Origin of the sequence: Aquimonas voraii, from assembly GCF_900101825.1 — a bacterium.
Taxonomy (GTDB): Bacteria; Pseudomonadota; Gammaproteobacteria; order Xanthomonadales; family Xanthomonadaceae; genus Aquimonas; species Aquimonas voraii.
Window position 1 is genome coordinate 399394 of sequence record NZ_FNAG01000001.1, and the last position, 54897, is coordinate 454290.

53 protein-coding genes, 1 tRNA gene and 1 other RNA gene (2 of these 55 cut by a window edge) are annotated in these 54897 nt (G+C 69.1%); 31 read left to right on the plus strand and 24 right to left on the minus strand.

From position 1 onward, the window contains the following. Positions 1-710, minus strand: the 5' portion of a protein-coding gene (purB, locus tag BLP83_RS01685; protein ID WP_091238024.1) for an adenylosuccinate lyase. Its footprint begins 664 nt before the window's first position; only the first 710 of its 1374 coding nucleotides appear in the window; it begins with the start codon at positions 708-710; the stop codon falls past the left edge of the window. Between the two features lie 117 nt (positions 711-827). Between purB and BLP83_RS01690 the strand changes: the two genes are divergently transcribed. Then, positions 828-2228, plus strand: coding sequence for a class II fumarate hydratase (locus BLP83_RS01690; RefSeq protein WP_091238026.1), 1401 nt, complete (start codon positions 828-830; stop codon positions 2226-2228). A gap of 27 nt (positions 2229-2255) precedes the next feature. On the opposite strand, the gene BLP83_RS01695 is transcribed toward BLP83_RS01690, so the two are convergent. Together BLP83_RS01695 and BLP83_RS01700 are read right to left on the minus strand one after the other, a co-directional pair. Beyond that, entirely contained in the window at positions 2256-3215 is a 960-nt protein-coding gene (locus tag BLP83_RS01695) for a diguanylate cyclase domain-containing protein (protein WP_091238028.1), read from the minus strand. 153 nt (positions 3216-3368) lie between these two features. Continuing rightward, on the minus strand, positions 3369-4109 hold the full coding sequence (locus BLP83_RS01700) for a glycosyltransferase family protein (RefSeq protein ID WP_091238030.1): 741 nt from the start codon (positions 4107-4109) through the stop codon (positions 3369-3371). A gap of 118 nt (positions 4110-4227) precedes the next feature. Here BLP83_RS01700 and BLP83_RS01705 point away from each other — a divergent pair, with 118 nt between their 5' ends. The 8 genes from BLP83_RS01705 to BLP83_RS01740 all read left to right on the plus strand — a co-directional run bounded on the left by BLP83_RS01705 (position 4228) and on the right by BLP83_RS01740 (position 9837). Next, positions 4228-5010, plus strand: coding sequence for a 3-deoxy-D-manno-octulosonic acid kinase (locus BLP83_RS01705; RefSeq protein WP_176763962.1), 783 nt, complete (start codon positions 4228-4230; stop codon positions 5008-5010). Continuing rightward, on the plus strand, positions 5007-5792 hold the full coding sequence (locus BLP83_RS01710; RefSeq protein WP_091238033.1) for an MBL fold metallo-hydrolase: 786 nt from the start codon (positions 5007-5009) through the stop codon (positions 5790-5792). Before BLP83_RS01705 ends, BLP83_RS01710 begins: the two co-directional genes overlap by 4 nt. Before the next feature lie 75 nt (positions 5793-5867). Next, positions 5868-5960, plus strand: a tRNA-Ser gene (locus BLP83_RS01715). 82 nt (positions 5961-6042) lie between these two features. Further along, an RNA gene (gene ffs, locus BLP83_RS01720) (signal recognition particle sRNA small type) lies at positions 6043-6139 on the plus strand. 283 nt (positions 6140-6422) lie between these two features. After that, on the plus strand, positions 6423-8474 hold the full coding sequence (gene dnaX / locus BLP83_RS01725; protein ID WP_091238035.1) for a DNA polymerase III subunit gamma/tau: 2052 nt from the start codon (positions 6423-6425) through the stop codon (positions 8472-8474). 56 nt (positions 8475-8530) lie between these two features. Then, entirely contained in the window at positions 8531-8854 is a 324-nt protein-coding gene (locus tag BLP83_RS01730) for a YbaB/EbfC family nucleoid-associated protein (RefSeq protein WP_091238038.1), read from the plus strand. A 24-nt stretch (positions 8855-8878) separates the two neighbouring features. Then, a complete protein-coding gene (gene recR / locus BLP83_RS01735) occupies positions 8879-9496 on the plus strand; it encodes a recombination mediator RecR (protein WP_091238040.1) in 618 nt (205 codons plus the stop codon). Then, the gene (locus tag BLP83_RS01740; RefSeq protein WP_091238042.1) at positions 9493-9837 is read left to right on the plus strand and encodes a histidine triad nucleotide-binding protein; all 345 of its coding nucleotides are present in this window, start codon (positions 9493-9495) and stop codon (positions 9835-9837) included. The genes recR and BLP83_RS01740 overlap by 4 nt, the downstream gene beginning before the upstream one ends. An 81-nt stretch (positions 9838-9918) precedes the next feature. On the opposite strand, the gene BLP83_RS01745 is transcribed toward BLP83_RS01740, so the two are convergent. From BLP83_RS01745 to BLP83_RS01760, 4 genes are all read right to left on the minus strand, one after another. Further along, positions 9919-10326 carry a type 2 periplasmic-binding domain-containing protein gene (locus BLP83_RS01745; RefSeq protein ID WP_091238043.1) on the minus strand — a complete coding sequence of 136 codons (408 nt, stop codon included), beginning with the start codon at positions 10324-10326 and terminating at the stop codon, positions 9919-9921. 17 nt (positions 10327-10343) lie between these two features. After that, positions 10344-11468 carry a porin gene (locus BLP83_RS01750; RefSeq protein ID WP_143006515.1) on the minus strand — a complete coding sequence of 375 codons (1125 nt, stop codon included), beginning with the start codon at positions 11466-11468 and terminating at the stop codon, positions 10344-10346. A 276-nt stretch (positions 11469-11744) separates the two neighbouring features. Next, entirely contained in the window at positions 11745-12704 is a 960-nt protein-coding gene (locus BLP83_RS01755) for an acetyl-CoA carboxylase carboxyltransferase subunit alpha (protein ID WP_091238047.1), read from the minus strand. A 101-nt stretch (positions 12705-12805) separates the two neighbouring features. Beyond that, the gene (locus BLP83_RS01760; protein WP_091239391.1) at positions 12806-14191 is read right to left on the minus strand and encodes an adenosylmethionine--8-amino-7-oxononanoate transaminase; all 1386 of its coding nucleotides are present in this window, start codon (positions 14189-14191) and stop codon (positions 12806-12808) included. A gap of 66 nt (positions 14192-14257) precedes the next feature. On the opposite strand from BLP83_RS01760, the gene gspG reads away from it, so the two are divergent. From gspG to gspK, 5 genes are all read left to right on the plus strand, one after another. Next, the gene (gene gspG / locus BLP83_RS01765; protein WP_176763963.1) at positions 14258-14728 is read left to right on the plus strand and encodes a type II secretion system major pseudopilin GspG; all 471 of its coding nucleotides are present in this window, start codon (positions 14258-14260) and stop codon (positions 14726-14728) included. Positions 14729-14734: 6 nt separating this feature from the next. Continuing rightward, on the plus strand, positions 14735-15271 hold the full coding sequence (gspH, locus tag BLP83_RS01770) for a type II secretion system minor pseudopilin GspH (RefSeq protein WP_091238049.1): 537 nt from the start codon (positions 14735-14737) through the stop codon (positions 15269-15271). A 229-nt stretch (positions 15272-15500) separates the two neighbouring features. Continuing rightward, the gene (gene gspI / locus BLP83_RS18550) at positions 15501-15920 is read left to right on the plus strand and encodes a type II secretion system minor pseudopilin GspI (protein ID WP_176763964.1); all 420 of its coding nucleotides are present in this window, start codon (positions 15501-15503) and stop codon (positions 15918-15920) included. An 83-nt stretch (positions 15921-16003) separates the two neighbouring features. After that, positions 16004-16603, plus strand: coding sequence for a type II secretion system minor pseudopilin GspJ (gene gspJ, locus BLP83_RS01780; RefSeq protein WP_176763965.1), 600 nt, complete (start codon positions 16004-16006; stop codon positions 16601-16603). An 8-nt stretch (positions 16604-16611) separates the two neighbouring features. Further along, positions 16612-17553: a type II secretion system minor pseudopilin GspK gene (gene gspK / locus BLP83_RS01785; protein WP_143006516.1), complete on the plus strand. Its 942-nt coding sequence runs from the start codon at positions 16612-16614 to the stop codon at positions 17551-17553. 205 nt (positions 17554-17758) lie between these two features. On the opposite strand, the gene BLP83_RS01790 is transcribed toward gspK, so the two are convergent. The 7 genes from BLP83_RS01790 to BLP83_RS01820 form a co-directional block, all read right to left on the minus strand. Beyond that, positions 17759-18649: a methylglyoxal synthase gene (locus tag BLP83_RS01790; RefSeq protein ID WP_218121191.1), complete on the minus strand. Its 891-nt coding sequence runs from the start codon at positions 18647-18649 to the stop codon at positions 17759-17761. A gap of 100 nt (positions 18650-18749) precedes the next feature. Beyond that, entirely contained in the window at positions 18750-19907 is a 1158-nt protein-coding gene (locus BLP83_RS01795; protein ID WP_143006518.1) for a hypothetical protein, read from the minus strand. A gap of 216 nt (positions 19908-20123) precedes the next feature. After that, entirely contained in the window at positions 20124-20681 is a 558-nt protein-coding gene (gene rsxB, locus BLP83_RS01800) for an electron transport complex subunit RsxB (RefSeq protein WP_091238061.1), read from the minus strand. A gap of 7 nt (positions 20682-20688) precedes the next feature. Then, entirely contained in the window at positions 20689-22086 is a 1398-nt protein-coding gene (locus BLP83_RS01805; RefSeq protein ID WP_091238063.1) for a C13 family peptidase, read from the minus strand. Then, complete coding sequence (mtnC, locus tag BLP83_RS01810) at positions 22083-22790, minus strand: acireductone synthase (protein WP_091238066.1); 708 nt, start codon at positions 22788-22790, stop codon at positions 22083-22085. Before mtnC ends, BLP83_RS01805 begins: the two co-directional genes overlap by 4 nt. Next, positions 22787-23350 (minus strand): 1,2-dihydroxy-3-keto-5-methylthiopentene dioxygenase, encoded by a 564-nt coding sequence (locus tag BLP83_RS01815; RefSeq protein ID WP_091238069.1) that lies wholly within the window; start codon positions 23348-23350, stop codon positions 22787-22789. The genes mtnC and BLP83_RS01815 overlap by 4 nt, the downstream gene beginning before the upstream one ends. Next, complete coding sequence (locus BLP83_RS01820) at positions 23347-23985, minus strand: methylthioribulose 1-phosphate dehydratase (RefSeq protein WP_091238072.1); 639 nt, start codon at positions 23983-23985, stop codon at positions 23347-23349. The genes BLP83_RS01815 and BLP83_RS01820 overlap by 4 nt, the downstream gene beginning before the upstream one ends. Positions 23986-24280: 295 nt before the next feature. Here BLP83_RS01820 and BLP83_RS01825 point away from each other — a divergent pair, with 295 nt between their 5' ends. Continuing rightward, entirely contained in the window at positions 24281-24628 is a 348-nt protein-coding gene (locus BLP83_RS01825; protein WP_091238075.1) for a high-potential iron-sulfur protein, read from the plus strand. Positions 24629-24726: 98 nt separating this feature from the next. Here the strand turns inward: BLP83_RS01825 and BLP83_RS01830 are convergent, their stop codons facing one another. After that, entirely contained in the window at positions 24727-26094 is a 1368-nt protein-coding gene (locus BLP83_RS01830; RefSeq protein WP_143006519.1) for a M28 family metallopeptidase, read from the minus strand. Here BLP83_RS01830 and tyrS point away from each other — a divergent pair. The 3 genes from tyrS to BLP83_RS01845 all read left to right on the plus strand — a co-directional run bounded on the left by tyrS (position 26088) and on the right by BLP83_RS01845 (position 31770). Beyond that, positions 26088-27614, plus strand: a complete 1527-nt coding sequence (gene tyrS / locus BLP83_RS01835) for a tyrosine--tRNA ligase (RefSeq protein ID WP_218121166.1) — start codon at positions 26088-26090, stop codon at positions 27612-27614. The genes BLP83_RS01830 and tyrS overlap by 7 nt on opposite strands. A gap of 284 nt (positions 27615-27898) precedes the next feature. Continuing rightward, positions 27899-30466 carry a serine/threonine-protein kinase gene (locus BLP83_RS01840; RefSeq protein WP_091238082.1) on the plus strand — a complete coding sequence of 856 codons (2568 nt, stop codon included), beginning with the start codon at positions 27899-27901 and terminating at the stop codon, positions 30464-30466. Between the two features lie 173 nt (positions 30467-30639). Next, positions 30640-31770 carry a hypothetical protein gene (locus BLP83_RS01845; protein WP_091238085.1) on the plus strand — a complete coding sequence of 377 codons (1131 nt, stop codon included), beginning with the start codon at positions 30640-30642 and terminating at the stop codon, positions 31768-31770. Between the two features lie 3 nt (positions 31771-31773). Here BLP83_RS01845 and BLP83_RS01850 read toward each other — a convergent pair whose 3' ends face one another. The 4 genes from BLP83_RS01850 to BLP83_RS01865 form a co-directional block, all read right to left on the minus strand. Beyond that, on the minus strand, positions 31774-33534 hold the full coding sequence (locus tag BLP83_RS01850; RefSeq protein ID WP_091238087.1) for an ABC transporter ATP-binding protein: 1761 nt from the start codon (positions 33532-33534) through the stop codon (positions 31774-31776). Positions 33535-33671: 137 nt separating this feature from the next. Then, positions 33672-34175: a macro domain-containing protein gene (locus tag BLP83_RS01855; RefSeq protein WP_091238090.1), complete on the minus strand. Its 504-nt coding sequence runs from the start codon at positions 34173-34175 to the stop codon at positions 33672-33674. 251 nt (positions 34176-34426) lie between these two features. Beyond that, positions 34427-34921 carry a Slp family lipoprotein gene (locus BLP83_RS01860; RefSeq protein ID WP_091238093.1) on the minus strand — a complete coding sequence of 165 codons (495 nt, stop codon included), beginning with the start codon at positions 34919-34921 and terminating at the stop codon, positions 34427-34429. Then, positions 34918-35823, minus strand: coding sequence for a 23S rRNA (adenine(2030)-N(6))-methyltransferase RlmJ (locus tag BLP83_RS01865; protein WP_091238095.1), 906 nt, complete (start codon positions 35821-35823; stop codon positions 34918-34920). The genes BLP83_RS01860 and BLP83_RS01865 overlap by 4 nt, the downstream gene beginning before the upstream one ends. A gap of 114 nt (positions 35824-35937) precedes the next feature. On the opposite strand from BLP83_RS01865, the gene BLP83_RS01870 reads away from it, so the two are divergent. From BLP83_RS01870 to BLP83_RS01885, 4 genes are all read left to right on the plus strand, one after another. Further along, positions 35938-37752, plus strand: coding sequence for a DUF885 domain-containing protein (locus BLP83_RS01870; protein WP_091238097.1), 1815 nt, complete (start codon positions 35938-35940; stop codon positions 37750-37752). 168 nt (positions 37753-37920) lie between these two features. Beyond that, the gene (locus BLP83_RS01875; protein ID WP_091238100.1) at positions 37921-38331 is read left to right on the plus strand and encodes a ketosteroid isomerase-related protein; all 411 of its coding nucleotides are present in this window, start codon (positions 37921-37923) and stop codon (positions 38329-38331) included. Beyond that, a complete protein-coding gene (locus BLP83_RS01880) occupies positions 38331-38930 on the plus strand; it encodes a GNAT family N-acetyltransferase (protein ID WP_091238102.1) in 600 nt (199 codons plus the stop codon). The genes BLP83_RS01875 and BLP83_RS01880 overlap by 1 nt, the downstream gene beginning before the upstream one ends. Then, complete coding sequence (locus BLP83_RS01885; RefSeq protein ID WP_091238104.1) at positions 38930-39811, plus strand: carbon-nitrogen hydrolase family protein; 882 nt, start codon at positions 38930-38932, stop codon at positions 39809-39811. Before BLP83_RS01880 ends, BLP83_RS01885 begins: the two co-directional genes overlap by 1 nt. Before the next feature lie 210 nt (positions 39812-40021). Here the strand turns inward: BLP83_RS01885 and BLP83_RS01890 are convergent, their stop codons facing one another. Further along, a complete protein-coding gene (locus BLP83_RS01890; RefSeq protein ID WP_091238106.1) occupies positions 40022-40453 on the minus strand; it encodes a YkgJ family cysteine cluster protein in 432 nt (143 codons plus the stop codon). A 295-nt stretch (positions 40454-40748) separates the two neighbouring features. On the opposite strand from BLP83_RS01890, the gene BLP83_RS01895 reads away from it, so the two are divergent. The 5 genes from BLP83_RS01895 to prpE all read left to right on the plus strand — a co-directional run bounded on the left by BLP83_RS01895 (position 40749) and on the right by prpE (position 46186). Then, positions 40749-41306 (plus strand): putative metalloprotease CJM1_0395 family protein, encoded by a 558-nt coding sequence (locus tag BLP83_RS01895; protein WP_218121167.1) that lies wholly within the window; start codon positions 40749-40751, stop codon positions 41304-41306. 167 nt (positions 41307-41473) lie between these two features. Further along, positions 41474-42673 (plus strand): aminotransferase class I/II-fold pyridoxal phosphate-dependent enzyme, encoded by a 1200-nt coding sequence (locus BLP83_RS01900; protein ID WP_091238110.1) that lies wholly within the window; start codon positions 41474-41476, stop codon positions 42671-42673. Next, positions 42670-43026 carry a glutaredoxin family protein gene (locus BLP83_RS01905; RefSeq protein ID WP_091238112.1) on the plus strand — a complete coding sequence of 119 codons (357 nt, stop codon included), beginning with the start codon at positions 42670-42672 and terminating at the stop codon, positions 43024-43026. Before BLP83_RS01900 ends, BLP83_RS01905 begins: the two co-directional genes overlap by 4 nt. A gap of 69 nt (positions 43027-43095) precedes the next feature. After that, complete coding sequence (locus BLP83_RS01910) at positions 43096-44082, plus strand: malate dehydrogenase (protein ID WP_091238114.1); 987 nt, start codon at positions 43096-43098, stop codon at positions 44080-44082. 211 nt (positions 44083-44293) lie between these two features. Continuing rightward, positions 44294-46186, plus strand: a complete 1893-nt coding sequence (prpE, locus tag BLP83_RS01915; protein ID WP_091238116.1) for a propionate--CoA ligase — start codon at positions 44294-44296, stop codon at positions 46184-46186. An 80-nt stretch (positions 46187-46266) separates the two neighbouring features. On the opposite strand, the gene BLP83_RS01920 is transcribed toward prpE, so the two are convergent. Further along, positions 46267-46713 carry a cell wall hydrolase gene (locus BLP83_RS01920; RefSeq protein WP_091238119.1) on the minus strand — a complete coding sequence of 149 codons (447 nt, stop codon included), beginning with the start codon at positions 46711-46713 and terminating at the stop codon, positions 46267-46269. Between the two features lie 357 nt (positions 46714-47070). Further along, positions 47071-49095, minus strand: coding sequence for an NADPH-dependent 2,4-dienoyl-CoA reductase (locus BLP83_RS01925; protein WP_091238121.1), 2025 nt, complete (start codon positions 49093-49095; stop codon positions 47071-47073). 316 nt (positions 49096-49411) lie between these two features. Between BLP83_RS01925 and BLP83_RS01930 the strand changes: the two genes are divergently transcribed. Beyond that, positions 49412-50494 (plus strand): OmpA family protein, encoded by a 1083-nt coding sequence (locus BLP83_RS01930; RefSeq protein WP_091238123.1) that lies wholly within the window; start codon positions 49412-49414, stop codon positions 50492-50494. 206 nt (positions 50495-50700) lie between these two features. Further along, on the plus strand, positions 50701-51726 hold the full coding sequence (locus tag BLP83_RS01935) for an isoaspartyl peptidase/L-asparaginase family protein (RefSeq protein WP_091238126.1): 1026 nt from the start codon (positions 50701-50703) through the stop codon (positions 51724-51726). 102 nt (positions 51727-51828) lie between these two features. On the opposite strand, the gene BLP83_RS01940 is transcribed toward BLP83_RS01935, so the two are convergent. Together BLP83_RS01940 and BLP83_RS01945 are read right to left on the minus strand one after the other, a co-directional pair. Continuing rightward, complete coding sequence (locus BLP83_RS01940; protein WP_091238128.1) at positions 51829-52836, minus strand: TIGR00266 family protein; 1008 nt, start codon at positions 52834-52836, stop codon at positions 51829-51831. Positions 52837-52847: 11 nt separating this feature from the next. Beyond that, the gene (locus tag BLP83_RS01945) at positions 52848-53528 is read right to left on the minus strand and encodes a DUF533 domain-containing protein (RefSeq protein ID WP_091238130.1); all 681 of its coding nucleotides are present in this window, start codon (positions 53526-53528) and stop codon (positions 52848-52850) included. 181 nt (positions 53529-53709) lie between these two features. Between BLP83_RS01945 and BLP83_RS01950 the strand changes: the two genes are divergently transcribed. Together BLP83_RS01950 and BLP83_RS01955 are read left to right on the plus strand one after the other, a co-directional pair. Continuing rightward, positions 53710-54096 (plus strand): diacylglycerol kinase, encoded by a 387-nt coding sequence (locus BLP83_RS01950; protein ID WP_091238133.1) that lies wholly within the window; start codon positions 53710-53712, stop codon positions 54094-54096. A gap of 40 nt (positions 54097-54136) precedes the next feature. Then, positions 54137-54897, plus strand: partial view of a class I SAM-dependent rRNA methyltransferase gene (locus tag BLP83_RS01955; protein WP_091238136.1) — the 5' portion only. Its footprint extends 439 nt past the window's final position; the window shows 761 of its 1200 coding nt (coding positions 1-761); it begins with the start codon at positions 54137-54139; the stop codon falls past the right edge of the window.

Genomic DNA, 54897 nt, shown 5'->3' on the forward strand with positions numbered 1-54897 from the left:
TCCACCAGCGTCTTCGCGAGCCCCGCCCAGTCGACCTCGGGGTAGGCCACCACATGCGCGTTGTAGTTGCCGACCGCGCCATTGATCTTGCCCTGCAGCTCGACTGCGTCCAGCTGCTTGAGCTGGCGACGCAGGCGCGCCAGCACGTTGGCGATTTCCTTGCCGACCGTGGTCGGCGAGGCGGTCTGGCCGTGCGTGCGCGAGAGCATCGGCAGCTCGGCATGGGCGTGCGCCAGCTCGCGCAGCTTGGCATCGAGCTTGCCCAGCGCCGGCTGCAGCACCTCGCGACGGGCCTCGGCCAGCATCAGCGAGTAGCTGAGGTTGTTGATGTCTTCCGAGGTGCAGGCGAAGTGCACGAACTCCAGCGCGGGCCCCAGTTCGGCGTCCCCGCGCAGGCGCTCCTTGATGAAGTACTCCACCGCCTTGACGTCGTGGTTGGTGGTGCGCTCGATCTCCTTGACCCGCTCGGCGGCGGCCACCGAGAAGCTCGCGGCGAGATCGCGCAGACGCGCGACAGCGTCTGAAGAGAAAGGCTTGAGCTCGGGAATGCCCGGATGCGCGGCCAGGGCCAGCAGCCACTCGACCTCGACGCGGACGCGGGCGCGGATCAGACCGTACTCGGAAAACACCGGCCGCAGGGCGTCGACCTTGGCGCCGTAGCGGCCATCGACGGGGGACAGGGCGGTCAGCGGGGAGAGGGCAGTGGACATGGCGCTCGCGCAGGCGGGGAGGGGAGGCCGCGGATTTTACGCTGCATGGCCCTCCGCGTCGGCTTCGCTGTCCCGCGCGGGCGTAGGATCGGGGCTTTCCCGTACCGGAGAACCGCCATGGCCAAGCCCCGGATCGAACGCGACAGCCTCGGAGAGCTCGCAGTCCCCGCCGAGGCCCTGTGGGGCGCGCAGACCCAGCGCGCGGTGCAGAACTTCCCGATTTCGGGCCAGCGCATGCCGGCGGGCTTCATTCGCGCGCTGGCGCTGATCAAGTCGGCCGCGGCGCGCGCCAACGCCGATCTCGGCCTGCTTGAAGCCAAGCTCGCCGAGGCAATCGGAGTGGCCGCGGCCGAAGTCGCCGAGGGTCGGCATGCCGCGCAGTTTCCGGTCGACGTGTTCCAGACCGGCTCCGGCACCAGCAGCAACATGAATATCAACGAGGTGCTGGCGGCGCTGGCGAAGAAGCGCCTGCGCAAGCCGGTCTCGCCGAACGACCACGTCAACATGGCGCAGAGCTCGAACGACGTGGTGCCCAGCGCCATCCAGGTGGCCGCGTCGCTGGCCCTGCGCGAGCAGCTGCTGCCGGCGCTGAAAGCGTTGAAGAAGACGATCGGCAAGCGCGCCGAGGCGCTGGCGGACGTGCCCAAGACCGGGCGCACCCACCTGATGGACGCGATGCCGCTGACCTTCGGCCAGGAGCTCGGCGCCTGGGCCGCGCAGCTCACCGGCGCGCGCGAGCGCATCGAGCAGGAGGCCGAGCGCCTGCGCTTCCTGCCGCTGTCGGGCACGGCGATCGGCACCGGCATCAATGCGCATCCGCAGTTCGGCAAGCGCGCCTGCCGCGCCCTGCAGGCGCTGGCGGGCATCAAGTTCCGCCCCGCCGAGAATCTGTTCGCCGGCATCGCCGGACAGGACGCGGCGCTTGGGCTGTCGGCGCAGCTGAACGGGCTGGCGGCGATCCTGATGAAGATCGCCAATGACCTGCGCTGGATGAACTCAGGTCCCTTGGCGGGCTTGGGCGAGATCGAGCTGCCGACCCTGCAGCCCGGCAGCTCGATCATGCCGGGCAAGGTGAATCCGGTGATTCCCGAAGCCGTGGCCATGGTCTGCGCGCAGGCGATGGGCGCACACGTCACGGTGACGATCGCCGCGCAGAGCGGCAACTTTCAGCTGAACGTGATGCTGCCGCTGATCGCGCACCACCTGCTGCAGTCGATCGAGCTGCTGGCGAACGCCATGCGCCTGCTGGGCGAGCGCGCGATCGCAGGCTTCCGCGTGCGCGCGGATCGGATTGATGACGCGCTGGCGCGCAACCCGATCTTGGTGACCGCGCTGAATCCGGTGATCGGCTATGCCAAGGGGGCGGAGATCGCGAAGCGGGCCTATGCCGAAGGCCGGCCGCTGATCGACGTCGCCGAGGAGGTGAGCGGTCTGCCGCGCGCGCAGCTGGTCGAGCTGCTTGACCCGCGCGCGCTGACCCGCGGCGGCGTGCAGGGTGGGGGCGCGGCCGGCGGCTGATACACCGGACGCTCCCTCCAAGCGCGGTCAGCCCGCCAAAGCCTCACTGCCGCCCACGGCCTGGGCGGCGCGATCGCGGCCGCCCTTCTTGGCGAGGTAGAGGGCCTTGTCGGCGAGAGCGATCAGGCGCTCCGGCGAGAGCTGGCCACTGGGGACGCGCGTGGCCACGCCGATGCTGATGCTGACGGTGCCCTTGGGCGAATGGGCATGGGCGATGGTCAGACGCTCGACATTCGAGCGCACCGTCTCGGCGATCTCCATGGCGTGTGCGGCGGTGGTCTCTGGCAGCAGCAGGGCGAATTCCTCGCCACCGTAGCGCGCGGCCAGTTCGCAGGGGCGGCGGATCGCGAATTGCAGAGCGCTACTGATGCGTCGCAGGCACTCGTCACCCTGCAGGTGGCCGTAGTTGTCGTTGTAGGGCTTGAAGTGGTCGACGTCGCACATCAGCAGCGACAGCGGGTGGCGCTGGCGCTCGCCGCGATCCCACTCGCTGCGCAGGACGGTATCGAAGTGTCGCCGGTTGGCAAGCCCCGTCAGGCCGTCCATGGCGGACAGGCGCATCAGCTCGCGGTTGACCTGGTCGAGCTGGTGGGTGGTTTCCAGGAGCTTGTCGCGCATCTGGGCGATGCGCGACATCGCCCGCACCTTGGCGGCGAACACGATCGGGTTGATGGGCTTGACCAGATAGTCGTCGCCGCCGGCCTCGATACCGGCTTCCAGATCGGCATCGCTGGCGCGGCCGGTCAGGAACACGATCGGGGTCCAGTCGCCGGGGCCCTCATGCGCGCGGATCCGTCGGGCCACGTCCAGGCCGTCGATGTCGGGCAGCACCACGTCCAGCAGAATCAGGTCCGGCCGGCGCTGGGCGTAAAGGCTGAGGCCCGCCTCGCCGGTTTCGGCCTGGATGGGTTCGATGCCGATCTCGCGCAGCAGGTGGGCGATCATCGCCTGGCTGGTGCGCGAGTCCTCGATGACAAGCGCCCTCACGCGTCCCCACCCCGGACCGGGCCGGTGGCCGAAGGCTGGCTTGCACTGCTGGACATGCTCGCCCCCGTGGCGGCCGTTGGAACTGGCCTTCGGTGATGCAAGTCCCGCGCCGCGGCCGCCGCCGAGCGCTCGGCGGGCGCGTGAGGTTCGGGCTCAGCGCCAGTGTTCGGCTACCCAGGCGGTGGGGTGCACCTTGCGGTACCACTTGCCGCTGACGCCGGCGATGGCGTCGGGCGGGTTGGGCTTGCCGTGGAAGGCGATGATCTTCGCGCCTTCGGGCAGGCGCGGCGGCTGGAACCAGCACAGGATCCCCGGCCGCACGCAGTGGCGCTTGAAGCTGCGGCACCAGCTATCCGGCCAGTAGCTGACCTTGCCCTGGCGGCCGAGGTAGCCGGTGATGAACTCCTGCTCGTTGCGTACCTCGGACAGAGCCTTGTCCTTGTTGGCGGCGAGGTAGTCCAGCGCATCGGCATGCGCACCGATGGTGTAGCGGTAGACCGAGGTGTTGCCGGTGCCGTCGCGCTTGTCCCATTCCTTGATGACCACGAACTCGCCCGGTGGCTCGAAGAATTCGTCGAGGCTGTCGACGATCACCACGTCGAGGTCGATGAACAGGGTGGTGCCGCGCAGGTCGTAGAGCTCGCGCTTGAAGCTGGTGAGTTTCAGCCAGCCGTGGGCGAAGGTCCAGGGCAGGCGCTGGTCGAAATCGGCAAAGCCCACCTCGGGGATGTCGAACACCTCGATATCGGGCTCGATGCCGCTGCGGTCATCCGTCAGACAGACGAAGCGATGGGGGCGCTTGAGGTGGCGGCGCACCATCGAGCGCAGGCGGTTGACGTACTCCGGGCCGTATTTGCGGCCCCACTTGATGCACAGGACGTTGACCGGTTCCATCGCTGATCGCGCTCGCCATCGGGGTGGTTGCAAGGCCCGGCATTCTACATGCGAGGGCAAGTCGTCCCTCGCCGCGGGCTTGCTAGACTCGCGCGCCGTCCTGCGCGGAGCCAGCGCCGTGAACCGCAGCGAAATCCCTTCCCAGGCCAGCGAGACCGTGCAGGAGTCGCGCGTCACCGACGCCCGCGGCGCCCTGCTGTTCGACCGTCGACGCATCGCCCAGGCCGACCGCCTGCTGCTTGAGCCCCAGCACTGGGCAGGACGCGGCCGCATGGAGGTCGCGCGCGGAGGCCGTGGCGCGGTCTGCTTCGTACGCGGCGAATTCGGCGAGGCGGTGATCCGCCACTACCGCCGCGGCGGCCTGGTCGGCCGGGTGATCCGTGATCTGTATCTTTGGACCGGGGAGGACGGCAACCGCGCCTTCCGCGAATTCCGCCTGCTCGCGAAGCTGCGTGATCTCGGCTTGCCGGTGCCCGCGCCTTTGGCCGCAGGCTATGCGCGAGCGGGTCTGTTCTACCGCGCCGACTTGATGACGCTGGCGATTCCCGAAAGCCGCACCCTCGCGCAGTGGCTCGCGGACGGCGAGGCGGCGTCCTTCGATTGGTCGGGTCTGGGGCGACTGTTGGCGCGTTTCCATGCGGCCGGCGCCTTCCATGCCGACCTCAACGCCCACAACGTGATGCGTGATGGCGCGGGCGCGCTCTGGCTGATCGATTTCGACCGCGGTGATCTGCGCGACCCCGCGCTCGGCTGGCAGCGCGCCAACCTGCAGCGCCTTGCCCGTTCTTTGCGCAAGCTCGGGCTGCAGGGCGAGGCGCTGACGCCGGCCTGGTCTGCCTTGAGCATGGGCTATGCCGAGGCCGGCGGCAGCGCGGCCGCCTGCGAGCTCAAGCCCGCATGAGCTCGCCAGCCAGCGCGAGCACGCACGGCGGCTGGGCCCTGCATTTCCTCGGCGTGGGCAGCAGTGCCGCGGTCGAGCTCGGCTCGGCCTCGGCAGTGCTGGAGCACGACGCTCGCCCGCTGCTGATGATCGACTGCGGCGGCGAGGCGTTGACCGCCTACGTGAAGCACTACGGCGAGCCGCCCTCGGCCCTGTTCATCACCCACGCCCATCTCGACCACATCGGTGGCATGGAGCGACTGTTCTTCTCCCTCTACTTCGATGAAGCCCGCCGCGGCCGCTGCCGGCTGTACGTGCCGGCCACCGTCGTGCCGCTGCTGCAGGCCCGACTGGCCGACTACCCCGGGGTGCTGGCGGAAGGTGGCGCCAACTGGTGGGATGTCTTCCAACTGATCCCGGTCTCGCGCAGCTTCTGGCACGCCGGCCGGCAGTTCGAGGTGTTTCCCTGCCGCCACCACGCTCCAGACACGGCCTTTGGCCTCGCCCTGCGCGGCAGCTTCGTCTACAGCGGCGATACCCGGCCGATCCCCGAGCAGTTGGCGCGCTATCCCGAAGAGACCCTGGCCCACGACTGCGGCCTGCGCGGCAACCCCTCGCACACCGGGCTGGACGACATCGAACGCGAATACCCGCAGGCCTGGCGCGAGCGGCTCGCCCTGTACCACTACGGCTCGGCCGCGGACGGCGAGGCCATGCGCGCGCGTGGCTACCGCGTGCTGGCGCCCGGAGAGCGCCTGCCCTTGTCAGCCCCCGCGCCATCGACTCTGCCGGCGACGGTCTGAGCGTCCCCGAGGCTTGTGCAAATGTGTCCGAGCGGCTACTCTGCCGCGCTTCGCAGCGTTCGTGCGTGAGACTCCGGAGAGATGTCCGAGTGGTTGAAGGAGCACGCCTGGAAAGTGTGTATACGGCTAAACCCCGTATCGAGGGTTCGAATCCCTCTCTCTCCGCCAGTTTCCGCCACTGAACGCCCTGCCTGCCGCTACGCCCGACCGGGGCCGCGGCCGCTGCCCGGCAGCCCCTTATGGTGGCTCCCGTCGGTGCCTTCGCGACGATAGGCTGCAAACCCCGCCAGGCCCGGAAGGGAGCAACGGTAGTAGCTGACTCGGGTGCCGGAGTAACGCTGGCGGGAGTCGCCACCCTTTCGTTCACGACAAGGCCCGCTTTCGCGGGCCTTGTCGTGTGCGCGGGATTCGGGATTGGGGATTCGGGATTCGTCCGAAGGGCACCATGCACGGTCGAGTCGCTGCACGCTGCGTTGCTTGCCTACGCGGCCGGGCGGTGAGCGAAGGCGAGGCAGCAGACCTGCCGCCAGTTTTCAGCCTTCGGTCGAATCCCGAATCCCCAATCCCAGGCCGGCCCAAAGGGCCGGCCATGGCACAATCGCAGTCCGCTCCACGCTGCAGGCTTCGTCCATGTCTTATCTCGTCCTCGCCCGCAAATGGCGGCCGCGCCGCTTCGCCGAACTGGTGGGGCAGGAGCATGTCGTGCGGGCGCTGACGCATGCGCTGGAGAGCGGGCGCGTGCACCACGCCTTCCTGTTCACCGGCACCCGCGGCGTCGGCAAGACCACCATCGCGCGCATCTTCGCCAAGAGCCTCAACTGCGAGAGCGGGCAGGGTGCCGAGCCCTGCGGCGAATGTTCGGTCTGCCGCGATGTCGATGCGGGCCGCTTCGTCGACCTGCTGGAGATCGATGCCGCCAGCAACACCGGCGTCGACGATGTGCGCGAACTGATCGACAACGCCCAGTACATGCCCGCGCGCGGCCGCACCAAGGTCTACCTGATCGACGAAGTGCACATGCTGTCCAAGCCGGCCTTCAACGCGCTGCTGAAGACGCTGGAGGAGCCGCCCGGGCATGTGAAGTTCCTGCTCGCCACCACCGACCCCGAGAAAGTGCTGCCGACGGTGCTCTCGCGCTGCCTGCAGTTCAACCTGAAGCGGCTGACCGTCGAGCAGATCCAGACCCAGATGACCGCGATTCTAGGCGCCGAGGGCATCGAGGCCGAAGCGGCGGCCATCGCCCAGCTGGCGCGCGCGGCGGACGGCAGCCTGCGCGATGGCCTGTCCTTGCTCGACCAGGCCATCGCCTATGGCGGCGGCGCGCTGCGCGAGCCCGAGGTGCGGGCGATGCTGGGCACGGTCGACCGCGCCCAGGTCGGGGCGCTGATCGAAGCCCTGGTCGCCGCCGACGGCGAGCGCCTGCTGGCCACGGTCGACAGCATCGCCTCGTTCGCGCCCGACTTCGGCGCGGCGCTGGACGCCCTGGCCGAAGCTCTGCATCGCCTGCAGCTGACCCAGCTGGTGCCGTCGGCGGCGGTCGAGGACGAACGCCTGGATCTGAAATCCCTGGCGGAGCGGGTGCCGGCCGAGCGCGTGCAGCTCTGGTACCAGATGGCGCTGCAGGGTCGCCGCGAGCTGCCGATGGCGCCGAGCGAGCGGATCGGCTTCGAGATGGCCCTGTTGCGGATGCTGGCCTTTGCCGGTTTCGATCCGGATGCGGTGCCGGCGCGACCGAGCGGCTCGGCGGCGCGCACCGAGCCTGCGCGCAGCGCAACTTTGCGCACGGAATCGCCTGCGCGCGTCACCGAATCCGCCGCGCCGCGTTCAGTGGCGGGTGCCTCCGATGCGATCGCGCGCCTGAGCGCGGTCTTCGACGATTCGCCGGCACGCTCACGTGGCCCCACGGCTGAAGCGCCTGCCTCGCCGCGCGCGCAGGCGCCGTCGCCGGTGATGGCCGCGCTGGCGCGCTCGGGCGCTGCCGCGCTGCGGATGGCGCCTGAGCCCGAGGCGTTGCCGCTGGCGTCGCCTCCGCCGCGGGCAGAGCCCAGGCGCGAATCCTTCGATCCGCCGCGCGAGCCTTCGGAAGCGCTGCCGAGGCCCGTGATGGCGGCCACGTCTCTCGCCGCGGCCCCGCCCTGGGACGCGGCTCCGACCACGCAGCCTCCGCGCGGCGGGGAAACGCCGTTTCCGGCAGTCGCGCTACCGAGCGCGGCTGAAGACAGCACCACCACCACTGCCGCCGTCGACGTCGTGCGCCCGATGCTCAAGGCCGTGGACGCGCCGCCCGCGCGCCTGCTCGACCACGAGGACTGGCTGGATCTGCAGGCCCGCTGCGGCCTCGGCGGCCCGGTCCGCGAGCTGGCGGCACATTCGGTGTTCGCCGGCTACGACGGCATCCGCCTGAAGCTCAGTCTGCCGTCGCGCCTTGAACATCTGCGCCTCGACGGCACCATCACCGCGCTGGCGGCCAAGCTGGGCGAGGCCTTGGGTGAGCCGCCGCGCATCGAGTTCATCAGCGAGGAGCTGCAGCGCGAGACCCTGCACGCCCGCACGCACCGCCAGCGCGGCGAGCGTCAGGCTGCAGCCGAAGAGAGCTTCCAGAACCACCCGGCGGTGCGCCGCCTGATCGACCAGCACGGCCTGCGCCTGGTGCCCGACTCGATCCGCCCACTCGACGAGTGATCCCTCGCGCTTCGCGAATCCCCAATCCCCAATCCCCGCCTTCAAAAGGAACCCCCATGCGCGGACCTCTCGCCGGCCTGATGCAGCAGGCCCAGAAGATGCAGGACAACATCAAGAAGGCCCAGGAAGAGCTGGGCGCCATCGAAGTCAGCGGCCAGGCCGGTGGCGGCATGGTCAAGGTGCAGATGACCGCGCGCATGGAGGTGCGTCGCGTGCAGATCGATCCGTCGGCGATCGGCGACGACATCGAGATGCTGGAAGACCTGATCGCTGCGGCCTTCAACGACGCGGTCAATCGCGCCAACGAGGCCTCGCAGGCGCACATGGCGAAGGCGACTGCGGGCATGCCGCTGCCGCCCGGCATGAAGCTGCCGTTCTGAGCCCGCATTCCGGATGGAGCGCGCATGGCCCTGCTTGACCAGCTGATCGACGCCCTGCGCGTGCTGCCCGGCGTGGGGGCAAAAAGCGCCCAGCGCATGGCCTACCAGCTGCTGGAGCGCAACCGCGAGGGCGGTCGGCGCCTGGCCTCGGCGCTGGAGGCGGCGATGTCGGGCATCGCCCACTGCGAGCGCTGCCGCACCTTCAGTGAAGACCGTCTCTGTCCGGCCTGCGCCAGCGCCAGCCGCGAGGCCAGCCAGCTCTGCGTGGTCGAGAGCCCGGCTGATCAGACGGCGATCGAGGCCGCCACCGGCTATCGCGGCCTCTACTTCGTGCTGCTGGGGCGACTGTCACCGCTGGACGGCCGTGGGCCGCGCGAACTCGGCCTGCCGCAGCTCGATACGCGGCTCGCAGAAGGTGAAGTCCAAGAACTGATCATCGCCACCAGCGCCACCGTCGAAGGTGAGGCCACGGCCCACTACCTCAGCCAGCTCGCCGCCAAGCACGGCGTGCGCGCCAGCCGGCTTGCGCATGGCGTGCCGCTGGGCGGCGAGCTCGAGTACATCGACCGCGGCACCTTGGCGCATGCCTTCGGCTCGCGCCAGTCGGTTCCCCAGACACCCCGCACAGGAGCATCGGAATGAGCGAAACCCTTTTCGACCGGATCATCCGCCGCGAAATCCCCGCCGACATCGTCTTCGAGGATGAACACGTGCTGGCCTTCCGCGATATCCATCCGCAGGCGCCGGTGCATGTGCTGTTCATTCCGAAGAAGCCGATCGCCACGCTCAACGATCTGGACGAGGCCGACACCCTGCTGGCCGGCCGGCTGATGAAGGCCGCCGCCGATTACGCCAAGGCCGAGGGCTTTGCCGACAAGGGCTATCGCGTAGTGATGAACACCCATCGCGACGGCGGGCAGTCGGTCTATCACATCCATCTGCATCTGCTGGCCGGCCGCCAGATGACCTGGCCGCCGGGCTGATCTTGTCTGCCTCATGCCGCAAACACGAAGGGCGACCCTGGGGTCGCCCTTCGCGTCTTCAGGCCCCGGGGAGGAAGCCGTTCAGAACTCGAACACCACCTTGACGTTGGCACCGGCCGGCACGCTGTCGACATAGCCGATGGCGCCGGGCTTGCCCGCCACCTTGGCGACCACTTCAGCGTCGTTGCCGGCTTCCTCGGGCTGCTTGGCGCGTCCGGTGAAGATCAGCCGCGACCAGTGCGCGGTGAGCTGCGAGCCGGGCTTGCCCAGCACTTCGGCATCGAACTTGTCGCGGACCGCGCCCGCGCGCTGGAAGACCAGCACCACCGGCGCATCGCCCACCTTCTGGTCGCGGCCAAGGAAGACGCCCTGTACGCCGGCCTTGTCGAGGCTCGACACCGCAGCGTCGGCGGACACGATCACCGCGCCGGCATTGGCCTGGGCAGCCAGCGCGAGGCCAGCCAGAGCGAAAAGAGACTGCAGTTTCATGGATTCGTCTCCTCCCCTCAGTACGTGAACACGACGCCGGCGGCGATCAGGTTGGCATCCTGGCGCCCGGCGATGTCGCTCCGATAGCGCACGTAGTCGGCCTTGAAGGCGACGTTGCGGGCGAAGTCCCAGCGCAGTCCCACGCCGGTATAGGTGTCGTCGAGGCCCTGCGAGGCCACTACGGCCGCCACCGTGCCAAACAGCGGATGCTGGGCGGGTACCGTGTCGAGGATCTGCATAAGCGCCTCGCCGTCGCGCGTGCCCCAGGTGAGGTGCGGCATGACGTTGCCGAAGCGGTAGCCGGCAGTGACGTACATGTTGTCGATGTCCGGAATGACGCTGTCCTTGACCCGGGTCTCGACCCACTCGCCGATGAGCAGCCAATTGTTGCGATCGATCTCGAAACCGACGTTCTTGAAGCGGCCCTTGTCCTCGCTGGGCGCGATCAGGCGTGCCGTCTCGGGGAGGCCGAACTGGTTGAGGGCGCCGATCAGCGGTGTGAGCGCCGCGTACTGCAGGTCCACGTCGGCCTGGAAGTAGGCCGCGCGCAGGTTGAGCCAGCTGTCGTGGTTCAGATCCCAGGAGACTCCGGCGAACTGGTCCAGCGTGCCGCGATCCTGGCCTCCCAGGCTGCCATCGAAGCTGCCGTAGAAGACCTTGGCCTGGGAGAACCAGCTGCCGAAGGCATGGTTCCAACCGAGGCTGGCGCCGTCGGCGTTGTTGAAGGTGAGGTTGTAGACGGCGCGCGGCGCAAACACCCACGGATAGGCGTAGCCGACGTCGAGGAAGTCGGAATAGCGGTACAGCGGCGTGCGCTGCCGGCCCAGGGTCAGGTTGAAGCCGTGGTCCAGCTTGATGCCCACGTAGGCCCAGGCGAAGTCGGCGTCGAAATCCTCGCTGCCCTGCGCCACGATCTGGCCGGTCGCGCTGACGCGCTCGCTCAGGTCGGCACTGACCTGCACCGCGAACAGCGAGCCGCGCTCGAAGTCGAGGTCTTCGTCGTAGCCGTTGGGAAAGACGGTATTGCTGCCGGTGGTCTGGCCGGCGATGACCTGACCAAAGCCGCTCACGCTGACTTCGGCACTGGCCAGAGAGGGGAACAGCAACGCCATGCCAAGGGCGCAGACAAGGGGTTTCAGCACGGTAGGACTCCTGCGGGGGTGAGTGCAGGTCGCCTCAGTGCATCGCGCATGCCGGAGTGCGGTACGCCAAACCGCTCAGCGCGACAAACGATCTCGCTCGGGTGGTTTTCGCGAGCTAAGTGTCTGAAATAAAAGGATTGTGAAAGGGTGTTTCGTTCAGTCTGCGGTCATCCTGTCAGATCTGACAGCTTGAAACGCCCCTCGGAGGCTGGTCTCAAGCCCCGGGCCCACGCTCCGATTAACGGAAAGTTGACGCGAGGCTCGAGTCTCCGCGGCTCAGGCCGCCTGGTGTGAGCCGTAGCGGCGCAGGCGCGCGTAGCGCTGCTCCAGCAGGGTGTTCAGATCGAGGCGCTCCAAGGCTTCCACTTCGCCGATCACCGCCGTCTTGATGCGCTTGGCGGCTTCGGCCGGGTCGCGGTGGGCGCCACCCAAAGGCTCCTTGATGATCTTGTCGATCAGTCCGTGCTCCAGCAGGCGCGGTGCGGTCATGCCCATCTGCTCGGCGGCATCGCGGGCCTTGTCGGCGGACTTCCACAGGATCGAGGCGCAACCTTCGGGCGAGATCACCGAGTAGGTGCTGTATTCGAGCATCAGCGTGCGATCGCCCACGCCGATCGCCAGCGCGCCGCCCGAGCCGCCTTCGCCGACCACGGTGCAGACCACCGGGATCTTGAGCTCGGCCATCTCGATCAGGTTGCGCGCAATCGCTTCGCTCTGGCCGCGCTCCTCGGCACCCACACCCGGATAGGCGCCCGGCGTGTCGATGAAGGTGAGCAGGGGCAGCTTGAAACGCTCGGCCAGCTTCATGATGCGCAGCGCCTTGCGGTAGCCCTCGGGGCGCGGCATGCCGAAGTTGCGCTTGATCTTGCTCTTGGTGTCGCGGCCCTTCTGGTGGCCGATGATCGTCACCGGTTTGCCGTCGATGCGACCGATGCCGCACACCAGCGCCGCATCGTCCGCGTAGGCGCGATCACCGGCAAGTTCTTCAAACTCTTCGCAGATGTGCCCGATGTAGTCGAGCGTGTAGGGCCGCAGCGGATGCCGCGCCAGCTGCGCCACCTGCCAGGGCGTGAGCTCGCGAAAGATCTCTTCCGTGCGCAGCTTGAGCTTCTCGCGCAGCTTGCCGATCTCCTCCTCGATATTGAAGGCCGAGCCCTGGCTGGCATGCCGCAGTTCGGCGATCTTCGCCTCCAGCTCGGCGATCGGCTGCTCGAAGTCGAGGAAGTTCTGGTTCATGGGGCGCGGTCTTGGGCGAGCGTGAAGGGCGGAAGTATAGCCGGCGACCCCGAGTCGGCTCGAACGCAGGGGTACGGACCTGCGTCCCGCAGCGCGCTTGGCTACACGCCCTCGACGGCGGCGCGCAGCGCCGAGCCGGTGACCTCGGCGAGCAGCGCCAGGCCTTCCTCATCGATGCAGTAGGGCGGCATCCAGTACAGCACGTCGCCCAGCGGCCGCAGCAGCACGCCGCGTTCGATGGCGTGGCGGTAGGCGCGCAGCCCGGCGCGCTGAGTGGAGGGCAGCGCTGCGCGTGTGGCTTTGTCGGCGACCAGTTCCAGCGCAAGGATCATCCCCGTCTGGCGCACCTCGGCGACGTTCGGGTGCTCGGCGAGGGGCGCCGCCAGCGCGGCCATGCGCGCCGCGGTGGTGCGGTTGCGCTCCAGCACCGGTTCGCTCTCGAAGATGCCGAGCGTGGCGCGCGCCGCCGCGCAGGCCAGCGGGTTGCCGGTGTAGCTGTGCGAATGCAGGAAGGCGCGCTCGCGGCTGTCGTCGAGGAAGGCCTCGTAGAGGTGCTGCGGCGCCAGCACGGCGGCCAGCGGCAGGAAGCCGCCGGTGAGTCCTTTCGATACGCACATCAGGTCCGGCGCGATGCCGGCCTGCTCGCAGGCGAACAGGGTGCCCGTGCGGCCGAAGCCCACCGCGATCTCGTCGGCGATGAAGTGCACCCCGTGGCGCGTGCAGAGTTCGCGCGCACGCTGCAGATAGTGCGGGTGGTGCATGCGCATGCCGCCGGCGCACTGCACCAGCGGCTCGACGATCAGCGCGCTGATCGTTTCGCCCTCGCGCTCGAACAGGGCTTCGAGCGCCAAAGCGGCGCGCTCCGCGCAGTCGCGCGGGCTCTCGCCCGGCAGCGCGTCCCAGGCATCGGGCGACGGCGTGAAGATCGGCGTGATCAGCAGCGGCGCATACACCCGCCGGTACAGAGGGATGTCGGAGACGGCCAGCGCGCCCAAGGTCTCGCCGTGGTAGCTGTTCGACAGCGCGACAAAGCGCGTGCGCTTGTCGTCACCGCGGTTGCGATGGCTGTGGAAGCTCATCTTCAGCGCGACCTCGATGCCGGCCGAGCCGTTGTCGGCATAGAAGACCTTGCTGAACGGTGCTGTGCCTTCGGCGCGCGGCGCGAGCCGCAGCAGGGCCTCGGCCAGCTCGATCGCCGGCGCGTGGCTGAAGCCGGCCAGGATCACCTGCTCCAGCTGCTGCGCCTGCTGCGCGATCGCCGCACCGATGCGCGGCTCGGCGTGGCCGAACAGATTGGTCCACCAGGAGCTGACCGCATCGAGATAGCGGCGGCCCTCGAAATCGATCAGCCAGGCGCCTTCGCCGCGCGCGACCGGCACCAGCGGCAGCAGATCGGTGTGGTGCTCGCGCATCTGCGTACAGGGGTGCCAGAGCACGTCCAGATCGCGCTGGCGCCAATGGGCTTGCAGGGCAGGGGCGGTCGACATCGCTTTGCTACACTCGCGCGGTTCGTTTTCACAGGCGGCCCGCAGGGGCCGGATCACCATCCCGCCATGATCTTCCGCCCGTCTTCCCGCGTCCATGCCGACGTACCTGCGCGACTGTCCGCCCAGCGCTCCTCGCGCGGCTTCACCCTGATCGAAATCCTCGTGGTGGTGACCATCCTCGGCATCCTCGCCGCGCTGGTGGTGCCGCAGCTGATGAGCTACCCCGACGAGGCGCGCGTCACCCGCGCCCAGCAGGACATCCAGTCGCTGCGCACTGCGCTCGATCTCTACCGCATGGACAACTTCAGCTACCCCAGCACCGAGCAGGGCCTGGGCGCGCTGGTGGCCAAGCCCGGCGGTCGGCCCGAGGCGCCCAACTGGCGCAGCGGCGGCTACATCAAAGAGCTGCCCAAGGACCCCTGGGGCGGCGACTACGTCTATCTCAGCCCCGGCCAGACCGGCGACTTCGACCTGTATTCGCTGGGCGCCGATCGCGCGCCGGGCGGCGAGGGCGCGGCTGCCGACATCGGCCGCTGACCCGCCATGGCGCGGACCTCGCTGCCGCGGTCCTTCGCCAGGGTCGTCCGCGCACGCGGCTTCAGCCTGATCGAAGTGCTGGTGGTGGTAGTGATCCTTGGCGTGGTTGTGGGCTCCGTGGCGCTATCCGTCGGCGGCGGCGCCTCGCGCGAGCTGGAAGCCCAGGCCACCCGCCTGCAGGCCCTGCTGCGGCTCGGCTGCGAGCAGTCGGAGCTGACCGGCCGCGACCTCGGTGTGTTCCTCAGTCGTCGCCGCATCGAGTTCGCCTGGCGCGGGCCGGATCGCTGGTATCCGCTCACCGATGCCCCGCGTGAGCCGCTGCGTCCCCGCCAACTGGACGAGGGCATCGAGTGGTCGCTGGAGCGCGATGGCGAGCGTCTCGGTCTGCTTGCAGACCCGCCAGCCGACCCGCAGCTGCTGTGTCTGGCCAGCGGTGAGCTGAGTCCCTTCCGCATCGAGCTCTCGCGTGCCGACGTGCCGGAGCGCTGGCGGCTCGAAGGCCGTCCGGACGGGCAGGTGCTGAGGGAGCGCGGGGATGGCTGAAGAACCGGGATTCGGGATTGGGGATTGGGGATTCGAAGAGGCCGCGCTTCGCTCCGCTCTGCAGCAAGTGGGTCGTCTCCCGGGCTGCGCAGAGACCAAGCCTTGTATCCCGAGAGTCGGTGGCCATGCTCCGGGGATGGCGCCCGTAGCGCCATTCAACGCCGCGTCTGCGAATCCCGAATCCTTGCCCTCACGCGCAGCGCTCCGGCGCTCACAGGCGCGCGGACCGGTGGTCCGCAGGCGCGCCTCTTCGCTCCCGAATCCTGGCGCGCGCGAACGCGCGCGCGGCTTCACCCTGCTCGAAGTGCTGATCGCATTGCTGATCCTTTCCCTGACGCTGGTGGCGCTGATCCGTGCGGCCGGGCTGCAGGCGCAGGCGCTGAACCATCACCGCGACAGCACGCTGGCACAGTGGGTGGCGTCCAACGTGGCGGCCGAGCTGCGCGCGCAGGGCGCGCCGCCCGTCGGCCGCCAGCAGGGCGAGATGCGCATGGGTCCGCAGCGCTGGCGCTGGCAGGCCGAGACCAGCGACACCGACGTCGAACGCGTGCGGCGCATGGAGATCACCGTATTCGCCGCCGAGGGCGACAGCCTCGCCGGCAGTGAGGCCGATCCCGTCGCCCGGCTCACCGCGTTTGCAACGCCATGATTCCTGATAGCGCTCCGCAACGCAGTTCGACGGCGAGCGTGGTTCGCAGGCGCGTCTGTGCGCTCTCCCAATCCGGCGCGCGCATGCGTGCGCGCCAGCAAGGCTTCACCCTGCTCGAAGTCGTGGTGGCGGTCGCCCTGTTCGCCGTGGTCGCGGCCCTCGCCTACGGCGGCCTCGACAGCGTGCTGCGCGCGCGCGGGCAGCTCGAGGCCCAGGCCGAGCAGTTGGCGCGGCTGCAGTTCGCGGTGGGGCAGATCGAGCGCGATCTGCGCGCGGCCGCGGCGCGGCCGGTGCGTGACGGTTTCGGCCAGCGCCAGCCGGCGCTGGTCGGTACCAGCACCGGCATCGAGCTGAGCCGCCATGGCTATGCGAATGCACTGGATGCCCGTCGTGCGGAGATCGAGCGCGCGGCCTACCGGCGCGTGGAGGATCGCCTGCAGCGACTGCGCTGGCCGGTGCTGGACCGCGCGCCCGGCACGCTTCCCGAGCAGGTGGAATTGTTGGAGGGCGTGAGCGACTTCCGGCTGCGCTACTTCGCGCGCAGCGGCCGCGAGTACGACCGCTGGCCGGCGCCAGGCAGCAGCGAGCCGCTGCCGGTGCGCGTCGAAGTGGAGCTCGAGGTCGTGGGCATCGGCCGCGTGCATCGCCTGCTGGAGCTGCCCGATGCGGAGGCGCGGCTGTGAGCGCGCTCATGCGAGCCCATCCGCCAGGCCCGCGGCGCCAGCGCGGCGTAGCCCTGATCGTGGCGGTGCTGGTCCTGGCACTGGCGGCGGTGATCGTGGTGGGCCTGCTCGATGCCGGCGAGATCGCCCAGGCGCGCACCCGCAACAGCCTGCGCGCCGAGCAGACCTGGCAGTTGCAGCGTGGGCTCGAAGCCTGGGCCGCGCAGGCCCTGCGCGAGGACCAGCGCGCCGAGCCCGGCATCGACGCCTTCGACGACCTGTGGGCGCAGCCGCTGCCGCCGCTGGACATCCCCGGCGGTCGCATTGTCGGTCGCCTGCGCGAGCAGGGCGGCTGCTTCAACATCAACAGCCTGCTGCGCGGCGACGAGCCCGATGAGCGCGCGCGCCAGCGCTTCGAACGCCTGCTGCGCACGCTCAACCTGAGCCCGCTGGTGGCGGCGCAGGCACTGGACTACATCGACGCCGACATCGACCCCAACGGCGGCGGTGCCGAGGACGGCGCCCACCTCGCGCAGACGCCCGCGCGACGGGCGGCCAACCGGCCGATGGTCCACGTGTCGGAGCTGCGCCTGCTGCCGGCACTCGATGGCGAGGCTTACCTGCGCCTGCGCCCGCATGTGTGCGCGCTGCCGCAGGGCGTGCCGATCAATCTAAACACGGCTTCGGTGGAGCTGTGGATGAGCCTGGACGAGGCAATCACCCGCCGGCAGGCCGAAATCCTGGCGCGCGAGGGGCGCGCACGCTATCGCGATCTCGGCGAGGTCAATCGCGAGCTGGAGCGGCTGGGCCTGCCGCCGCAGCCCGAGGACGCCGCGCTCGGCGTCTACATCAGCCACTTCGTGCTGGAGGCCGACATCCTGTTCGACGAGCTGCCCTTCCGCTACAGCAGCCACCTGTACCGCGACCGCGAGATGGTGAACGTGCTCGCGCGGACGCGCGGCGAGCTTTAGGGTGACACGGACAAGGTCGCTCCTGGGCTTGATCCGTGGTCGCGAGTCCGGCACATGTTCGGACGCGTTTGCGCTCGATCAATGACCGACGTGCGCGATCCGCGGGCGCGCGCACCATGACGCGCAACCACCCTGAAATGTTCAGCCTCGCGTTCGCGGCCGGGCAAGGCGCGCCGGGGCTGAGCCGGCTGTCCTCCTCAAAGATTCAGTGGTCGGTTGGCGCCCGCTCGTGCAGTCGCTTCATCGCCGCCGCGCACCAGCGCTCGGCTATGGCCGGCGAGGTGACGCAGACCGCGCGCTCGGAGGCCACGCGCACGGCGCGCTCCAGCAGCTGGATGTCGGCCTCGTGCTGGCGGGCCACGTGCGGGTCCTCGAAGAAGACCACGCGCTGGCAGCGATCGGCCAGCACCAGCTCGGCGATCTGCGCATCGCCGCCGAGCGGGCCGCTCTGGTAGCGGTCGACGAAGTCGCGCGCGCGCGGCCAGCCCTTCGACCAGGCGAGCTCATTCAGGCGCCCGCCGGTGGTGCCGGTGGCGATGCGGCGGGCAAAGCGCGCCAGCAGGTCGAAGTGCCGATCGGCGAACTCCACCATGGCCTGCTTGCGCGAGTCATGCGCGATCAGGGCCACGGTCTGCTGCTCGAAGGCGAACAGCGGGTCGGCGTCTGCGGTGGCGCCAAGGCCCGCCAGCACGCGCTCGACCTCAATCCACTCGACGGCCCCCGCGAGCGTTGAAACAAAAGGCTTGTCGTGGGTCACGCACTGGCGTTTCAGCGCCTGCGCCTCGGGATAGATCGAGGACGGATCGACCGGATCCATGAGGTAGATCGCGCCATCGAGCGCAGGCGCGATTTCGGTGCCACCGGCAATGCCCGCGACCAGCTTCATGAGGCCACCCTCGCGGCCCATCGGATAGCGCACGAGTCCGGGGTGATCCACGAGCGCCCGCCGCGATTCGATCACGTCGAAGGTGCGACCGACCGCATACAGGCACAGATCCAGTGCACGAATGCTCGGGCCCGAGCGGCGCAACCAGCGGAACAGCAGGGCATCGGGGCCTTCGTGGTGGCGGCGGTTGGCGGCGAGGCCGAAACGCAGGGGCATGGCGATCACAGAGCGGCGGTGGGCGATCGCGCCACGTTAGCGGATGCAGGCTGCGCTCGGGCGAGCCTGCATCCGTATTCAGCGCCGTGTGGCGCTAGCGACGGCCAATCAGGCCGAAGCCGGTCGCGCCGTTGTCGCCGACGAGGACGAGGCGCTGCAGGCCGCCCTCGCGCTGCACCCAGCCGCGGCCGCGATAGGCCGCCTGCGCGGGGAACTCGAGGTCCTCGAGTTCAAATTCGACGAAGCCCGGATTGGCCGATGCCACGCGCAGTCTGCCCTGCAGACGGCAGCCCGCTTCCAGTTCGAAGAGGCCGACGCGCAGGCAGAGCTCGCCCTCGCCGCCGATGTCCAGCTCGCCCACGGTGTCGAAGAACTGGCCGCGCATGGGCACAGGCCAGCGGCCGGCCAGCAGCCCGGTCGTGAGCGGTGCGACCGCCTGCTGCGTGCTGGGTGACAGCGAGAGGCTGCTGCCGCGGCCCGCATCGAAGCTGAAGCTGAGAGAGCCGCCCTCGGTATCGAAGCTGCCCTCGGCCCGCATGGGCTGAAGGGCGTTGGCGCGGCCGAAGATCCAGTCGCTGGCGTAGCGACTGAACTCCAGTCCTGAATCTTGCTTGATACGTGCTCGGGTGACCGCGCCCGGATCGCCAACGAAGCTGCGACCGGGAACGGCATCGGCACGCGTCGCCAGCGGGGTCAGCATCCACAGGGTCTGGTTCTCGTCGAGCGCGGCATATGCCGTGGGCCGCACTCCAGACGCAGCGCTCTGCTCGATCCCGGTGAACAGGGCGAACGCGGATTGGGCTGCGTCGCCCAGCTCACAGTCCAGCCCGGCGATGTGCGTCAGCCGGTGGATCTCGCTGCTGCCGCTGCCGTAGCCGGGCTGGTCGCTGTCCCACTGCAGCAGGCCGCGATCGCAGCTGCTGAAGTCGAGTGCCACCTCGCCCCAGACGGGCATACGCAGGTCGGTGTCGCGGAAGCTGCCGAAGCGCATGCCGCGCGGTGCGTAGGCGGTGGCCTCGATGCGGCGGCCTTCGATGCGGCCGTCGAGGTAGAGATGCACCGGATTGCCTTCAGCGTCGTAGACGTACCAGAAGGCCAGCGCGCGCTGGTCCTCCAGGATTTGCACCGACAGGCCGTGGCCGCTCTGTTCGGGGTTGTACCAGGCGCCGCTGATGCCGGGCGGCAGCTGGGCTGAGGCGAGCGCGGGAAGCAACAGGGCAAGGCAGGCAAGGCTGCGAGGTATGGATGTCATGAAGGTCACTCCGGCAGTGCGAGAAATGAAAGCAGAAAGAAAGGCAGCAGCGGCATGCGTCTTCCTGTCTTCGCAGGTTCGGCGACGTGCCGCTAAAGGGCGCAGCACAGGCTGCGCGTGCAGGATGCCAAAGCGTCGACGCTTGGACTGTCGCGCAACTGTAGGCCGGCTGTAGCGGCCGTGAGTGGAGGCGTCGGTTCGGCTCGTCAAGCGCCGTCAGTGGTCTTCGCGCCGGGGCGAGGTGCTCAGGCTCAGCGGGATGCTCCGCCACTCGGGCTTCGGCGGCTCCACTGGCCGCATCTCGATGCAGTCGACCGGACAGGGCGGCAGGCACAGGTCGCAGCCGGTGCAGAGCTCGGCGATGACCGTATGCATGCGCTTGGGCGCGCCGACGATGGCATCGACCGGGCAGGCCTGGATGCATTTGACGCAGCCGATGCACAGCTCTTCGAGGATGAAAGCCACCCGCTGCGGCTGCTCGGCGCCGTGCTCGGCGGACAGCGGCTTGGGCTCGCGGCCCAGCAGTTCGGCGAGCGCACGCACCCCGGCTTCGCCGCCGGGTGGACACTGGTTGATGTCGGCCTCGTCGCGGGCGATGGCCTCGGCATAGGGTCGGCAGCCGGGGTAGTTGCACTGGCCGCACTGGGTTTGCGGCAGCAGCGCGTTGATGCGCTCGACCACCGGGTCTTCATCGACCCGGAAGCGCCGCGCCGCCCAGCCCAGCAGGCCGCCCAGCGCCAGCGCCAGCAGCACGAAGGCGATCAGTCCGCTCATCGCCCGCCTACTGGGCCGACGCCGCGCCGAGGTGGGCGCGCAGGGCCTCGCCCATGGCGATTTGCGGTTCCGAGGGCTCCAGGTCCTCCTCGGCTTCGCGCTCGGCGACCTTGGCCTGGGCCAGTGCGAACGCCTGCTCCCAGTCCAGGGTCTGGTTCAGCGCTTCGATCAGCAGAGCGCGGCCGAAGTAGGTGAAGTCGGAATCGACGCCACAGCCGAAGGAGGTGCGGTCGGCGCGCGCGGCGGTGATCACCAGGGTGTGCTCGTCAGCCAGCGCCGGCAGGAAGCCGCCCGAGTAGCAGGCCGAGACGATCAGGATGCGCCAGCGGATGCCGGCCTCATCGAGCATGCCGCGCAGGTCTTCGGGGGCGATCGGGTTCAGCGGCAGCGGGTCGAGGGCGACGTGCAGGCGGTGGTCCTCGTAGCCGTGGCTGGTCATGAACAGCAGCAGCACGTCTTCGTCGAGGTCCATGCGGCGGCCGAGTTCCTTCAGGGCCAGCGCGAGATTGGTGCGGCTGGCCAGCGGCGCGGAGTCGACCGTCTGCGGATTGTTCAGCAGGCTCAGCACCCGTGGGCCCGCGCCCAGGCGCTCGGCGAACAGCCGCGCCGCATACTCGACTTCGTTGCGGAACACGTTCTCGGCGCCATCCGCGCCGAAGGCCAGGGCAAACAGCTCGCGCTCACCCGGCTCGCCCTTGGGGATCGCGGACAGCGCCTCGCGCAGCCGACGCGGCTGCTCGAACATCAGGGCTTCGGGGTCGAAGTCGAACTGCGGCTGTGCGGCCTCCCATTCGGCTGCCAGTGCCGCTTCATCGGGATACCAGAACGCGGTGTAGAGCGCGCCCTGCAGCGGCAGCAGGCCGCCGACCGCCATCAGCGTGCAGGCGGCCACGTGACGCAGTGGCTGGCGCTCGGGCACCAGCCAGCGCAGCAGGCGCCAGACCAGGGCAAAGGCGAACAGCCAGGCCAGCAGGAGCAGCAGGGCGGTGTCGCGCTGGCTGGCGGCGGCCGAGTCCTCGCCCAGCAGCCAGCCGAGCCAGGCCTCGATGCCTTCGGGCGGCTCGAAGGGTAGGGCGGCCAGCAGGATTCGCAGCGGCAGCAGGCCGATCAGCAGGTAACCGGCCAGCACCTGCCAGCCGCCGGGCCGGCGCAGCAGCTTGGCGGCGGCACCGGCCAGCAGGCCGAGCAGGGCGACGCTGCCGCAGACCGCCACCAGATGGGCCCAGAACAGGGCTCGCGGCTCGGGTACGGCGTACCAGCCCGCGACGAGTTCGACCAGCAGATGCAGGCCCAGGCCCCAGACGATCAGCCGGCCCGAGGGCGGCAGCGGGCGCGAGCGCGGACGCAGCAGCAGGCCGAGCTTGAGCCCCTGGCCCAGCCCGGTCAGGCGCGCGCGCAGGCTCATGCGAAGGTGGCGGGCGTGATGCCGCGGAAGTCCGTGTGGCGGGCGTGTCCGTTCGCCGCCTCGCCGTCGCGCGGCCGGGGATAGTCGTCGGCGCGATCGATCAGCACCGTGCGCATGCCGGCGGCGCGGGCGGCGTCGAGCTCTTCGACCACGTCCGAGAGGAACAGGATTTCCGCCGGTGCCAGCTGCAGCGCATCGGCGATGCGCGTGTAGCTGGCGGCCTCGCGCTTGCCGCCGATCTCGGTGTCGAAGTGGCCGGAGAACAGGGGCAGCAGGTCGCCCGCCTCGCTGTGGCCGAAGAACAGCTTCTGCGCGCCGACCGAGCCCGAGGAATAGACGTACAGCGGCAGGCCGGCAGCGTGCCAGGCGCGCAGCTGCGCGGCGGCATCGGCGTAGACGTGGGCGGCGTAGTCGCCGTTCTCGTAGCCGGCCTTCCAGATCATGCCCTGCAGGGCCTTCAGCGCGGTGTGCTTGCGGTCCTCGTCGATCCAGCCCTGCAGCACCTCGGGAATGCAGGTGTCCGGGCCAGCGGCGCCCAGCTCGGCGGCGACCGCATCGACCCAGCGCGCGACTTCCGGATCCTTGCCGCGCGCTTTCAGGAACGCGGGCAGGGCGCGGCGCGCGTAGGGGAACAGCACGTCCTTGACGAAGGAGATCGAGCTGGTGGTGCCTTCGATGTCGGTAAGCAGGGCGCGGATCGTCATGGGCTTAAGGCGGCCTCACGCTCGTAGCGCGGGAAGCGCTGGGCGATGTCGGTGCCGGTGAAGTTCGCCACCCAGCCCGCCGGGTTGTTGAACAGGCGGATGGCGATGAAGTAGGGCTGTTCGCTCATGTCGAACCAGTGACGGGTGTTGGCCGGCACGCTGATCAGGTCGCCGGCCTCGCACAGCACCTCGTAGACCTTGTCGCTGGGGTGCAGGGTGAACAGGCCCGAGCCACCGACGAAGAAGCGCACTTCGTCTTCGCTGTGGGTGTGCTCGTTCAAGAACTTCTGGCGCAGGGCGGCACGGTCGGGGTGGTCCGGGTTCAGGCTGACCACGTCGACCGTCTGGTAGCCGCCCTCGGCCATCAGCCGGTCGATGTCGGCGCGGTAGGCGGCGATGACCTCCTCCTGCGAGGCGCCCGGCTTGACCGGGGCGGCGGCTTCCCAGCGCTCGAAGCGCACGCCGATGGCGCGCAGCTGCTCGGCGATGGCGGCATGCTCGCTGCTTTCGAACAGCGGCGCCTCGGGCTGGGCTTCGTTGAAGATGCGGATGCGGCTCATGCGTTCAGTCTCCTCAAATCCAGTTCGCAGGCGAGCAGGAACTCCAGTGCGTCCAGGTGTCGGCGGGCTTCCGCCAGGTCGCGGCCCCAGGCGTAGACGCCGTGGCCGTCGATCAGATAGCCGTACAGATTGGGCTGGTCGAGCAGCGGCTCAATCTGCGCGGCCAGCGCGTCCATGTCCTGGCTGTTCGGCAGCACCGGGATGTCGACATCCAGCTCGTGCGTCGCGTTGCCGCGGAAGGCCTTCAGCAGTTCGTAGCCGGACAGGCGGATGTGGCCGTCCTTGGCGAACAGGCGCGAGGCCACGGTCTGGTTGTGCGAATGCGTGTGCAGCACGCAGCCGATCTCGGGGAAGCGGCGGTAGATCTGCGTATGCAGGCCGGTCTCGGCGGACGGGCGCAGTTCGGTCTCGACGCCGCGGCCATCGAGGTCGACCACCATGATGTCGGCGGGCGTGAGTCGGCCCTTGTCGCGGCCGGAGACCGTGACCGCGACCAGCTCGCCGTCGAGGCGCATGGAGAAATTGCTGCTGGTGGCCGGCGTCCAGCCCAGACGGGCCAGCTCGGCGGCAGCGGTGATGATGTCGTTGGCGCGCTGCGGCAGGGCCGCGCGGGCGGCTTCGGTGAGGGTTTTCATGGGCGCGGAGTTTAGCCCGGCGCGGTGGCGCGGTCGCATGAAGAGCGCCGCTCAGGCGATCCGAGGGGGCACGAGCCCGGATCCTGGCAAGGCGCGCAGGCAACTGCGAATCGTTCGCGCCGCGCTTCATGTGCCCTGCATGTCGGCAGGGGCATGGTGCGTCCTCGCCGCGAGGACGAAAGCCCCGGCAATGCGAAGTGCTTGCGACTTGACCCCAGTCAACGCGGCGCGACGCAACGCCAAGTAGGGTGCCGGCCCAGCTGCGCTGATCCCCAGCCAACGCCAGGAGACATCGATGTCCAATTCCCCGAGCATTCCGAGCCGTCGCCAGTTCTTTCGCACCGCTGCCGTGGCCGCGGTCGGCGCTCCCATCGCCTTCAAGCTCATCACGCAGCCAGCGGTCGCGGCCTCGACCAAGCCGCCGCTTCCGCTCGACAATCCGCAGGCCGTGGCCCTGGGCTACATCGAGGACGCTGCCAAGGTCGACAAGGCCAAGTACGCCCAGTTCAAGGAAGGCAGCAACTGCAACAACTGCCAGTTCCACCAGGGCGCTGCGGGTGACTGGGTCGACTGTGCGCTGTTCCCCAACAACGCCGTAGCCGGCCCCGGCTGGTGCGTGTCCTGGGCCGCCAAGGCCGGTTGATCGCTGTTGACCGCTGCACGAACGAAGGGCCGGCTTTCGCCGGCCCTTCGCTTTGGTGGTGGCCGATTCCGGTGCCTGGCCGGGCTCGACCCGCCGGCTCAGTCGGCGCCCTCGAAGCCGTCGGCGAACATGGGCGGTTCGGCCAGCACGGCAAGCCCGGCCAGTACGGCGGCATCCATCTTGAGAATCCCTCCCGCCAGCGCCCGGGGGCGCAGCAGGTTCTGCGGCAGGTCGCTGGCCTGATGGTAGTGCGGGTAGATGCCCGCGCCGTTCTCCCAAGTGAACACCGCCGGGATGCCGCGGGCGATGAAGGGCCAGTGATCGGAGTAGGCCTGGGTGCCGGCTTCGATGATGCGCAGCTCAGGCGCATAGGTCGCCGCTGCCGCGCGATAGCGCGCGAACTCGCCCTGGAAGGCCGATGTCGTCTCGATCCGCGTGTCCAGCAGGTCACTGGTGGCGTGCGCGATCATGTCGACGTTGATCATGTGCTCCACATTGGCCAGCTGGCCCGAGTCGGCCAGGCTCTGCACCCAGGCGTAGGCGCCGACCAGGCCCTGCTCCTCGCCGGCGAAACAGGCGAAGACAATGCTCTTCTCGGTGGCCACCGCTTGGAACGCCCGCGCCAGCTCGATGACGCCGGCGCAGCCCGAGGCATTGTCATTGGCACCCGGCTGCGGGCTGACGCTGCCGTCGCAAAGAGCGCTGTTGCGCGAGTCGTAGTGCGCGCCGACCACGATCCAGCGCTCGGGCCGGGTGCGGCCGAGCTTGATGCCGATCGGGTTCTGCAGCTGTGCCGGCGCGCAGCTCGTGCTGCTCAGGGTGAAATCATGGCGGGAGGACGCCAGCCCAGCCTCGTCGAACCGCGCCAGGATGTAGTCGCGGGCCTGCGCCAGCCCCGGGCTGAGGCTGTTGCGGTTGAAAGCCGAGAGCTCGGAAACGGTGGCGAACCAGCGCGCCGTGTCGATGCGCGCGACCAGCGCGTCGACGGCGGGATCGCTGGCGGCGCGTGCCTTGGCCATGGCCTCGGCCGGCACCGCGCGCGCGACCACGCCGTCCTTTGGCACCGGCATGCCGCCCATGCCGCCCAGCCCCGCGACCCGCGCCAGCGCCGCCGGCCGCCGCACGAGGCTGTAGCCGCCGACCACGGCCACCACAGGCTCCGGGTAGTGCTGGGTGCAGACCAGATCGCGCACCACGATCTCGTCGCGGGCGATCGGTGCCGGGCCGGCCCGGCTGCCTTCCAGGCGCAGCCAGTCTGCGAGGAATTCCGGTGCGACACCGACCAGACGCTCGCTGCCGAAATCGACGAACCACTGGTAACCCGTGCGTGCCGCCAGCGCGTCGGCATCCGCACCGGCGCCGGCATGAGTAGGCAGCACCACAGTGGGCACGGGCGGCTGTGTTGAGGACGCAGCCGCCGCGAACGGCAGCCAGAGCCAAAGGCCCGCCAGGTGTTTCAGTGTCATGGACTGCCTCCCCGCAGCACACCGCGGACGACGCGGCGGGGGCAGCATACCGCCGCGATGGACTGGACGCCCTGCGCGGCGTCGCGCGTCCGCGCTTGGCCGGCTACCCGGCCGTGGGCGCAGCGGTTTCAGTCGAGTTCGGTCCGCGTGCTCTGCCCCCGGTTGAGAAGTCCGCCGCGCTCGCGCACCCTGTGCGGCCGCCCGACCGGGTGGCCCTTTCCCCGCACGACTTCGAATCCCCCATGGACCTGATCGACGACCTCATCTGGCGCGGCCTCTTGGCCGACTGCACCGACATCGACGCGCTGCGCAAGCGCCTGGCCGAGGGGCCGATCTCCCTGTATTGCGGCTTCGATCCGACCGGCGATTCGCTGCACGTCGGCCACCTGATGGGCCAGCTGACCCTGCGCCGCTTCCAGCGCGCCGGTCACAGGCCGATCGCGCTCGCCGGCGGCGCCACCGGCATGATCGGTGACCCCTCCGGCAAGTCGGCCGAGCGCAATCTGCTGACCCGCGAGCAGCTCTCCCACAACATCGCCTGCATCAAGGCCCAGCTGGCCCGCCTGCTCGACTTCGGCAGCGGCGCCAACCCGGCGGTGCTGGTCGACAACGCCGACTGGACCGCGCCGCTGTCCTTCCTCGATTTTCTCCGCGATGTCGGCAAGCACTTCCCGCTGAGCGCGATGCTGGCCAAGGACTCGGTGAAGTCGCGCATGGCCGGCGAGAGCGGCATCAGCTACACCGAATTCAGCTACCAGCTGCTGCAGGCCTACGACTTCTACCACCTGCGCAAGGAGCTCGGCTGCGAGCTGCAGATCGGCGGCTCCGACCAGTGGGGCAACATCACCGCCGGCACCGAGTTCGTGCGCCGCAAGCTGGGTGTGCCGGTCTACGGCTGGACCTTCCCGCTGATCACCAAGGCCGATGGTTCGAAGTTCGGCAAGACCGAATCCGGCGCGGTCTGGCTCGACCCCGCGCGCACCAGCCCCTACCGCTTCTACCAGTTCTTCGTGAACACCGAAGACGCCAAGGTCAGCGAGTACCTGCGCAAGTTCACCTTCCTCGACCGCGCCGCGATCGAAGCGCTGGAAGCCGCGCACGCGGCCAACCCCGGCGCCCGTGAGGCGCACAAGGCCTTGGCCCGCGAGGTGACCACGCTGGTCCACGGCGCCGAAGCGACGGACGCGGCGATCGCCGCGAGCCAGATCCTGTTCGGCGCCGAGATCGGCGATACGCCCGAGGCGGTGTTCGAGGACGTGATCGCCGAGATTCCGAACGCGCAGCTCGAACGCGCCCAGCTCGACGGCGAGGGCGCGGCGCTGATCGACCTGCTGGTGCTGAGCGGGCTCTGCCCGTCCAGGGGCCAGGCCAAGCGCGACCTGGAGGGCGGCGGGGTTTACCTCAACAACCGCCGCAGCAGCGGCGTCGACCAGCGCGTGATGGTGGGCGACCTGCTGTTCGGCCGCTACCTGCTGCTGCGCCGCGGCAAGAAGAGCTACGCGGCGTTGCGGGTGGGGTGAGGTCAGCAGAAACCTTCTGGCGAGTGAGCGCGAGCGACCCGCCAGAATCGGCCTTGTCGGCCGGGTCAGCCGTCACATCCGACAGCCACTGCCGCACGGCTCGCCAAGCCGTCCGTGACGATGTTCGCAGTCGCCGCTGGCCTGCACCATCGCCATCCAGCCTAGGCTGCTGAAACCGGCAGTCGTTCCGTGCGCGTTCGCTTTGCAGGCGGTCACGATTTCTCCTGACGAAACCTGGGCGAGCCCCGTAAGCTCGCGCCAGGGCAGCGCTGGCCGGAGCGGACATGCACGACGGACTCGAAGGGCTACTGGCCGATCTCGCCGATCGCATTGCCGCGGGCGACAGCGTTGATCTCGACGCCCTGCCGGCGGAGCTGCGCGAGCACCCCGAGGTCCGAGGTCTGCTGCGCTTTGCCCGCGTGGCGCGGGCCCTGGACCGGCACCAGTCCGGGCCGGCGTTGGCCATGGGCACGGATGAGGAAGCTACGCCGATGCCCGCGCAGATCGGCCCCTGGCGCGTGCTGCGCCTGCTCGGCCGCGGCGGCATGGGCGAGGTCTGGCTGGGCGAGCGCGTCGATGGGGCCGTCGAGCAGCGCGTCGCCATCAAGCGCGTGCGCGGCGCCAGCCCGGCTTTCGTGCGGCGTCTCTTGGCCGAGCGCCGGATTCTGGCGCGGCTGTCGCATCCGAACATCGCCCGCTTCATCGACGCCGGCGTCGACGCCGAGGGCCAGCCCTGGCTGGCCTTGGACTATGTCGAAGGCGTCGAGCTCGTGGACTGGTGCGAAGGCCAAGGGCCCGATCTGGAGGCGCGTCTGCGGCTGTTCCTGCAGATCTGCGCAGCGGTCGAGCACGCGCATCGGCTGCTGGTCGTGCACCGTGACCTGAAGCCGGGCAACGTCATCGTCGATCGCGAGGGGCGCCCGCATCTGCTGGACTTCGGCGTGGCCAAGCTGCTGGACGAGGAGGCCGGCGACACCACGCTCGCGGCACTCACGCCGGCCTGGGCAGCGCCTGAGCAGCTGCGCGGTGAGCCGATTTCGACAGCGACCGATGTCTATGCCCTCGGGCTCGTGCTGTGTCGTCTGCTGAGCGGCGCACTGCCTGCGTCTCGTGCCGGTGGCAATCTCGCCAGCCTCGTTGCCGAGCTGGGCGAAGAGGACACCCAGCGGCCAAGCCGGCTGGCGCGCGCGGCGACAGGACTGCCGTACAGCCCCGAACGGCTCGCCGGCGACCTCGATGCCATCGTCGCCAAGGCCCTGCGGCCCGAGCCGGAGTCCCGCTATGGCTCGGTGGCGGCACTGGCCGAGGACATCGAGCGCCACCTGGCATCGCGTCCGCTGCGCGCCCGCGTACCGACCCGCTGGTACCGGTTCTCGCGGTTCGCGAAACGCCATCGGGGCATGCTGAGCGTGGCGACTGCGGCCAGCCTCGCGGTCGTGCTCAGCCTGGGCATGGCGCTGTGGCAGGCCAATCGCGCGCGCATCGAGGCCCAGCATGCGCAGGCGCAGACTGTGCAGGCCGAAGCCCAGGCCGAGCGCGCGCGGAGCGCGGTGCAGTTCCTGCTCGGCGTGTTCGCGCCGGTCGATCCTTTCGCCCGCGACGCCGCCTCGGCGGTGGATCTTGACGAGGCCTTCCGCCAGGCCCTGACGCGGCTGGACACGGACTTCGCGCCCGAGTCGCTGATCGCGCTCGATCTCACCCGCGAGTTCGGCAACATCCTCGGCAAGCGCGGCGAGGTCGAGGAGGCGGCCAAGCGCCTGGACGCCGGCATCGCGATCGCGCGCCAGCGCTATCCCGAGTCACCCGAGCTGGCCCTGCTGCTGCTCACTCGCGGCGCCCTGCACAGCCAACAGGGCGAGTACGCCCCGGCGCGCGCGGTGGTCGAAGACGGCGTGCGGCTGCTGCGCCCGCTTGCGGCGCGCTATCCCATCGAGCTGGGCGAGGGCCTGTTCCTGCTGGCCAATCTGGATCTCGTGGACGAGCGCATGGACGACGCCGAGCGGCATGCGCGCGAGGCCGATGCCCTGCACGCCAGGGCCCTGCCTGCCGGCGACTTCCGCCACGCGGTGGCGCGCTTCAATCTCGGCATGCTGCTGCGCCACCAGCGCCGCACTGCCGAAGCCCGCCCCGTGCTGGAAGACGCCGTGCGCCTGGCCGAGGCCGCGCGCGGGCCGGACGCCGCCGGTCTGGTCTACATGCTCGACGGGCTGCGCGGCGCGGCCCAGGCCCTGGGCGATCGCGAGGCCGAGCGCGCGGCGGCCGAGCGCATGCTGGCCGTCGCCGAGCTGCATTTCGAGGGCGACCATCCGCTGCGCGCCGATGCGCTGACCGAGGCCGGCAATATCCGCCTGCGCAGCGCGGGCGACCCCGAAGGCGAGCGCATGCTGCGCGAGGCCGCGCGCATCTTCGCGGTGCACAGCCACCCCTACGAGGCACGCGCCTGGCGCCTGCTCGGCATGTCGCTGAACATGCACGGCGAATGGGCGCGCGCGCTGTCCGCGCTCGACGAGGGCGCGCGTGCCTGTGAACGCATCGGCGCCGGCTATGCCGAGTGCCTGAGCGCGGCGGCCGAGCGCGTCACCAGCCTGGCGCGACTGGGGCGTGGCGACGACGCACTGGCCGCCAGCGTCGCGCTCGATGCGCTGATCGCCGCAGAGGGCACGCACGGCCCCGACACCGGCCTGATGGCCGACGAGGCCCGCGCCGAAGCCTTCGCTGCCAACGGCCGTCGCGACGAGGCGCTGGCCCTGTTCGATGCCCTGATCGCCGCGTACTCGGAGCGCTACGGCGCCGAGCACCGCATCGTGCTGACGCTGCGCGAGCGGCGCGACGAGGTCGTTGACGTCGATTGAGAGGCCGGCCTGAACCTCTGTGTCGGCGTGCCGCTGCCAGCGCGGAAGGGGCGTGCGGAGAGCCGGGATGTCACACTGCCGGCCGCGGTGCTTCGTGGCCGCCGGACTCCTACAGGCACGACGGGATCGGTATGGGCGCAACGGTGGCTTCTCCGCGCATCCGCAGAAGCGTGATGGCGCTCCTGGCCTGCGTGGCGCTCGGCGGCTGCTTTCGGGGCGGTGATGAGCCGCCACCGCCAGGCTTTCCCAAGGTCGACACCGACTACCGTGACCCGCAGTTCCCGGACTGCCCCAACCTCGAAGGCAGCTATTCGCTGACTCCGGATGCGCCCGCCAGCTTCGACCCGCGACCGATGCTCGGAAACCAGGTCATGCAGATGGACGGTGGTGCCCTCCTGATTGAACGCGGCCCCATGGGCTGCGCGTTCGATTCGAGCGGTGTTCCCGTCGGGCAGTCGGTGGCGATCTGCGGTTTGAGCATGATCCTTCGCCGCGCGCCAGCCGAGGTCGATGCCGAGGCCGAAGCTCTACTGCGCCGGGATCCCGCGGCCTATGGCCGCTGGTGGCTGGTCGCGCGCAAGGGCGTTTCCCTGCAGGGCTCGCTGCACCTCAACCTGTACGCCTACGAGCGCGACCTGGAGCGCCACGGCCCCGTGCAGGACCAGCGGCGACCGCTGACGCATCAGACCTGCCACGAGGGCTGGCTGGAGCTGGAAAGCGGCTGGCGTGATGGCCACGACCAGCGCGTCGAGCTCACCCGCGACCAGACCAGTGGCCTGGTGCTGCGTCAGACCGTGGTGCTCTCACGGGATGAGTTCACGGTCTGGTGCGGCGACGGCTGCAAGGGCATTCCCTACTCCGTGGTGTCGGAGGCGCGCTGGGCTCGCCTCGCGCCGGTGGAGCGGCCGCCCATGTGGTCGCTCGACCCCCAGCGCCTGCCGCCGCTCGCTCGTTTGCCAAGGGGCGCCAGTCCGGACGCCGGGGCGAGGCCGCAGCTCGCGGTCATCGAGCCGGCGCCGCGCGTGCCGCCTGCCGAAGATCCCGCGAGCCTGCGTGCGTTCCTGCGCGTGTTCGAGCTGGAGGACCGGATCCGCAGCGGCCTTGAGGAGGAGCGGATCGATATCTGGCGTCCTGAGAACGGTCGGGTGCTGGTCACCGGCACGACGCCCAGCACTGCCGCGGCTTCGGCCTTCCTGCGGCGGCTGCAGGGCGACGCGGTGGTGGCGCGCGCCGATCTGGTGTCGATCACGGTCGAGGGTGATCGCATGCGCTTCGCGATCCTGCTTGACCTGCATCCCGAGTAGGCGCTAGGCCTGCACGGCCTCACCCGTCTGCAGCCGCCACAGCCCCGCGTACAGCCCATCGCGAGCGAGCAGCGCTTCGTGCGTGCCGGACTCGACGATGCGGCCTGCGTCCAGCACGTGGATGCAGTGCGCATGGCGCACGGTCGAGAGGCGATGCGCCACCACCAGCACGCTTCGGCCCTGTGCGGCTTTCGCCAGTGACCGCTGGATTGCCGCTTCGGTCTCGTTGTCGACGGCCGAGGTCGCCTCGTCCAGCACCAGCAGCGGCGGATCGCGGTAGAGCGCACGTGCCAACGCGATGCGCTGGCGCTGGCCGCCCGACAGGGTGTGGCCGCGCTCGCCGACTTCCGTGTCGTAGCCCTTCGGCAGCGCGGCGATAAAGCCGTGCGCCTCGGCTGCGCGCGCGGCCGCTTCGATGCGCGCAGGGTCGGGCGCGGCGTCGCCATAGGCGATGTTTTCGGCCACGGTGCCGTCGGTGAGGAAGGGCTCCTGCGCGACATGGCCGATCTGCCGGCGCAGCCGGCTGCGCGGCAGCTCCTCGATGTCAATGCCGTCGAGCTCGACGCGGCCGGCCTTGGGCGTTTCAAAGCGCAGCAGCAGCTTGATCAGGGTGCTCTTGCCGCTGCCGGTGGCACCCACCAGGCCCACGGTGTGGCCAGCCGGCACCTCCAGATCGATCCCGTGCAGCACTTCGGTATCGCCGTAAGCGAAGCGGAGGTCGCGGAAGCGCAGGGCGCCTTCGCTGCGTCCGGCCAGCTGGCGTTCGCCGCGGTCCGCCGGCTGCGGCAGGGCCAGCAGGTCGAACACCCTGCGCACCGAGGTCATGCTGCGCTGATACAGATCGGTGAGCTCGGCCAGCCGCGTCAGCGGCCACAGCAGACGCTGGGTGAGGTAGACCAGGGCCGAATAGCTGCCGACGCCGAGCTCGCCGCGCAGGGTCAGCACGCCGCCGTAGAGCAGGGTGGCGACGAAGCCGGCGAGGATGGCGATGCGGATCACCGGCGTGATCGCCGCCGCCACGCGGATGGCCTCGGCATTGCGCTCGCGATAGGCGGCGCTGGCGTCCTCGAGGTGCTTCAGCTCGGCCTGTTCCGCCGTGTAGGCCTGGATGGTCGCCATGCCATGCAGGTTGTTCGACAGCCGCTGCGAGATGCCCGCGGCGGCCTCGCGCGCGGCGGCGTAGCGCGGCTGCAGGCGGCGCATGAACCAGAAGGCGCCGAACAGGATCAGCGGTACCGGCAGCAGGGCGAGCAGGGCCAGCGGCGCCGACAGGGCGAAGAACACCGCACCCACCAGCAGGGTCGAGCAGAACACCTGGATCAGATCGTGGGCGCCTGCATTCATGAAGCGCTCGATCTGGTGCACGTCTTCGTTCAGCACCGAAGACAAGCGCCCGCTGCGCGCATCCGCCAGCGCGCCGGGGGTGAGCCCCTGCAGATGCGCGTAGGCCTCGATGCGCAGGTCGTGCTGCAGGCTCTGCGCGAGGTTGCGCCAGCGCACCATGGCCAGGTACTCGGTCAGCGATTCGAGGCCCCAGATCAGCACGGTCAGCGCGGTGAGCAGCAGCAGCTGGTGGATCGGATCGGGCAGGCCCATGCGCGCGATGAAGGACTCGCGCTGGTTCACCACCACGTCGACGGCGATGCCGATGAGGATCTCCGGCAGCACGTCGAAGACCTTGTTGAGCACGGTGTAGACGGTGGCGATGGACGCGGTGCGGCGATAGCTGCGGGCGTGGCCCAGCAGGCGGCGGAGCGGATGCATGATTCGGGACCGGCGGGTGTGCGAAGCCGCGCAGTGTAGGCCGGCCCGTCGATCTGTCGCGTGCCGAAGGGGCCGCATACGAAAACGGCCGGGCGTCATGGCGCCCGGCCGCTATCGCTTGAATCGAAAGCAGGTGCTCAGGCGGCGCGCGCGGGCAGGCCTTCGTTGGCGCGCTCGTTCGGACGATAGGTCTCGTAGACCACCACCGGAATCCCAAGATCGCCCAGATGCTGCTCGATCAGCGGCTTGACCTCGGCCCAGTCGAGGCCGCCGACGCCGGTGGCGAGTCGTGGCAGCGCCAAGCTGGCCCAGCCTTCCTTCTTCACTTCCTTGGCCAGCGCGCGCAGCGCGTGGTTCACGTGCTGCACAGTTGCCTTGCCGGCCTTGGCGCCGTGATCGTAGGCGGCTTCCTGGGTGAACAGGGCGACGATGCGGCTGGGATACACGCCGCCCCAGGTCCACAGCTCGCCCGACTTCGGGTGCTGGGTGTGGCAGTAGTGGCGGAAGTCCTTGTACATGGCCGGCACCGCCTCGTGCAGCGCGAAAGCCAACCCTTGGTCGAAGGCATCGTTCGGAGCGACGCCGTGGGCAATGGCTTCGGCCTGGCTGTGGCGGATGTCACCGGATACATAGCGGATCATGGGGCCTCCTTCAAAGGCGTTCGGGATACGGCCCCATGCTGCGCCTCGGCGCACCGCCGGGTTTTGACAAGTCTCAAGCCCACGAGCGCTCCGGCGGGGTCCGGGCCCTGCCAAGCGGAATGCCCGAATCGGGTCCGCTTGCTGCCGGTGCTTCGTCCCCCAGGTGGAGCCGCGGAATCAAGAAGCCGTGAGGTCCTGACGCGCGGCCGCCCGCGACTGGCGTCTCGAGCGCTCTGCCTGGACGCCGCGGACTAGAACCCACCTCGCACGCCGATGCCGACGCTGATGCGCGGCCGCTCGCGGGTGTTCCAGTCGCGCGGCCACAGGTGGATCTCGCGCGCGTCGACTTCGGGCAGGATCAGGCGCTGCTCACCGAGCTGTACCTCACGTTCGCCCGTGATCCGTCCGGTCAGCGTGAGAAATCGCCCCGGAACGACTTCATTGGGATCGAGCCGGCCCGCGCGAATGGCGATGAAGCGGCCGCCATCGCGGGCCTGCGGAATCGGACGCGCCTGGCTGTCGGTGGGAAAACCCAGCAGCTCGATCTCGACGTAACCCTCGTACTCGTTCAGGGCGATCACCATCCCGCCCCAGAGCACGTTGCGGTCCATCTGCGTGTCGATCTGTGCCGCCACCGCGCGCGGCGAGGGGCTGGGCACGGACGGCGCATCGCGAAACACCGGTGTCGGCACGCAGCCCGCGAGCAGCAGCACGGCGAGCATGGACAGGATCCCGCGCAGTTTCATGCGCCTTCCTCGCGTTTGAGCCAGTCCAGTCGCGAGCTGGCTTGGGTTTCGCCCAGGGCTTCGCGCAGGTAGGGAAGGGCCTGTGACAGGGCCTGATCGAAGCGGTAGGGCGGGTTGACGATCAGCATGCCGCAGCCGTTCATGCGCAGCGGCGAGTCGTCCGGCCGCACCAGCAGCTCGGCCAGCAGCACCGACTTCGCCGGCAGCTCGGCGGCACGGCGCAGGAAGCGCGCCACGCCGGCGCGCCGCTTGATTGGGAACCACACAGCGAACACCGCCTGCGGCAGGCGCTCCAGGCCCTGGCGCACGGCGCCGAGGATGGCGTCGTACTCGGCCTCCTGGGCCTCGAAGGGCGGATCGACCAGCACCAGGGCACGGCGTTCGATCGGCGGCAGCAGGGCGCGCACCGCGGCGTAGCCATCGCGGGCCTCGGCCTTGGCGCGCGGGTAGGGTTCAAGTGCCGCGGCGAGCGCCGACTGCTCGCCGGGCTGCAGTTCGCAGGCGACCAGTCGATCCTGCGGGCGCAGCGCGCGCGCGGCCAGCAGGGGCGAGCCCGGGTAGGCGCGCAGGGGGGCGATGCCATGGCCCGAGTGCGCAAAGGTCTTGGCATCGAAGCGGTCGACCGCCTCGACATAGGCAGCCACCAGCGGCGGCGGGCTGGCGCGGCGCTTGGGCTGCTGCTCGATGGGCCGGCGATCGATCAGCTTGAGGATGCCGCCCTCGGCCTCGCCGGTCTTCTGCGCCTCGCCCGAGTCGAGCAGGTAGCCACCGCGACCGCCGTGGGTGTCGAGCAGCAGGAAGCCGCTGTCCTTGCGCTGGAAGGCCTCGATCAGGCCGAGCAGGGTGGCGTGTTTCAAGACGTCGGCGAAGTTGCCGGCGTGGAAGCTGTGCTTGTAGTTCATCGGCGCATTATGGGGGGTGGCGGGCGGCGGTGACTTCCGGCGCAGAGGCAGGCGGGCCATGCCGGCCGTAAAGTGCGCGCCGGGGTGGGCATGGAGCCCGCCGGGGGAAAGACCATGAAGAAGCTGCTGAAGTGGGGCCTGCGCGGGTTTCTGGTGCTGCTGCTGGCCGGCGGTGGCCTGCTGGCGCACACGATCTGGTTCAAGCCGCTGAAGATCGAGTGGTTCTATGAGCGGGTGTTTGCCGAGTTTGCCTTCAACAGTCCCGAACTGCTGTCCTCACTGCGAATTCTGCCGGGCTGGCTCGACTGGTACAGCGACGAGTTGGACGACGCCTCGCTGGCCGGCGAAGAGGCATTGCGCGCCAAGGTGCGCAACGACCTCGCCACCCTGCGCAGCTACGACCGCAGTTCGCTGGATGCCGAAGGCCAACACTCCTACGACCTGCTGGAGACCTTTCTCGCGGTGCAGGTCGAGGGCGAGCGCTTCGCGTACCACAACTATCCACTGAACCAGCTCTTCGGCGTGCAGAACGGCCTGCCGACCTTCCTCGCCACCCAGCATCCGATCGCCTCCACGAGCGATGCCGAGAACTACCTCGCGCGCCTTGCGGCGGTGCCGCGCAAGCTCGACCAGGTGCTGGAGGGGGTGCGCCATCGCGAATCACTGGGCATCCTGCCGCCGCGCTTCGTGGTCGAAAAGGTGCTGGCCGAGATGCGTGGCTTTCGCGACGCTGCGCCCGAGCAGAACATCCTCTACACCAGCTTCGACGAGAAGCTGGGCAAGCTTGAAGGGCTGTCGGGCGAAGATCGTGCGGCCCTGCTGGCGCGCGCCAGTGCCGCCATCGTCGAGCATGTGCAGCCGGTGTACGGCCGCCTGATCGACTACTACGACGCGTTGCTGCCGAAGCTGCAGGACAACCACGGCGTGTGGGCGCTGCCGGACGGTGGGGCTTACTACGCCTGGGCTGTGCGCTCGCAGACCACCACCGAGATGAGCCCGGACGAGGTGCATGAACTCGGCCTGCGCGAGGTCGAGCGGATCGGTGCGGAGATGGACGCCATCCTGCAGGCGGAGGGGCTGCTCGAGGGCAGCATTGGCGCGCGCGTGCAGCAGATCGCGCAGCGGCCGGACCAGCTGTACCCGAACACCGACGAGGGCCGCCAGCAGATCATCGACGATTTCCAGACGATCATCGACGAGATCGACCAGGGCATCGGCAGCGCCTTCAACCTGCGCCCGGCCGCAGGCGTCAAGGTCGAGCGCGTGCCCGAGTTCCGCGAGAAGACCGCGCCCGGCGCCTACTACAACGCGCCGGCCTTCGATGGCTCGCGCCCGGGCATCTTCTACATCAACCTGCGCAACACGGCGGAGGTCGCCCGCTTCGGCATGCGCACGCTGGCCTACCACGAGGCGATTCCGGGGCACCACTTCCAGATCGCGATCCAGCAGGAGCTGCGCGGCGTGCCGACCTTCCGCAAGCTGCTGCCCTTCACCGCCTATGCGGAAGGCTGGGCGCTGTACACCGAGCGTCTGGCCTGGGAGATGGGCTTCCAGCAGAACCCGCTGGACAACCTCGGCCGCCTGCAGGCCGAGATGTTCCGCGCCGTGCGCCTGGTGGTGGACACCGGCATGCACCACAAGCGCTGGACCCGCGAGCAGGCCATCGACTACATGCTGCAGATGACCGGCATGCCCGAGACCGACGTGGTTGCCGAGATCGAGCGCTATCTGGTGATGCCCGGCCAGGCGCTGAGCTACAAGGTCGGCATGAACGCCATGCTGGACGCCCGCGAGCGCGCCCGCGCCGAGCTGGGTGAGCGCTTCGATCTGAAGGGCTTCCACGACGTCGTCCTGCAGTCGGGCTCGATGCCGATCACCCTGCTGAATCGCCGCGTGGATGCGTGGATCGCGGAGCGCAAGCAGGGCTGAGCAGGCGAGGGGTCCGCCTGTCGCTTGCGCTGCACTCCCTCGCGCGACCTGGTGCCGCTTCGGCTGCCGAGGGCAGCCGAAGCCTTGCCGCCACGGTGGATGAGGACCCACCCTATCTCCAATCCCCAATCCCCAATCCCGAATCCCGAATCCCCAATCCCGAATCCCATGCCGAACACCGACACCCTCGACCTGATCGACCGCTACTACGCCGCTTTCAATCGCGGCGACCGCGAGACCCTGCTCGCCCTGCTGTCCGAGAACGTGGTCCACGACCTCAACCAGGGCGCCCGCGAAACTGGCCGCGAGGCTTTCCGCGCCTTCATGCAGCGCATGGATCGCTGCTACGCCGAGCAGCTCACCGATATCGTGGTGATGGCCTCGGCCGACGGCCGACGCGCGGCCGCCGAGTACGTCGTGCACGGCGAGTACAAGGCCGACGATGAGGGCCTGCCGCCGGCCCGCGGCCAGCGCTATGTGCTGCCGGGGGGGGCCTTCTTCGAGATCGAGAACGGCTGCATCACCCGCGTCACCAACTACTACAACCTGCAGGACTGGATCGCGCAGGTGCAGGCCTGATGGGCGTCGAGCTGCGCTGCCTGCGGCCCGCCGAGTACGCGCGCCACACGGCCGACGTGGCGCGCCTGCGCATCGAGGTGTTCCGCGCGTTTCCCTACCTCTACGACGGTGACGTCGGCTACGAGGAGCGCTACCTCGACACCTACGCGCAGTCGGCCGACAGCCTGTGGGTGCTGGCGCTGGACGACGAGCGCGTGGTCGGCGCCAGCACCGGCTTGCCGTTGGCAGATGAAGACGCTGCGTTCAAGCAGCCCTTCATCGAGCGCGGCATCGACCCGCAGCGGGTCTTCTACTTCGGCGAGTCGGTGCTGCTGCCGGCCTATCGCGGGCTGGGCCTTGGGCATCGCTTCTTCGATGCGCGCGAAGCGCATGCACGCGCGCTGGGGCGCTTCGACTGGATGGCGTTCGCTGCCGTCGACCGCGCCGCTGATGACCCGCGTCGCCCTCCAGACCATCGCGACAATGATGCGTTCTGGGCCAAGCGCGGTTACCAGCGCCAGCCCGGTATGGGCTTTCGCCTGAGCTGGAAGGAGCTGGGCGAGTCCGACGAGAGCGAGAAGCCGCTGACCTACTGGCTGCGCGCGCTGGAGGCCGGCTGATGCGCGTCGCTGTCGCCGCCTATCCGCTGGAAACGATCGCGAGCTTCGAGGCCTGGGCCGACAAGCAGCGCCGACTGCTGGGCGAGGCCAAGGCCCTGGGCGCCGATCTGGCTGTGCTGCCGGAGTACCTGTCGCTGGAGCTGGCAGGTTTCCAGCCCGCCGCCGTGCGCGAGGACTTCGCCGCTTCGCTGGAGGCGCTGCAGGCTCTTTTCGAGCCCTGGCAGACGCTGCATGTGGAACTTGCCCGCGCGCTCGACCTGCACATCCAGGCCGGCACCTTCCTGCTGCGCCAGCCGAATGGCCGCTATCGCAACCGCGCCTTCTGGTTCACGCCTTCGGGCGAAGTGCACTGGCAGGACAAGCTCCAACTCACCGGCTTCGAAAAGGCCAGCGACCTGATCGAGCCCGGCGACGCGCTCAAGGTCTTCGATCTCGACGGCCTGCGCGTCGGCATCGCGGTCTGCTACGACAGCGAGTTCCCGCTGCCGGTGCGCGCCCAGCGCGAGGCCGGCGCCCGCCTCCTGCTGGTGCCGAGCTGCACTGATACGCCGGCCGGCGCGACCCGGGTGCGCACCGGCTGCATGGCGCGCGCGTTGGAGAACCGCATGCTCGTTGCGCGTGCAGTCACCGCCGGCGAACTGCCCTGGAGCCCGGCGCTCGACACCAATACCGGCGAGGCCGCGATCTACGCGCCGATGGATGTGGGTCTTCCGGCCGACGGTGTGCTGGTCGTCAATGCGCCCGGCGAGACCTGGGCCGTGGCCGAGCTGCCGCTGTCGCGGCTTGAGCGCGCGGCTTCGAAATCACAGGTGGCCGTGGATTCGGATTGGCCGCAGCAGCTGCGGCCCGGAGTGCTGCGGGCCGAGGTGCGGGTCCTGTAAGCCCATCGCTTTCATGGTCTGCGCCCGCGCGGACTGCTGGATCGCGTTCGGTGCGGCTGCGCCGGCGGTACTGCGAGGCATGCGAGGGTCACGCCCATCCAGCTTCATTTGCAGGCAAGCGCGTGCCGCTGCAGCTTCGGGCCGGCCAGCAACCGGAAATCCGGGGCAGAGCGGCGGGAGCCGTGTCGGGGCGGCGGCGGTTGCAGACACTCACTCGCCAGCGAGAACCCCCGCCGGCCTGCCCGGAGCGGAGGCGCGCCCGGCCCAGTCCGCGGGTGTGAGCGGCATGAGCCCATGGCGCAAACGTGCCCGATCGCACGCCGGGCTCGGTCTGCCGTCTTCCCAGGCGGGCATGAGCTCGTGGCAGGGCGAGGGGCGGTGGGCGTATTGGCTGCAGTGGGCGTCCTCGCCGACCGTGCCGCGCAGTGCGACGCAGCGCGGCGCGGGCTGGTCGGTGCCGAGCATTGCGACCCGCAAGGGATCGAGCTTCCGCGTCAGTGATTCAGGGATTCCGTCCGGCGTGTGCGGTGCGGTCTCCGCCCAGTAGAACGCGACCCGGTAGCTGGCGCAGCAGGCGCCACAGCGCAGGCAGGGGTGGCGGGGCAGGGTGGATTCCGAGCGCGGGCGGGCGTCAGTGGCCATCGGCGGGCGTATCCAAGAAGTGCGTGCCGGTGCCGCGCAACTGTGGGCGGGCCTCGAGGTTTCAAGCCGAACGCTTCCGCCAGTCTTGCCGATGCCGCTGGTTTCGGGCGCCGGAGCCAGGGCGACCGCGCTTGCCCAGCGGGCTGGCAGCGGCGGTCGATGGGCCTCCGGGCCGCTTGCCCGTGGGCCGATCCGGCGCGATCCTTGGCGGCGATGCCGAGCCGCGGCCACGCCCGCGGCCGGCAGGCCCGAGACTGAACGCCGCTCCGTCGAGGCTGCCGGACCGATGCAGCTGTTGCCCACTTCCGCCGCACGCTTCGTACCCGCCGCGGCCAGCGCCAGTCCGGCGCCGAGTGGCGGCGCGCGCGCGCCGGTTTCCGAGGTCCAGGGCGTATCGCCCACTGCCAGCGGCCCAGGGCGTGGGGAGACCAGCGATCCGCTGCAGGATCCGGCGGTCCAGCGGGTGATCGCCGAGCTGGCGGCCCGTGACCGCGAGGTGCGGGCCCACGAGCAGGCCCATGTGGCTGCAGGGGGCGAGCTGATCACTTCGGGCCCCAGCTACACCTACCAGACCGGCCCCGACCGCCGACGTTACGCTGTCGGCGGCGAGGTCGGCATCGACACCTCGCCGGTGCGCGGCGATCCCGAGGCGACGCTGGACAAGGCCGCGCGCATCGTCGCCGCAGCCTTGGCGCCGGCCCAGCCCTCGCCGCAGGATTACCGCGTGGCAGCGCAGGCCAACCAGATGGCCTCGCAGGCGCGTGTCGACATCGCGCTGGCGCGTGCGCGTCAGGCCTACGGCGAGGTTGCCTCCGTGGGTCCTGCGCAGGCCGCTTTCTCGGTGCGCGCCTGAGGCCATCCACCGCGCGTGAGCTGCTCCGCCCCCGACTTTCGCCGCATGCCGTCGGGCCGGTCGTGACCGGCCTGCGTGCTAGACTTCGGCGGTTTTCTGCCCGCGCCTGCCTCGCTTCGGTAGAAGTCGCGCACGCGGCCGGGTTGGCCCACCACACGAGGGTGCACATGCCCAAGCTTGCCCAGCGCATGGGGCGCGCCAAGCCCAGCGCGATCATGCAGATCGTCGAGAAGACCCGGCAGATGAAAGCCGCTGGCCGCGAGGTCATCAGCTTCTCGATCGGCGTTCCGAATTTCCTGCCCGGCCCGCACGTGTACGCGGCTGCGCGCGAGGCCCTGGAGCACGACAGCGGCCAGTACGGCAGCAATCGCGGGCCGGATGCGCTGCTCGATGCCTTCCTGAAGCACATCGAGGCGGCCGGCCTCACCGGTTACCAGCGCAAGCACTGCGCCACCGGCATCGGCGCCAAGCACATCCTCTACAACCTGGCCGAAGCCTTGCTCGATCCGGGCGACGAGATCGTCTTTCCCTCGCCCTACTGGACCACCTACGCCGACATCGCCGAGATCGTCGGTGCGCGCGCCACGGCCCTGCCTTGCCCGTCCAGCCAGAACTACAAGCTGACGCCGGAGCAGCTGGATGGCGCGCTGGCGCGCGGGCCCAAGGTGTTTCTGTTCAACAACCCGTCCAACCCGACCGGCATGGTCTACAGCAGCGACGAGATCGCCGCCATCGCCGACGTGGTGGCGCGCCATCCGGACGTGTGGATGATCTGCGACGACATCTACCACCGCATGGTGTTCAGCGGGCAGAGCTACCACAACGTGCTGCACTTCCGGCCTGAGCTGGCGGACCGCGTGATCTTCGTCGACTCGCTGTCCAAGACCTATGGCATGCCGGGCTGGCGTGTCGGTTTCATGGCTGGCCCTGAGTCGGTCGCGCAGGCGCTGACCACACTCAACTCCAACCACATCACCAACGTGCCCGAAGTGGTGATCGCTGCCGCCATCGCCGCGCTGTCCGGCCCGCAGGACGTGCCGGCGGCGAAGGTGCGCGAGTTCGAGGCCAAGCGCGACCAGGTGCTGGCGGCATTGGCGCAGATCCCGGGCGTGATCTGCCCGAAGCCCGAGGGCGCCTTCTACGTCTTCCCCGACATCGCCTGCGCCTTCGGCCGCCGGCACGGCGATCGGGTGATCGCCGACGACGTCGACTTCTGTGCTGCGCTGCTCGAAGCCAAGGGCGTGGCCTGCGTGCCCGGCTCGGCCTTCGGCGAACCCCGCGCCTTGCGCATCTCCTACACCTGTCCGGATGCTCAGCTCACCGAGGGCTTGAAGCGCATCCAGGCCTTCTTCGCGGAGTTGGCGTGAGCGGACGCGTCTGGCTCGTCCTGCTCGCGCTGCTGGTGGCCTTCGGCGTCTGGCGGTCGGAGTGGTCGACCCAGGCGGCGCTCGACAGCCTGCCCGGCGCTGGCGACCCCAGCCGCGTGGTGATGGTCAGCGCCGAGTGGTGCGGCTACTGCCAGAAGCAGCTGGCCGAGTTCCGCTCGGCCGGCGTGCGTTTTACCGAGCTCGACTTCGACACCGCCGCCGGACGCGAGGCGGTCGAGGCTCTGGGCGGTCGCGGCGTGCCGATGACGGTCATTGGCGACGAGATCATCCACGGTTACAACCGGCCGGCGCTGCAGCAGCATCTCGCGGCGGTCGGCTACGAGATGCGCTGAGGCCGCGCGGCCTCGGCGATGCGTGTCCCGACGTTCCACCCACCCCAGAAGACGACACAGGACCCTCCCATGAAGACCCCCGTCCGCGTTGCAGTCACCGGCGCCGCCGGCCAGATCGGCTACTCCCTGCTGTTCCGCATCGCCTCCGGCGAGATGCTGGGCAAGGACCAGCCCGTGATCCTGCAGATGCTCGAGCTGCCGATGGAGAAGGCCCAGGCCGCGCTCCGTGGCGTGATGATGGAGCTCGAAGACTGCGCCTTCCCACTGCTGGCCGGCATGGTTGGCACCGATGATCCGGAGGTCGCCTTCAAGGACGCCGATGTGGCCCTGCTGGTCGGTGCCATGCCGCGCGGCCCGGGCATGGAGCGCAAGGACCTGCTGCTGAAGAACGCCGAGATCTTCACCGTGCAGGGCCGCGCCCTGAACAAGGTCGCCTCGCGCAACGTGAAGGTGCTGGTCGTTGGCAACCCGGCCAACACCAATGCCTACATCGCCATGAAGTCGGCACCGGATCTCGATCCGAAGAACTTCACCGCGATGCTGCGTCTCGACCACAACCGCGCCCTGTCGCAGCTCGCGACCAAGGCCGGCGTGGCCGTGGCCGACATCGAAAAGCTGGTGGTGTGGGGCAACCACAGCCCGACCATGTATCCGGACTACCGCTTCGCCACCGCCGGCGGCGCCTCGCTGAAGGACAAGGTGGCCGACGAGGCTTGGAACCGCGAGACCTTCATCCCCAAGGTCGGCAAGCGCGGAGCGGCGATCATCGAGGCGCGTGGCCTGTCGTCGGCAGCGTCCGCGGCCAATGCCGCCATCGACCACATCCGTGACTGGGTGCTGGGCACGAACGGCAAGTGGGTGACCATGGGCATTCCGTCCGACGGCAGCTACGGCATCCCGAAGGATGTGATGTTCGGCTACCCGGTGACCTGCAAGGACGGCAAGTACGAGATCGTGCAGGGCCTGGCCATTGACGAGTTCTCGCAGGAGCGCATCAACTTCACGCTCAACGAGCTCGAGGAAGAGCGCGCCGGCGTCGCCCACCTGCTGGGCTGAAGCCTGCACCGAAGTTGTCCCAGGAAAGGGCGGCCCACGGGCCGCCCTTTTCGCTTCCGGCGCGGCTGGGTCCCGGACTCTACCCTGCCCCGAACTGCCCTTACGAATCCCGAATCCCCAATCTCCAATCCCGGCTCTTACCGACCAACGTCGACAGGCGCCGGCTGCCGCATCCGTCTAGGCTTCGTGAGTCCCCCGCGGAGCATCGGCCATGCGTTACGACGACCTCTATCGTCACTCGATCGAACAGCCCGAGGACTTCTGGGCGGAGGCCGCCAAGGCCATCGACTGGGAGACCCAGCCCCAGCAGATCCTCGATGACTCTAAGCCGCCGTTCCGGCGCTGGTTTGTCGGCGGACGCACCAACCTTTGCCATAACGCCATCGACCGTCATCTGGCGGCCCGTCCGGATCAACCTGCTTTGATCGCTGTCTCGACCGAGACAGGTCTCCGCCAGACCTGGACCTATGCCCAGCTCTACCGGGCCGTGAGCCAGTGCGCGGCGACGATCCGTTCGCTCGGCGTGGGCGAGGGCGACCGCGTGGTGATCTACATGCCCAACACCGGCGAGGCGGTCATCGCGATGCTGGCCTGTGCGCGGATTGGCGCGATCCACTCGGTGGTGTTCGGCGGTTTTGCCGCGCACAACCTCGCCCTGCGCATCGACGATGCTCAGCCCAAACTGCTGATCTGCGCCGATGCCGGCATGCGCTCGGGCAAGGTGATCCGCTACAAGCCGCTGGTCGATGCCGCGATCGCCGAGGCGAAGCATCCTCCGGCGCATGTGCTGGTGATGAACCGCGGGCTCGATGGCGATATGCCGCGCACGCAGGGGCGTGACGTCGACTATGCCGAGGCCTCCGCAGCCTTCGCCGAGACCGAGGTTCCGGTGGTCTGGCGTGAGAGCAACGCGCCCAGCTACCTGCTCTACACCTCGGGTACCACCGGCAAGCCCAAGGGCGTGCAGCGCGATACCGGCGGCTATGCAGTGGCGCTGGCGCTGTCGATGCGCACCGTCTTCGATGTCGGGGCGGGCCAGGTGATGTTCTCGACCTCGGACGTCGGCTGGGTGGTGGGGCATTCCTACATCGTCTACGGGCCGCTGATCGTCGGCGCCACGACGATCGTCTACGAGGGCCTGCCGACCACGCCCGATCCCGGCATCTGGTGGGAGCTCTGCGCACAGTACGGGGTGCGCACCCTGTTCTCTTCGCCAACCGCGGTGCGCGTGCTGAAGAAGCAGGACCCTTCCTGGCTCAGCAAGCACGACCTGTCAGCGCTGAAGTGGCTGTTCCTCGCCGGTGAGCCGCTCGATGAGCCCACTGCGCGCTGGATCAACGACGCGCTGGGCGTGCCGGTGATCGACAACTACTGGCAGACCGAAACCGGCTGGCCGGTGTTGTGCCTGCAGCCGGGGCTTGAGCTCAAGCCCACCAAGTTCGGTTCGCCCGGCCTGCCCAACCTCGGCTTCAATCTGAAGCTGATCAATGAAGTCAGCGGAGAGCCCTGCGGCGCGGGCGAGAAGGGCGTGCTGGCGATCGTGCCGCCGCTGCCGCCTGGCTGCCTCAGCACCGTCTGGGGCGACGACGCGCGCTTCCTCTCCAGCTACTTCAGTCATTTCAAGGAGCTGCTCTACAGCTCGCTGGACTGGGCGATCCGCGATGAAGACGGCTACTACTTCATCCTCGGCCGCACCGATGACGTCATCAACGTCGCCGGGCACCGCTTGGGAACCCGCGAGATCGAGGAATCCGTGTCGGGATGCGGGGTGGTTGCCGAGGCCGCGGTGATCGGAGCGGCCGATGAGCTGAAGGGCCAGGTGCCGGTGGTGTTCGCCACGCTCAAGGGCGGCGATGCCGCTGATCGCCGTGCGGCCGCCGACGCGATGATGCGTCAGGTGGTGGAACAGTTGGGGGCCGTCGCGAAGCCTGCGCGCGTGTATGTGGTGGAGGCGCTGCCCAAGACGCGCTCGGGCAAGCTGCTCAGGCGCTCCTTGCAGGCGCTTGTCGAAAGCCGTGACCCTGGGGACCTGTCGACGCTCGATGACCCTTCCGCGCTGGAAGCCATTCGTTCTGCGCTGAAGCGAGGGCCGGACCTCGGCTGAGCTGTGCCTGACAGCAAAAATGACAACGGCGACCCTGGATGGGGTCGCCGTTCGGCAAGCTGTCCGAATAGCTCGGTCAGCTAAAGCTCGTACACGCTGTAGAACGCGTGATCACCGATCAGTGCCACCGGAGTGCCCTGGGCCCAATTGGGACGCTTTGCCAGATCGTTCACCAGGAAGTGGCTGGCTCCGGGAACGACTTGGCGCCTGGACTCGCTCGGATTGCGCCAGTCGCGCATGGCATCGAAAGCCACCGCGGCCGCCCGGTCCCAGGCCTTAGGATTCTTGATCACGAACTTGCCCGAAACCAGCGTTGGCGCGAATTGGCGAGGCGAGGTCACCACCGAGCACACGGAGTCGCCCCAGCGACCGTCTTCGAGGCGACGAAGCGCGACTTCAGCAACGGCCCGCTGGCCGAGAATCGACTGGTTGCGGGCTTCAAGGTAGATGGTGGTCGTGAGGCACAGCGGGTCGGCGACCGGCTGCGGCAACACGTTGGCCAACCAGAGGATCCAGGCCAGTTTCATGCGGACTCCTGTTCCGTTGCGTCGGAGTTGAGTTCCCGCGCTCGAACACGTCGCGCCTTCTTGAGGTGGCGTCGGGTGCGGTAGCGGGGGAATACGCCGACATGGCGTTGAAGGTCACGCCTGGCGAGGGCAGGAAGGGCGCCTCGTCGCCAGCCGCTTTACGGATGTGAACGTTCGTTGTGCACGATCAACGAGGACGTTCGCGCCCCCGGTTCGGGCCGGGCACCGCGGGGCGGACTGGTGGCGAGAGTACTGCTCAAAAGTAAACGCAGCCTGAATGCTTCCGTTCAGTCCTGAACGAAAGCTGCCTTGCATTTCTGTTCTTCTGAATAGCTATGTGTGGCATGCGGGCCTGCATCAGAGTGCAGCCGCGGCGCGTACGCCCTCCTCGATCGCGCGCTTGGCGTCGACTTCGCCGGCGAGAAGCGCACCGCCAACGAGCTGCGCATGCATGCCGGCTGCGCGCAGTTCGGCATGCAGCGAATTCACCGATTCCTGGCCTGCGCACAGCACGATGTTGTCCACGTCGAGGACTCGTGCTTGCCCTTCGATCTTGCAGTGCAGCCCGCGATCATCGATGCGCAGATACTCGACATCGCTCAGCGCGATGACACCTTTGCTCTTCAATGCGGCCCGATGCACCCAGCCCGTGGTTTTGTTGAGGCGCGCGCCGGGTTTGCCACTGCTGCGCTGGAGCAGCCATACCTCGCGAGGCGAGGGTTCAGGCTGTGGCGCCTTGAGGCCGCCACTTCCGGTATAGGTGAGGTCGACGCCCCACTCGTCCAGCCAGCGCGCCGGTTCGAGCGTCGGTGAAGGATGCGGTGTGGTGAGGAATTCGCAGACATCAAAGCCGATACCGCCGGCACCGATGACGGCGACGCGCTTCCCCACTTTCGCTCCCAGCAGCACATCGGCGTAGCCGAGGACTTTCGGATGATCGATGCCGGGGATGCTCGGCACTCTCGGCCGAACGCCGGTGGCCACGATATGCGCTTCGAACGCTTCGGCCCTGAGTCTTGCTGCGTCTACGCGCACCCCGAGGCGAAGTTCGATGGCGAGTTCCTCGATGCGCGTGCTGAAGTAGCGAAGAGTCTCGTTGAACTCCTCTTTGCCCGGCACCCGCCGTGCAAGATTGAACTGTCCGCCGATCTCCGTTCCCGCTTCAAACAGCACCACCCGGTGGCCGCGTTCGGCGGCGGCGCAGGCCGCGGCGAGGCCAGCGGGACCCGCGCCTATCACGGCGACACGCTTGGGTCGGGCAGCGGGCGTCAGCACGATCTCGGTCTCACGGCAGGCCATGGGGTTGACCAGGCAGCTCGCGGGCTTGTTCTCGAAGACGTGATCGAGGCAGGCCTGGTTGCAGGCGATGCAGGTGTTGATCGCGCGGGCGCGTCCGGCGCGCGCCTTGTTCACCCAGTCAGGGTCGGCGAGCAGCGGGCGTGCCATCGACACCATGTCGGCGACTCCCGAGGCCAGTAGCGACTCCGCGATCTCAGGCGTGTTGATCCGGTTGCTCGTCACCAGCGGCAGCTCGACTTCGCCGCGCAGGCGCGCGGTGATCCCGCTGAAGGCCGCGCGCGGCACCGAAGTGACGATGGTGGGCACACGCGCCTCGTGCCAGCCGATTCCGGTGTTGATGATGCTGGCACCTGCGGCTTCGATCGCCTTGGCGGTCGCGACCACTTCTTCCCACCCGCTGCCGCCATCGACGAGGTCCAGCATCGATAGCCGGTAGATGATGATGAAGTCGCGGCCAAGCGTTTCACGTGTCCGACGCACGATCTCGACCGGGAATCGCATGCGGTTCTCCAGGCTGCCGCCGAAGCCGTCGTTCCGCAGGTTGGTCCGTGGCGCCAGGAACTCGTTGATGAGGTAGCCCTCGGAGCCCATCACCTCGACACCGTCGTAGCCGGCTTCGCGCGCCAGCTGCGCGCAGCGCACGAAGTCTCGGATTTGTGCTTCGACACCGCGCGCGCTCAACGCGCGCGGCTTGAAGGGCGTGATCGGTGCCTTCAGCGCCGACGGAGCGACGGCGAGAGGGTGATAGGCGTAGCGGCCCGCATGCAGGATCTGCATGCAGATATGGGCGCCCTCTGCGTGCACCGCAGACGTGACCTGCCGATGCCGGCGGACTTCCCACGGCCATGAGAGCTTGCCGGCGAAGGGCTTGACCCATCCCGAGATGTTCGGCGCGATACCGCCGGTGACGATCAGGCCGACGCCACCGCGGGCGCGGGCCGCGAAATAGGCCGCAAGCCGCGGGTAGTCACGCGCGCGGTCTTCAAGGCCGGTGTGCATCGAGCCCATCAGGACGCGGTTGCGCAGGCGGACATGGCCCAGATCCAAGGGGCTGAGCAGGTTGGGAAAGGGTGACTGGAACATGCGGCAAGCCCTTCGGGTGCAGGCCCTCACCATGCCCAAGGGGCTTCGGGTGGGCAAGGGTCATGGCCTTGCCGCTGCGTCGACATGTCTGCCGGGCCCTCGGGCTCGCGTGTCTCGCGCTGACCCGGAGGTCCGGCATGGGCCCTGTGAGGGGGCGGAGCTCGCGGCCGTGAATTGCGAACCTCGTTACAAATGCGTTAACTTGGGCGTCATGCTGTCGACTTAGAGTGTCGCCCGCCGCGCCTGCCTTCGTTCGGCGCTTTGCTTGGACGGCCTTCGTCCTCCGTTGCATTCCCGTATCTCCAGGAGAACACCAATGCAGAAGAACCTCCTTTGCTGCGCGCTGCTGGCTGGCGTCGGTTTCGTTGGCGCCGTGAACGCGCAGGACTTCGATGATCGCTGGTATGTCGGCGCGTCCGCCGGGATCGTCGAATTCGACGATGTGCGCGGCTTGAAGGACAACGCCCAGTTCGGCCTGAACTTCGGCAAGTTCTTCACTCCGAACTGGTCGCTCGACGCCGAAGTTGGCTACACCAACCCGCAGCTGCGCGGCAATTCGCTCAACTGGAGCCAGTACGGTCTGGGTCTGACGGGTCGTTACCACTTCCGCGAGGCGGGCGACAACTGGGGCCCCTACCTGGCGCTGGGCGCTGGCCTGTGGCGCCATGAGCGCGAGTTCGAAAGTCCCGTCGGCGCCCCCGGGCAGATCAAGGGCAACAATTTCGCGATGAACCTGGGCGTCGGCATCCAGCGCGACTTCGGCCGCGCCATGGTGCGCGCCGAGTACGGTGCCCGCTTCGACTTCGACAGCGAGAGCGTGGGCAACGAAGACTGGTTCGCCGACCGCGTCATGTCGCTGGGCGTCAGCTTCCCGCTGGGCGCCAAGGCGGAAGCCCCGGTCGAGGCCCCGGCTCCGGCCCCGGCTCCGGCCCCGCAGGTCAGCTGCGCCGATCTGGACGACGACGGCGACGGCGTCAACAACTGCGAAGACAAGTGCCCGAACAGCACCCCCGGCCAGACCGTGGGTCCGGACGGCTGCCCGGTGCCGGTCACCATCGACCTGCGCGGCGTGAACTTCGACTTCGACAAGTCGACTCTGCGCCCGGACGCGGTCGCCACCCTGAACGAAGTCGTTAGCATCCTGCGCCAGTACAGCGATCTGCGCGTGGAAGTGGCCGGCCACACCGACCTCTGCGGTTCGGACGCCTACAACCAGACCCTGTCGCAGGCGCGCGCCCAGGCGGTGTACGACTTCCTGACCAGCAATGGCATCAGCGCTTCGCGTCTGGTCGGCCCGACCGGCTACGGCGAGAGCCGTCCGCTGCAGCCCACCGGCCAGAACCTGCCGGAGTGCAAGAACGAGACGAACCGCCGCACCGAGCTGAACGTGCAGAACTGATCCGCCCGCGCAGCGAGCAACACCCGAAAGCCCGGCCTCGTGCCGGGCTTTCGCTTTTCTTCGTGGCCCCTGGGTTCCTTTTTGCGGGAGGCGGGCGGAACAGGGCTGTCGCGAAGCGGTGTCGGTGGGCGATCCGATAGGCACTTGACCGACAATCCGCGCAGCCGCGATGGTGCCGTCGTCATTCCAAGCCCAGCCCACACGCCATGACTGCTCGTCGCTCGCGTCTCGCTCTTGCACTCACGCTTGCCCTGCCGCTGGCCGCGCAGGCCGATGAAGACCGCTTTGCCCTGGTCATCCACGGCGGTGCAGGCACCCTGACGCGCGAGGCGATCACGCCCGAGATCGATGCCGCCATCCGTGAGGATCTGAATCGCGCGCTGGACGCCGGTGCCGCCGTGCTGTCGCAAGGCGGGGCCAGCCTCGATGCCGTGGTGGCGTCCGTGAAGGTGCTGGAGGACTCGCCCTACTTCAACGCCGGCAAGGGGGCGGTATTCACCCACGAAGGCCACAACGAGCTGGACGCGTCGATCATGGACGGCAGCACGCGCCGTGCCGGCGCGGTCGCGGGGCTGCGCACCGTTCGCAATCCGATCGATCTCGCTCGCCGGGTGATGGACGATTCGCCGCACGTGATGCTGATCGGCGAGGGTGCCGAGCGTTTCGCCCGGGAGCGCGGCATCGAGCGGGTCGACCCGTCCTACTTCCGCACCGAGCAGCGATGGCAGCAGTTGCAGACCGTGCTGGAGCGCGAGAAGGCGCAGGCGGCGATGCCCGCTTCGACCTATTTCGGCACCGTCGGTGCAGTGGCCTTCGATCACGGCGGGCGCATCGCTGCGGCAACCTCGACCGGCGGCATGGTCAACAAGCGCTGGGGCCGCGTCGGCGACGCGCCGATCATCGGCGCCGGCACGTACGCCGATGCGGGCTGCGGCGTCTCCGCCACCGGCTGGGGCGAGTACTTCATCCGCCTCTCGGTGGCCCACGACATCTGCGCGCGAATGCGCTACGGCTGGCAGACGCTGGCGGTTGCCGCCGACGCCGTGCTCCTGGAGGAGGTGCCCAAGCTGGGCGGCGATGGCGGGGTCATCGCCATTGACGGCAAGGGGGCGATCCGCATGCCCTTCAATACCGCAGGCATGTACCGCGGCTGGATTACCGTGGAGGGCGAGCGCGGTGTGGCGATCTTCGCGGACGAGTCCGATCCGGACGGGCGCACAACGCCCAATTAAGCCGACTGAAGCGTCAGCGTTGAAACGTTCTCGGGAGGATCCATCGGCCGAGAACGCGACAGGCGCCGCGGCGACCGCGGCGCCTGTCGCAGTCGAAGGAGCTCAGAAGCCGCGATCGCCGGAGAGCAGACCTCCAAGCCCGCCAAGCACCGAGCCTTCCTCCTTGCTGCCGCCGCGCTGGTAGGCTGCGGCGAACATGCGCCCGGCCATGCGCGAGAAGGGCAGGGACTGCAGCCAGACATGGCCGGGGCCCGTCAGCGTGGCGAGGAACACGCCCTCGCCGCCGAACAGCATCGACTTGATGCCGCCCACCGGCTTGACGTCAAAGCCCACCGTCTGCGAGAGCGCAACCACGCAGCCGGTGTCCACGTCGAGGCGCTCACCCGCCTTGAGCTCGCGCTCGACCACGGTGCCGCCGGCGTGCACGAAGACCTGACCGTCGCCCTCAAGCTTCTGCATGATGAAGCCCTCGCCGCCGAACAGCGCGGTCATGATCTTCTTCTGGAAGAAGATGCCGATGCTGACTCCGCGTGCGGCGCACAGGAAGCTGTCCTTCTGGCAGATCAGGCGGCCGCCGTAGTTCTTCAGCGACAGCGGGATGATGGTGCCCGGGTAGGGCGAGGCAAAGGCGACCTTGGCCTTGCCGCTGCCCGCGTTCGAGAACAGCGTGGTGAACAGGCTCTCGCCGGTGATCACGCGCTTGCCGGCGCCCAGCAGCTTGTCCATGAAGCTGCCGCCCTGGCCGCTGTGGCTGCCGTCGCCGAACACCGTCTCCATCTGGATCTGGGCGTCCTTGAACATCATCGCGCCCGCTTCGGCGACGGCGCTCTCGCCGGGGTCGAGTTCGATCTCGACGAACTGCATGTCGTGGCCGAAGACCTGGTAATCGATTTCGTCGGCGCTGCGCTGCCCGACCGGAGGCGGCGCCACGGGTGCGGCCATCGCCGTGCTGCCTCCGGTGAGTTCGGTGCAGGCGCTGATCGGCATCCATTCGGCGAAGCCCGCGCGCCAGCAATGACCGTTGGGATTCTGCCGCGCCTGCGCGGCGGCGGCGGCGTGGTCGAGCGGGCCGGTCTGCTGGCCGCCGTAGCTGAGGTACCAAGCGTGCATGGGGACGTCCTTTACTGCGGAAGGGAAGCGAACTGCGCGTCGAGCTCGGCGCGCTGCGAATCATCGAGCTTGAGGCCCTCGGCCAGACGCTGCATCCAGCGGCGTTCGGCCTCGGTATCGATGCTGATGGTGATCAGCGCGGCGGCATAGACCTCGGCCGCCAGATGCGCGGGGGTCTGCGCCAGCAGCTCGGGCATGGACAGCGGCTGGGCCAGTTCATGGCGCAGTGCGGCGAGGTCATCGGCGTCGAGGCCCGCGTCCTGGGCGCGACCGAGAATGGCCTCGCGCTCGTTGCCGTCGATCAGACCGTCGGCCGCGGCGGCCGCGATCATGCTGCGGATGACCAGCAGTGCCTCAGGGACCAGCGTCCGCTGCGCATGTATCGGTGCCGGAATGGCGGCCGGCGCCGGCGGTGGTGGCGGGGGAGGCGGTGGGCTCATCGCTGGCAGCGGCTGCGCGGTCGGCGCGGCTGAGGCCGGCGATGTGGACTGGCCCTTGTAGTGCTCCCACGCGGCCATGGCCACGCCGAGCGCGCCGAGGCCAAGCGCTGCCTTCTGGCCCGTGCCCAGGCCGCCCAGGGCGCCGCCGATGCCGCCCCGCGACTTGTACTTCTTGCGGCCGCGATCGCCGCCCAGGGCGCCACCCAGGGCGCCGCCCAGCATCTGCTTCAGTAGTCGCTCGGGGTCGAACATCGTTGCGGTTCTCCGTGGTGGTCAGTGCGGACTCGAGGATGCGCGACGCGCGCGCCGCGGGGCTGTGACGGCCGGTGGCGGATGGTAGCGCCTGCCGGCGCTTCGCCAAGCCGGGCGGGCCGACTACACTATCCGGCCTGCCGCGCCTTCGCGGCCGCTGCAGCCTTGGACCTCGCGACACATGCCTGACCGCGTCAACTCCCTGATCCCACGCGGCCCCGGCGGCATGTGGAAGGCGTTCAAGTGGTCGATGCAGGGCCTGGCGGCGGCGTTCCGGCTGGAAGCCTCCTTCCGTCTCGAGGTTTATCTGTTCGTCGTGCTCGGCCCGCTCGGCCTGTGGCTTGGACAGACGCCGCTGGAGCGCGCGGTGCTGGTCGGCAGCCTGCTGCTCGTGCTGTCGGCGGAACTGCTCAACTCGGCGATCGAGTCGGCCGTTGACCGCATGGGCCCCGAGCACAATGAGTTCGCCGGCCGCGCCAAGGACATGGGCTCGGCCGCGGTCTTCGTGCTGATGATGAACGTACTGCTGTGCTGGGCGCTGCTGCTTCTGCCGCGCGTCTGGCCCTGACCCCGCCGCGCTCCGTGCCGGCATCAAGGAAACCCCCGCAATGACTGCTGCCGATTACCCCGCCCTGATCCTGAAGCGCGGCGAAGACCGCCGACTCCGCGGTGGCCACCTGTGGGTGTTCAGCAACGAGGTCGATGTGGCGCGTTCGCCCTTGACGGCCATGGAAGCCGGCAGTCCGGTCCACGTGCTGGATGCCGGCGGCAAGCCGGTGGGTACCGGCTACGTGAACCCCTCGACGCTGATCTGCGCGCGCCTGCTCGACCGCGGCGGCCATGCGCTGGACCGCTCGCTGCTGGTGCACCGTCTGAACGTGGCCTTGGCCCTGCGCGAGCGTCTTTTCGATACGCCGCATTACCGGCTGGTGTACGGCGAGTCGGACGGTCTGCCCGGTCTCGTCATCGACCGCTTTGGCGATGTCGTGGTCGCACAGCTCGGCACGGCCGGCATGGAACGCATGAAGTCCGCTATCGCGGACGCCGTGCGCAAGGTGCTGAACCCGGCCGCCCTGCTGTTCCGCAACGACGGCGGTGCGCGCGCCATCGAAGGGCTGCCGTCCTACGTCGAAGTGGCTTTCGGCGAGGTGCCGGAGCGGGTCATCGTCGACGAGGGCGGGCTCAAGTTCGCGGTGGACGTGCAGCACGGCCAGAAGACGGGTTGGTTCTTCGACCAGCAGGACAATCGCGATCGTCTGCGCAAGCTGGTGCCGGGCATGCGCGTGCTGGACGTCTTCAGCTATGTCGGCGCCTGGGGCATCCGCGCGGCCGGCTTCGGTGCGCGTGAGGTCACCTGTGTCGATGCCTC

Excerpts from the sequence above, each read along its gene's own strand:
- gspK (WP_143006516.1), top strand. The coding sequence starts at position 16,612 with ATGCGAGCCCATCCGCCAGGCCCGCGGCGCCAGCGCGGCGTAGCCCTG.
- BLP83_RS01935 (WP_091238126.1), top strand. The coding sequence starts at position 50,701 with ATGACTGCTCGTCGCTCGCGTCTCGCTCTTGCACTCACGCTTGCCCTG.
- mtnC (WP_091238066.1), bottom strand. The coding sequence starts at position 22,790 with ATGACGATCCGCGCCCTGCTTACCGACATCGAAGGCACCACCAGCTCG.
- BLP83_RS01865 (WP_091238095.1), bottom strand. The coding sequence starts at position 35,823 with ATGAACTACAAGCACAGCTTCCACGCCGGCAACTTCGCCGACGTCTTG.
- BLP83_RS01760 (WP_091239391.1), bottom strand. The coding sequence starts at position 14,191 with ATGTCGACCGCCCCTGCCCTGCAAGCCCATTGGCGCCAGCGCGATCTG.
- gspH (WP_091238049.1), top strand. The coding sequence starts at position 14,735 with ATGGCGCGGACCTCGCTGCCGCGGTCCTTCGCCAGGGTCGTCCGCGCA.
- BLP83_RS01740 (WP_091238042.1), top strand. The coding sequence starts at position 9,493 with ATGAGCGAAACCCTTTTCGACCGGATCATCCGCCGCGAAATCCCCGCC.
- BLP83_RS01845 (WP_091238085.1), top strand. The coding sequence starts at position 30,640 with ATGGCGCTCCTGGCCTGCGTGGCGCTCGGCGGCTGCTTTCGGGGCGGT.
- BLP83_RS01830 (WP_143006519.1), bottom strand. The coding sequence starts at position 26,094 with ATGACACTGAAACACCTGGCGGGCCTTTGGCTCTGGCTGCCGTTCGCG.
- BLP83_RS01885 (WP_091238104.1), top strand. The coding sequence starts at position 38,930 with ATGCGCGTCGCTGTCGCCGCCTATCCGCTGGAAACGATCGCGAGCTTC.
- BLP83_RS01870 (WP_091238097.1), top strand. The coding sequence starts at position 35,938 with ATGAAGAAGCTGCTGAAGTGGGGCCTGCGCGGGTTTCTGGTGCTGCTG.
- BLP83_RS01840 (WP_091238082.1), top strand. The coding sequence starts at position 27,899 with ATGCACGACGGACTCGAAGGGCTACTGGCCGATCTCGCCGATCGCATT.
- BLP83_RS01795 (WP_143006518.1), bottom strand. The coding sequence starts at position 19,907 with ATGACATCCATACCTCGCAGCCTTGCCTGCCTTGCCCTGTTGCTTCCC.
- BLP83_RS01855 (WP_091238090.1), bottom strand. The coding sequence starts at position 34,175 with ATGATCCGCTATGTATCCGGTGACATCCGCCACAGCCAGGCCGAAGCC.
- BLP83_RS01920 (WP_091238119.1), bottom strand. The coding sequence starts at position 46,713 with ATGAAACTGGCCTGGATCCTCTGGTTGGCCAACGTGTTGCCGCAGCCG.
- BLP83_RS01710 (WP_091238033.1), top strand. The coding sequence starts at position 5,007 with ATGAGCTCGCCAGCCAGCGCGAGCACGCACGGCGGCTGGGCCCTGCAT.
- BLP83_RS01880 (WP_091238102.1), top strand. The coding sequence starts at position 38,331 with ATGGGCGTCGAGCTGCGCTGCCTGCGGCCCGCCGAGTACGCGCGCCAC.
- BLP83_RS01925 (WP_091238121.1), bottom strand. The coding sequence starts at position 49,095 with ATGTTCCAGTCACCCTTTCCCAACCTGCTCAGCCCCTTGGATCTGGGC.
- gspJ (WP_176763965.1), top strand. The coding sequence starts at position 16,004 with ATGCGTGCGCGCCAGCAAGGCTTCACCCTGCTCGAAGTCGTGGTGGCG.
- rsxB (WP_091238061.1), bottom strand. The coding sequence starts at position 20,681 with ATGAGCGGACTGATCGCCTTCGTGCTGCTGGCGCTGGCGCTGGGCGGC.
- dnaX (WP_091238035.1), top strand. The coding sequence starts at position 6,423 with ATGTCTTATCTCGTCCTCGCCCGCAAATGGCGGCCGCGCCGCTTCGCC.
- BLP83_RS01875 (WP_091238100.1), top strand. The coding sequence starts at position 37,921 with ATGCCGAACACCGACACCCTCGACCTGATCGACCGCTACTACGCCGCT.
- BLP83_RS01825 (WP_091238075.1), top strand. The coding sequence starts at position 24,281 with ATGTCCAATTCCCCGAGCATTCCGAGCCGTCGCCAGTTCTTTCGCACC.
- BLP83_RS01730 (WP_091238038.1), top strand. The coding sequence starts at position 8,531 with ATGCGCGGACCTCTCGCCGGCCTGATGCAGCAGGCCCAGAAGATGCAG.
- BLP83_RS01815 (WP_091238069.1), bottom strand. The coding sequence starts at position 23,350 with ATGAGCCGCATCCGCATCTTCAACGAAGCCCAGCCCGAGGCGCCGCTG.
- gspG (WP_176763963.1), top strand. The coding sequence starts at position 14,258 with ATGATCTTCCGCCCGTCTTCCCGCGTCCATGCCGACGTACCTGCGCGA.
- BLP83_RS01745 (WP_091238043.1), bottom strand. The coding sequence starts at position 10,326 with ATGAAACTGCAGTCTCTTTTCGCTCTGGCTGGCCTCGCGCTGGCTGCC.
- BLP83_RS01690 (WP_091238026.1), top strand. The coding sequence starts at position 828 with ATGGCCAAGCCCCGGATCGAACGCGACAGCCTCGGAGAGCTCGCAGTC.
- recR (WP_091238040.1), top strand. The coding sequence starts at position 8,879 with ATGGCCCTGCTTGACCAGCTGATCGACGCCCTGCGCGTGCTGCCCGGC.
- BLP83_RS01930 (WP_091238123.1), top strand. The coding sequence starts at position 49,412 with ATGCAGAAGAACCTCCTTTGCTGCGCGCTGCTGGCTGGCGTCGGTTTC.
- BLP83_RS01910 (WP_091238114.1), top strand. The coding sequence starts at position 43,096 with ATGAAGACCCCCGTCCGCGTTGCAGTCACCGGCGCCGCCGGCCAGATC.
- BLP83_RS01950 (WP_091238133.1), top strand. The coding sequence starts at position 53,710 with ATGCCTGACCGCGTCAACTCCCTGATCCCACGCGGCCCCGGCGGCATG.
- BLP83_RS01700 (WP_091238030.1), bottom strand. The coding sequence starts at position 4,109 with ATGGAACCGGTCAACGTCCTGTGCATCAAGTGGGGCCGCAAATACGGC.
- BLP83_RS01850 (WP_091238087.1), bottom strand. The coding sequence starts at position 33,534 with ATGCATCCGCTCCGCCGCCTGCTGGGCCACGCCCGCAGCTATCGCCGC.
- BLP83_RS01755 (WP_091238047.1), bottom strand. The coding sequence starts at position 12,704 with ATGAACCAGAACTTCCTCGACTTCGAGCAGCCGATCGCCGAGCTGGAG.
- BLP83_RS01890 (WP_091238106.1), bottom strand. The coding sequence starts at position 40,453 with ATGGCCACTGACGCCCGCCCGCGCTCGGAATCCACCCTGCCCCGCCAC.
- BLP83_RS01940 (WP_091238128.1), bottom strand. The coding sequence starts at position 52,836 with ATGCACGCTTGGTACCTCAGCTACGGCGGCCAGCAGACCGGCCCGCTC.
- prpE (WP_091238116.1), top strand. The coding sequence starts at position 44,294 with ATGCGTTACGACGACCTCTATCGTCACTCGATCGAACAGCCCGAGGAC.
- BLP83_RS01900 (WP_091238110.1), top strand. The coding sequence starts at position 41,474 with ATGCCCAAGCTTGCCCAGCGCATGGGGCGCGCCAAGCCCAGCGCGATC.
- BLP83_RS01820 (WP_091238072.1), bottom strand. The coding sequence starts at position 23,985 with ATGAAAACCCTCACCGAAGCCGCCCGCGCGGCCCTGCCGCAGCGCGCC.
- BLP83_RS01805 (WP_091238063.1), bottom strand. The coding sequence starts at position 22,086 with ATGAGCCTGCGCGCGCGCCTGACCGGGCTGGGCCAGGGGCTCAAGCTC.
- BLP83_RS01945 (WP_091238130.1), bottom strand. The coding sequence starts at position 53,528 with ATGTTCGACCCCGAGCGACTACTGAAGCAGATGCTGGGCGGCGCCCTG.
- BLP83_RS01860 (WP_091238093.1), bottom strand. The coding sequence starts at position 34,921 with ATGAAACTGCGCGGGATCCTGTCCATGCTCGCCGTGCTGCTGCTCGCG.